General features: G+C 40.8%; 43 protein-coding genes and 1 tRNA gene. 22 read left to right on the plus strand and 22 right to left on the minus strand.

Features of this window, described 5'->3' with window-relative positions:
• Positions 1 to 176: 176 nt before the first annotated feature.
• A complete protein-coding gene (locus HYW21_00005) occupies positions 177 to 365 on the minus strand; it encodes a hypothetical protein (protein ID MBI2547712.1) in 189 nt (62 codons plus the stop codon).
• A gap of 117 nt (positions 366 to 482) precedes the next feature.
• Here HYW21_00005 and HYW21_00010 point away from each other — a divergent pair, with 117 nt between their 5' ends.
• The gene (locus HYW21_00010) at positions 483 to 1,055 is read left to right on the plus strand and encodes a macro domain-containing protein (GenBank protein ID MBI2547713.1); all 573 of its coding nucleotides are present in this window, start codon (positions 483 to 485) and stop codon (positions 1,053 to 1,055) included.
• Positions 1,056 to 1,124: 69 nt separating this feature from the next.
• Here HYW21_00010 and HYW21_00015 read toward each other — a convergent pair whose 3' ends face one another.
• Positions 1,125 to 2,369 carry a transposase gene (locus HYW21_00015; GenBank protein MBI2547714.1) on the minus strand — a complete coding sequence of 415 codons (1,245 nt, stop codon included), beginning with the start codon at positions 2,367 to 2,369 and terminating at the stop codon, positions 1,125 to 1,127.
• 125 nt (positions 2,370 to 2,494) lie between these two features.
• Here HYW21_00015 and HYW21_00020 point away from each other — a divergent pair, with 125 nt between their 5' ends.
• Positions 2,495 to 2,656, plus strand: coding sequence for a CopG family transcriptional regulator (locus HYW21_00020; GenBank protein ID MBI2547715.1), 162 nt, complete (start codon positions 2,495 to 2,497; stop codon positions 2,654 to 2,656).
• A 239-nt stretch (positions 2,657 to 2,895) separates the two neighbouring features.
• Here the strand turns inward: HYW21_00020 and HYW21_00025 are convergent, their stop codons facing one another.
• Positions 2,896 to 3,309, minus strand: a complete 414-nt coding sequence (locus tag HYW21_00025; protein ID MBI2547716.1) for a hypothetical protein — start codon at positions 3,307 to 3,309, stop codon at positions 2,896 to 2,898.
• Between the two features lie 193 nt (positions 3,310 to 3,502).
• On the opposite strand from HYW21_00025, the gene HYW21_00030 reads away from it, so the two are divergent.
• The gene (locus HYW21_00030) at positions 3,503 to 3,925 is read left to right on the plus strand and encodes a hypothetical protein (protein MBI2547717.1); all 423 of its coding nucleotides are present in this window, start codon (positions 3,503 to 3,505) and stop codon (positions 3,923 to 3,925) included.
• Positions 3,901 to 4,470: a CDP-alcohol phosphatidyltransferase family protein gene (locus HYW21_00035; protein ID MBI2547718.1), complete on the plus strand. Its 570-nt coding sequence runs from the start codon at positions 3,901 to 3,903 to the stop codon at positions 4,468 to 4,470. The genes HYW21_00030 and HYW21_00035 overlap by 25 nt, the downstream gene beginning before the upstream one ends.
• A 119-nt stretch (positions 4,471 to 4,589) precedes the next feature.
• Here HYW21_00035 and HYW21_00040 read toward each other — a convergent pair whose 3' ends face one another.
• The 3 genes from HYW21_00040 to HYW21_00050 all read right to left on the minus strand — a co-directional run bounded on the left by HYW21_00040 (position 4,590) and on the right by HYW21_00050 (position 11,280).
• Positions 4,590 to 5,138 (minus strand): CDP-archaeol synthase, encoded by a 549-nt coding sequence (locus HYW21_00040; GenBank protein MBI2547719.1) that lies wholly within the window; start codon positions 5,136 to 5,138, stop codon positions 4,590 to 4,592.
• A 54-nt stretch (positions 5,139 to 5,192) separates the two neighbouring features.
• The gene (locus tag HYW21_00045) at positions 5,193 to 10,505 is read right to left on the minus strand and encodes a hypothetical protein (protein MBI2547720.1); all 5,313 of its coding nucleotides are present in this window, start codon (positions 10,503 to 10,505) and stop codon (positions 5,193 to 5,195) included.
• 82 nt (positions 10,506 to 10,587) lie between these two features.
• Positions 10,588 to 11,280: a YggS family pyridoxal phosphate-dependent enzyme gene (locus HYW21_00050; GenBank protein ID MBI2547721.1), complete on the minus strand. Its 693-nt coding sequence runs from the start codon at positions 11,278 to 11,280 to the stop codon at positions 10,588 to 10,590.
• Between the two features lie 157 nt (positions 11,281 to 11,437).
• On the opposite strand from HYW21_00050, the gene HYW21_00055 reads away from it, so the two are divergent.
• A complete protein-coding gene (locus HYW21_00055; GenBank protein MBI2547722.1) occupies positions 11,438 to 12,124 on the plus strand; it encodes a hypothetical protein in 687 nt (228 codons plus the stop codon).
• A 6-nt stretch (positions 12,125 to 12,130) separates the two neighbouring features.
• Here HYW21_00055 and HYW21_00060 read toward each other — a convergent pair whose 3' ends face one another.
• The gene (locus tag HYW21_00060) at positions 12,131 to 12,574 is read right to left on the minus strand and encodes an Lrp/AsnC family transcriptional regulator (protein ID MBI2547723.1); all 444 of its coding nucleotides are present in this window, start codon (positions 12,572 to 12,574) and stop codon (positions 12,131 to 12,133) included.
• Positions 12,575 to 12,811: 237 nt separating this feature from the next.
• Here HYW21_00060 and glnA point away from each other — a divergent pair, with 237 nt between their 5' ends.
• The 3 genes from glnA (at position 12,812) to smc (ending at position 20,305) form a co-directional block, all read left to right on the plus strand.
• A complete protein-coding gene (gene glnA, locus HYW21_00065) occupies positions 12,812 to 14,158 on the plus strand; it encodes a type I glutamate--ammonia ligase (GenBank protein MBI2547724.1) in 1,347 nt (448 codons plus the stop codon).
• Between the two features lie 424 nt (positions 14,159 to 14,582).
• A complete protein-coding gene (locus HYW21_00070) occupies positions 14,583 to 16,727 on the plus strand; it encodes a hypothetical protein (GenBank protein ID MBI2547725.1) in 2,145 nt (714 codons plus the stop codon).
• Between the two features lie 86 nt (positions 16,728 to 16,813).
• Entirely contained in the window at positions 16,814 to 20,305 is a 3,492-nt protein-coding gene (gene smc / locus HYW21_00075; protein MBI2547726.1) for a chromosome segregation protein SMC, read from the plus strand.
• 62 nt (positions 20,306 to 20,367) lie between these two features.
• On the opposite strand, the gene HYW21_00080 is transcribed toward smc, so the two are convergent.
• The 11 genes from HYW21_00080 to HYW21_00130 form a co-directional block, all read right to left on the minus strand.
• The gene (locus HYW21_00080; GenBank protein MBI2547727.1) at positions 20,368 to 21,444 is read right to left on the minus strand and encodes a type II secretion system F family protein; all 1,077 of its coding nucleotides are present in this window, start codon (positions 21,442 to 21,444) and stop codon (positions 20,368 to 20,370) included.
• A 10-nt stretch (positions 21,445 to 21,454) separates the two neighbouring features.
• Entirely contained in the window at positions 21,455 to 22,282 is an 828-nt protein-coding gene (locus tag HYW21_00085; GenBank protein ID MBI2547728.1) for a type II secretion system F family protein, read from the minus strand.
• Entirely contained in the window at positions 22,279 to 23,895 is a 1,617-nt protein-coding gene (locus HYW21_00090) for a CpaF family protein (GenBank protein ID MBI2547729.1), read from the minus strand. Before HYW21_00090 ends, HYW21_00085 begins: the two co-directional genes overlap by 4 nt.
• An 81-nt stretch (positions 23,896 to 23,976) precedes the next feature.
• Positions 23,977 to 25,131, minus strand: coding sequence for a hypothetical protein (locus tag HYW21_00095; GenBank protein ID MBI2547730.1), 1,155 nt, complete (start codon positions 25,129 to 25,131; stop codon positions 23,977 to 23,979).
• A gap of 123 nt (positions 25,132 to 25,254) precedes the next feature.
• Positions 25,255 to 26,223 (minus strand): hypothetical protein, encoded by a 969-nt coding sequence (locus tag HYW21_00100; GenBank protein MBI2547731.1) that lies wholly within the window; start codon positions 26,221 to 26,223, stop codon positions 25,255 to 25,257.
• Positions 26,224 to 26,261: 38 nt separating this feature from the next.
• Positions 26,262 to 29,705 carry a hypothetical protein gene (locus HYW21_00105; GenBank protein MBI2547732.1) on the minus strand — a complete coding sequence of 1,148 codons (3,444 nt, stop codon included), beginning with the start codon at positions 29,703 to 29,705 and terminating at the stop codon, positions 26,262 to 26,264.
• A 47-nt stretch (positions 29,706 to 29,752) separates the two neighbouring features.
• Positions 29,753 to 31,279: a hypothetical protein gene (locus HYW21_00110; protein MBI2547733.1), complete on the minus strand. Its 1,527-nt coding sequence runs from the start codon at positions 31,277 to 31,279 to the stop codon at positions 29,753 to 29,755.
• A 45-nt stretch (positions 31,280 to 31,324) separates the two neighbouring features.
• On the minus strand, positions 31,325 to 31,735 hold the full coding sequence (locus HYW21_00115; protein ID MBI2547734.1) for a hypothetical protein: 411 nt from the start codon (positions 31,733 to 31,735) through the stop codon (positions 31,325 to 31,327).
• Positions 31,710 to 32,126, minus strand: coding sequence for a hypothetical protein (locus HYW21_00120; protein MBI2547735.1), 417 nt, complete (start codon positions 32,124 to 32,126; stop codon positions 31,710 to 31,712). The genes HYW21_00115 and HYW21_00120 overlap by 26 nt, the downstream gene beginning before the upstream one ends.
• 26 nt (positions 32,127 to 32,152) lie before the next feature.
• On the minus strand, positions 32,153 to 32,758 hold the full coding sequence (locus tag HYW21_00125; protein ID MBI2547736.1) for a hypothetical protein: 606 nt from the start codon (positions 32,756 to 32,758) through the stop codon (positions 32,153 to 32,155).
• A gap of 82 nt (positions 32,759 to 32,840) precedes the next feature.
• A complete protein-coding gene (locus HYW21_00130) occupies positions 32,841 to 33,794 on the minus strand; it encodes a hypothetical protein (protein ID MBI2547737.1) in 954 nt (317 codons plus the stop codon).
• 113 nt (positions 33,795 to 33,907) lie between these two features.
• On the opposite strand from HYW21_00130, the gene HYW21_00135 reads away from it, so the two are divergent.
• The 4 genes from HYW21_00135 (at position 33,908) to HYW21_00150 (ending at position 37,330) form a co-directional block, all read left to right on the plus strand.
• Complete coding sequence (locus HYW21_00135) at positions 33,908 to 34,510, plus strand: MBL fold metallo-hydrolase (GenBank protein ID MBI2547738.1); 603 nt, start codon at positions 33,908 to 33,910, stop codon at positions 34,508 to 34,510.
• A gap of 134 nt (positions 34,511 to 34,644) precedes the next feature.
• Positions 34,645 to 35,400 carry a pyruvoyl-dependent arginine decarboxylase gene (locus HYW21_00140; protein MBI2547739.1) on the plus strand — a complete coding sequence of 252 codons (756 nt, stop codon included), beginning with the start codon at positions 34,645 to 34,647 and terminating at the stop codon, positions 35,398 to 35,400.
• Positions 35,401 to 35,447: 47 nt separating this feature from the next.
• The gene (gene speB / locus HYW21_00145; GenBank protein MBI2547740.1) at positions 35,448 to 36,311 is read left to right on the plus strand and encodes an agmatinase; all 864 of its coding nucleotides are present in this window, start codon (positions 35,448 to 35,450) and stop codon (positions 36,309 to 36,311) included.
• A complete protein-coding gene (locus tag HYW21_00150; GenBank protein ID MBI2547741.1) occupies positions 36,308 to 37,330 on the plus strand; it encodes a deoxyhypusine synthase in 1,023 nt (340 codons plus the stop codon). Before speB ends, HYW21_00150 begins: the two co-directional genes overlap by 4 nt.
• 19 nt (positions 37,331 to 37,349) lie before the next feature.
• Here HYW21_00150 and HYW21_00155 read toward each other — a convergent pair whose 3' ends face one another.
• Positions 37,350 to 37,922: an AAA family ATPase gene (locus HYW21_00155; GenBank protein MBI2547742.1), complete on the minus strand. Its 573-nt coding sequence runs from the start codon at positions 37,920 to 37,922 to the stop codon at positions 37,350 to 37,352.
• Positions 37,923 to 38,148: 226 nt separating this feature from the next.
• Between HYW21_00155 and HYW21_00160 the strand changes: the two genes are divergently transcribed.
• The 9 genes from HYW21_00160 to HYW21_00200 all read left to right on the plus strand — a co-directional run bounded on the left by HYW21_00160 (position 38,149) and on the right by HYW21_00200 (position 47,048).
• Positions 38,149 to 38,769 (plus strand): hypothetical protein, encoded by a 621-nt coding sequence (locus HYW21_00160; GenBank protein MBI2547743.1) that lies wholly within the window; start codon positions 38,149 to 38,151, stop codon positions 38,767 to 38,769.
• Positions 38,770 to 38,842: 73 nt separating this feature from the next.
• Positions 38,843 to 39,007: a lysine biosynthesis protein LysW gene (gene lysW / locus HYW21_00165; protein MBI2547744.1), complete on the plus strand. Its 165-nt coding sequence runs from the start codon at positions 38,843 to 38,845 to the stop codon at positions 39,005 to 39,007.
• Positions 39,008 to 39,253: 246 nt separating this feature from the next.
• The gene (locus HYW21_00170; protein MBI2547745.1) at positions 39,254 to 40,591 is read left to right on the plus strand and encodes a serine hydroxymethyltransferase; all 1,338 of its coding nucleotides are present in this window, start codon (positions 39,254 to 39,256) and stop codon (positions 40,589 to 40,591) included.
• 24 nt (positions 40,592 to 40,615) lie between these two features.
• A complete protein-coding gene (locus HYW21_00175) occupies positions 40,616 to 42,481 on the plus strand; it encodes a hypothetical protein (GenBank protein MBI2547746.1) in 1,866 nt (621 codons plus the stop codon).
• 3 nt (positions 42,482 to 42,484) lie between these two features.
• Positions 42,485 to 43,348, plus strand: a complete 864-nt coding sequence (gene lysX / locus HYW21_00180; GenBank protein MBI2547747.1) for a lysine biosynthesis protein LysX — start codon at positions 42,485 to 42,487, stop codon at positions 43,346 to 43,348.
• Complete coding sequence (locus HYW21_00185) at positions 43,335 to 44,381, plus strand: N-acetyl-gamma-glutamyl-phosphate reductase (GenBank protein MBI2547748.1); 1,047 nt, start codon at positions 43,335 to 43,337, stop codon at positions 44,379 to 44,381. The genes lysX and HYW21_00185 overlap by 14 nt, the downstream gene beginning before the upstream one ends.
• A 27-nt stretch (positions 44,382 to 44,408) precedes the next feature.
• Positions 44,409 to 45,068 (plus strand): class II glutamine amidotransferase, encoded by a 660-nt coding sequence (locus HYW21_00190; GenBank protein MBI2547749.1) that lies wholly within the window; start codon positions 44,409 to 44,411, stop codon positions 45,066 to 45,068.
• Between the two features lie 37 nt (positions 45,069 to 45,105).
• The gene (locus tag HYW21_00195; protein ID MBI2547750.1) at positions 45,106 to 45,897 is read left to right on the plus strand and encodes a [LysW]-aminoadipate kinase; all 792 of its coding nucleotides are present in this window, start codon (positions 45,106 to 45,108) and stop codon (positions 45,895 to 45,897) included.
• The gene (locus HYW21_00200) at positions 45,894 to 47,048 is read left to right on the plus strand and encodes an acetylornithine/succinylornithine family transaminase (protein ID MBI2547751.1); all 1,155 of its coding nucleotides are present in this window, start codon (positions 45,894 to 45,896) and stop codon (positions 47,046 to 47,048) included. The genes HYW21_00195 and HYW21_00200 overlap by 4 nt, the downstream gene beginning before the upstream one ends.
• A gap of 29 nt (positions 47,049 to 47,077) precedes the next feature.
• Here the strand turns inward: HYW21_00200 and HYW21_00205 are convergent, their stop codons facing one another.
• Both HYW21_00205 and HYW21_00210 read right to left on the minus strand, forming a co-directional pair.
• Positions 47,078 to 47,698 (minus strand): hypothetical protein, encoded by a 621-nt coding sequence (locus HYW21_00205; GenBank protein ID MBI2547752.1) that lies wholly within the window; start codon positions 47,696 to 47,698, stop codon positions 47,078 to 47,080.
• 1 nt (position 47,699) lies between these two features.
• A complete protein-coding gene (locus tag HYW21_00210) occupies positions 47,700 to 48,278 on the minus strand; it encodes a winged helix-turn-helix domain-containing protein (protein ID MBI2547753.1) in 579 nt (192 codons plus the stop codon).
• A gap of 209 nt (positions 48,279 to 48,487) precedes the next feature.
• Between HYW21_00210 and HYW21_00215 the strand changes: the two genes are divergently transcribed.
• Positions 48,488 to 48,560 (plus strand) — tRNA-Thr (locus tag HYW21_00215).
• 322 nt (positions 48,561 to 48,882) lie between these two features.
• Here the strand turns inward: HYW21_00215 and HYW21_00220 are convergent.
• On the minus strand, positions 48,883 to 49,202 hold a 320-nt coding region (locus HYW21_00220; protein MBI2547754.1), incomplete at its 5' end, for a hypothetical protein.

Below are 49,202 nucleotides of genomic sequence, written 5' to 3' on the forward strand. Positions count from 1 at the left end.
CAACATTTCATACCCCACCAGCTTGATGTTTGTTTCTTTTAGCATTTAGCTACAATGTAGCTAACTACTATTTAATTTTTTTGGTACTAGAGGATATAGTTTACTAGAATTTAAGATACCGAGAAGAGCTTAATACAAACGTTATTCCATAGAGTTTATATACTTCTTCGTCAATTTCATTCTCTATTTTCTGGATTTCTGACATCCCAGCCCAACGCTTCAAAAAGTGGCTCAATAAATTCTGCTTTTGTATCTTCTTCTTTGTATCTATTGATAGAGCCGGATTCAACTATCCGATTATATTTATCAATTAGTTTTTTGACTTCCTCTTTCACTTGCTCTTTAGTTAATTGTCTTAAAACCATAGATATAAAAGAAGTTATTTGATATATAAATGTTCTTCCTTTTCGTAGGAACAGAAAAAATGGGTAGATTTAACACTTTGATTAAGTTTTTAAAGAAGTGCGAATTCTTGTGGATACATGAAAATAGGAAGATCCCCAACAACTGATTTATTTATTGTTGAAGGAGACATTACCCGGTCAGGGATGGATGCTATTGTAAACGCTGCTAACGAGGACTTAGCAGGAGGTGGAGGAGTAGATGGTGCCATCCATGCAGCAGCGGGTGAGAGAGAATTATACCGAGCTGCACAAACAGCCAAAGCAGAAAGAGGATGGAAAAAAGTCCCTACAGGAGAATCAGTCATAACACCAGGATTTAATCTTGCCAAGAGAGGTACTCGGTATGTCATTCATACCGTGGGACCCATACAATATGTTCATGGAGATCAAGCATTACCGCTTTTAGAAAATTGCTTGAGAACCAGCCTAGGTTTAGCTGAGCAGCAAGGAGATATTAGAAGTATAGCCTACCCTCTTATCAGTACTGGAATCTTCAGTGTACCAGTCGCGACATTTGCCTATGCCGCACAGAATGTATTGCCCGGGTATGATTTCAGAAGCATAAACCATGTTGCTCTGTATGTTTTTCCAGGATCACGTACACAACAAGAAACAATTCCCACATTGCGGCGTATTTTGGGCGTAAGGTGAATTGTAGGGTGAATAAAATAACATTGCTTCGAGAATTAAATTCAAAACATATGCTTTGCCTCATAAGTCCTAATTTTCCCTGACTTCTGGGGCAGGCGATTGTCTTTTGAGGCAAAAATCAGGGTTTATTCCTAGCGTGTGCATTTCCATGATGACACAGCAGATATTATGGCAGATTACTTTGCACAATACCTCGTTTATCTGAGCAGTCCACTTTTTGCTTCTTACTGAATCACCAAACTTGGATTTAATCATCATTATTGTAGTTTCTGAGTTGCTTCGCTTGTGGTAATGGTTTAGGAAGTCCTCGTTATTTAACATGAAGTAATGATACATTTTCTTCCATACCATTCCATTTCCTGACGGTTGGCTGTTGCTTTTGAAGGGAATAAAAGCAGTTGCCCCTTTCTCATTAATCAATTCGAGATTATCTTGGCTTAGATATGCCTTGTCACAGCTTATTTCATCCATATTGAAATGCTCGGCTGTCATGTTCACTAACTGCTTTAACTCAGGGCAATCGTTGTCAAATTCAGAGGTAATAGAAACGCTTGTTATCACATTTGTTTTGTGACCATTCATAAAGTGGCATTTAACCCATCTTCTTGATGAAATCTCTTTGCCGTGCTTGAAGGAATACCATCTTTGAAAGTTTGAAGTTCCAAAGCCCGTGCTGTCAATTCCAAAATCTTTTTCCACTGACTTTAAAGGCAAACTTGTGATAGTTACCATTTGGGATAACAAAGGCGTTAATTCCTCTTTCTGAAAATACCTGAACATACTGTTATAGGGTATTTTCTGCTCGGTAAGCTCATTTTCCTTTGCGAGTTCCAAATCAGTAGAGAATCTTCTTCCTGAAAAGGTCGAATATACCTTGAAAATCATTGAATAGATTGTATCTCCTATGCTGTTGGAAGGTCGCCCAAATTCATAGGACGTGCTTTTAATTCTGCTCGTTATATCAGAAAGTAGTTTCATAAATAACTCTTTTTCATGCTGTTGGGCGACGTTGTACTGCTTCCAGTTCTGGGAATAAGTTTTCCTTACTGTCTGCGTTATTGTTACATTCCCCTCATTGTCTATTTGTTGGGTAACAATCATTTCAACAGCCCACAAATGCTTACATTTGCATTTTCTTAATTCATGGTCAGGACATGAGCATTTCGCTTCAAAGCCATTGCTTTCAACAATGTAAAACCCTGCTCCCGTCTGTGATGGTACTTTCCATTGTCCTTTATCGTTCTTGGTTATTCTCGACGTTTTGGCTATTTCAAGTCCCTTTGTTTTCCTTATCTCGATTTGTTCTTGTTGCATTTTTGGTCACCTTCATATTAAGTATTATGGTATTATGTAATACTATCTTATATATAAATCTATCGAAAATAGTATATACTACAGTACAATAATATTTATATACTACCTTAATACTATAAATGAGTATGGAACGTAAGACGACAAGCTTGAAAATTGACCCTGAATTGTGGAAGGAAGCAAAAAAGCACGCTATTGATAAGGATATTGAACTTTCAGAATATATTGAAGGATTGATAAAGGCAGATATAACAAAAAGTGACAAATATAACGCAAAGTTTAAAAAGTAGTCATACTTTACAGTATCTAAATACCTAATCGTAAATAATAGGACACTAAGAGAGTGTACACTGGATTCCACCCTTTTTCGCAGGATACGACATAGGGAATGGGTACAGTCTCTCTCAGTGGAGGCATTCCCTCCTCGCCTCAAAGGAGATTTATTCAATTAACTTAAATTAATATGCGGAACTGGGTTTCCTCGAGACAAGATTACTGCCCAGTTCCTTCATTGATTAATCAATGATTATTATTCAATCAATTTTCTTATTTTGTCTATAATCCGTAATAAATTTTCTCGACCATATTTTTCTTTAATCCTCAAAATAGTGTTAATATCCTCTAAATCAATATCATCAATTATTTTTTCAGTTAATGGTGATTTGCTTTTTTGAGATTGTTCGGTAGATTTTATTGATGGAATAATAACTTCACCCGAACTCTGTTCAATGAGTTTAAGAGCTTTCTTTTGTCCAATTTCAGTTAATTGATATTTTCCATATTCGGTATTCACTATAAGATTATTCTTCTTCATCCCTTGAATGTATGAATTTAATGTGGGTTTCTTAACATCCGCTTTCTCTGCGATTATCGCCCTACCTATTGAAGGGGTATCTAATAGTGTTAGCAAAATTCTATTTTCAATCTTCATTGTTTTCTTCATAACTATATCGAAAGGTGTAACTTATATATAAATCTTGTTGTTTTTACATCTTTTATATCTCAGATGAAGAAAGTATAGTTTTTATATAGTTCACTTTTGGGGCAGAATCAGGACTTTTGAGGCAAGTGGCAGTTTTGAGGCAAAGCCCAAAACATAACAAAATATAAAAACAGGTCTTGATTTATCTCGTTGTATGAACCCGCTCACCCATATTTTTTCCGTTATTGTGCTAGGTAAGCTTCTCCATTTAACCCCTCCTGAATGGGTGCTTGCTTTTATTTTTGGTGTTGCCCTGGATCTAGATCATCTCCTCAAACTCCCTCTTTTTTTGAAGTTAAAGAACTTTAAAGACCAGCGTCATCTCCATTGGCGTACACCACTTCAAGAACCAATATCGTATCTGTGGGTTATTCCTCTGAGTATTTTTGTCAGAAGTTATATTCCGGTTCTCTTTTTTACCTTGCATTTACTCCTTGATTACTCGATGAGTTACGCAAAATTGCCATTTTTTCCTTTTCATAATCATATAACAAAAGGAACACATCAGTATGCTCGTGATAGGGTTGTTGATGTCAGTTTAGGGGTGATTTTATGTATTATAATATTCCTTATCTGACAAGACTTCAAGATAAGGCGGTTGAACCTTTTGTAAAAGTACTCTATGAACGATTGCGGATAGAAGCCCATAACCTCACCTACCTTAATCTTCTTCTCAGCCTTACTGCTGCAGTTTTCTTTTTCCTGAATTCGTGGCAATGGGGGTATGTCCTTCTTGCAACTGCTTTGTTTATTGATTTTCTTGATGGGCCAATGGCACGAATCTATCAGAAAACATCAGTACAAGGCGAACGCTTGGACATGATGGTTGATCGTGTTGCAGAACTGACTATTTTTCTTGCCTTGGTGCTTAACGGAACCGTTAGCATCTTTCTCGCGTTGGCTGCTTATTATGCTATTATTCTCGTAACTGTACTCAGTAGGAAAACAAGACTGGACCTTGGTGGTAAACGGACCTTTTTATTCTTTGGTATTTTTATGTCTTTTAATGTTGTATTTGCCCTGATCTTCTTCTTTAATCTAGGTGTGTTTATTCTTCAGCTATTGGTTTTGGATTACAGAAATGATAAGAAAACCTACTTCAGTACTTCATCCTATAATTGAGGACAATAGTTTTTACTATGTTTTTTCCTCAATTATATACTAGAAAACCTAACAAATAATATTAACCATTTAGGTTTTCTATTATAGGATGTTTCATACATACATCTGTTTTATCGATCTTAGAGTACGGTAGGCTTTATACCAAAGACATAACCAAAGTAGTTCATCAGTACATGAAGGAGTCCGAAGAGGATGAGTCCTATTACCATAACCAGTAGCGGAATAGGAATAACAAACCAGATGAAAACAATGGTGCCAATTATCCAATCAATCTGATCCCAAGGAATCCATACCTTTCCTTCAGGAATGTCATTTCTCCGTTTAAAGAAGCTTTCGATAAGGTCTCCAAACAAGGCACCAAAGCCAAACAAAAATCCAAGAGTAAAAGCGTTAACCTCTTCATAGTTGAACAAAGCGTATGTTTGTATCAAGGTAGATGACTCATAAAGTTTCTTTTGAATCACCAGAACGACAATAGCAGCAAGTATCCCAAAGAAAAATCCCCGATAGGTTTTATGTTCACCAAAGATCTGCTTTCCTCTGTATGTCTTATGAGCATCAATGGGGGCATCAAGAAAGGCAAGCTTCATCACAAAAACAGGAGCCATATTGGCCATTCCCGCAGGGAGGAAAAACCAAAAAGATTGGAGGATAAGCGTTAGTAGCATGGTTATCCATCCTCAGATTATAAAACACCCTTCATACCTGTCTTCCCATCAACATTACGTGCTTCTTTCCTTGCCACCCTTGCCGGTTCTTTCTTGCATGTCTTCTTCTTCTCTTGTTCCTTGTTCTTTCATAGTGGCAACGTCTTTTATCAACCCAAGGATCTTAAATGATTGGCTAAACGGTTCTACCTTAATTTTTCCGGTCGCAATTCCTGTACTGATTGTCGTAAAGGCGCTGATGGTTTTGACGACCTCTTTGACCACTTCTTTTGGTCGTTCTTCCCATGGTGGATACTCTACAAAGCCTTCTTTTTCCTGTTTGCTGATCAGGTTATAAATAAAGTCGAAGTCAACCTCTACGGTCGCATCTGGTTCTTCAGTGTAGTTTTGGGGAAGAGGTTCTGCCCTGAAAATAACATCCTCATTAATCCTAACGAGCGCTTTAAAGATGTCTTCATCATCATCTCTGATGCTGACCGTAAATACTGCACCGTTTTCAAATGAATCGCTGATCTCCTTAATCTTTGCCATTGCTCCAGGATCTGCTTTGATGGCAGCAACTTCAATAGTGCTTGGACCAAAGTATTTCTCTCGTTCTTCAGGCGGACCTGGCATATAGCCTTCTTCCCAGGATTCTTTAAATATTTCCTTGACAAGTTCTTTTGGTGGAAAAATGCTGATTTGCATGTACGGTGAAAAAATGACCTGCTTTTCATTTCCAAATTCTTGGGCAAACTCCTGGTTGAGTTCATTAAGGTTCATGGTTGATTCTTCTTCCCAGATTTTGACTGATCCTAATTCCCCTTCATACGCTAACGAAAGAGGATGGTACTCTGATGGCCATTCATTGCTACCAAGACATTGAAGCATCATTGCTGTTTCTCTGCTATTCTCGACCAATCCTTTCCAGTATACTTCGAAGATTCCACCAATGTATTGCTCAAAGTTCATCGGATTCTGAGTAATGTATTCAGTAAAGAACCAGTTCAGGAATGCATCATTCAAAGACGCTTCAAGTTCAGCACGCTCTTTTTTGAGGTTTTCTAATTCCCATGAACACCATTCTTCTTGTCTGTTGCCATCAAATCTTTGTCCCTGAAGTTTTTCAAAAGGATCTCCCCACATATCGAAGTGAACATAACCATCGACTTTTCCGGTAGGATGGACGTCACAACTTCCCGAAAGCTGGAAGACTCCTCGTTCCTCAACCCACGTGGGGCCTTGCTTACACGTAAACGCTATCACTCTGTTTCCCCACTCTTCACATCGTGGAGCAGCACAATCAGCGTCTGTTGTACAGCCATAGCATTCTTTTGTTGATTCGCATCCATCTTTCCAATCTCCGTTACAATCATTGAACCCTTCTTTACAACGGCAATCTCCGATTGCTGGATCACACCATTGATTAGGATTTTCGCAGCGCATCTCTCCGCATGGATCTTTAGTTCCACCACAGGTTGGATCCTGCGATTCACAACCATTCATGAAGTTTCCATCACAATTGAAAAGCACAAGCATGTCATTCTCGTCCCCTTCCTGTCTACAGTGGCATTCATTACCCCAACAAGCTTGGGTGTTTGGATCAGGACAGTCTTCATTAGTTTCACACGAGCTGACACAAACGCCATAACGTTCTGAACGAGGTTCTCGTATACAAAATTCTCCGTCATCACAGTCCTTATGGTCACGACATTCATTTCCAGACGCAACAACACTTCCGGTTAATTTTTTTAATCGTTCTAAAAATGTTTCAGGTTCGTTTATCATTGGTTCAGCACCAAGATAGACTTCACGTTCGCTTGATGCTTCACCCTCTGCTTCACCTTCTTGAGGTTGTTGTTCATTTTCTGTTGATTGGGAAGGTTCAGTATTTTTTTCTTCTTCACGCGGAACTTCTTCTCCTGGTGCATCTTCTCTTACTTCAGGTTGTTCCTCGTTCATGGGCTCTTGCTGTTCCTGGACCCCTGCTTGTTCTGGTGGTGTCTGTTCTCCTGTTTCTTCACGTGGAATATTTTCTCTTCCTTCTTCGTTTTCTGTAGGCTCTTCCTGTTCTTCAGTAATCTCTTCTTCCGCTTCTTCTTCGAACGTTAAGGTAATACACTCACCAAGGGAGCAGACTTCTCCTGTTCCACAATCACTTATCAACACACATTCTCCTTCATTGAGTTGTTCTTGTTCTCTTGTTACCAGAGGACAAACAATATTGGTCGGAACCCAAGCATTATCGATGCATTCTTCAGTCGTTATCGTATCACCGCTCTCACAAGCTTCGGTCTTTGTTTCTCCTGGCAAACACACACGTTCAGTTGCTTCCTGCTGCTCTTGTTCTGTTTCTTCAGTTTGTTCTTGTTCTTCCTGCTCACGTGGCATGCAGGTTCCATTGATTAAGACTTCATTATTAGCACATTCAGTGGTTATGTTCTGTTGTTCATTTGAGAGATTATCATTTGATCTATTATCTTGTTCAATTGTTTCCTCAGGTGATTCCTCTTGTTCTTCTCCTTCTCCAGTTTCCTCTTCTGGTTGTTGTTCCTCTGTTCCTTCTTCCTTTTCGAATTCCTCCTCTTCTTCAGGGACACAATCAAGGATACACGAGGCGTAATCCTCACCGTCTTCACAGACATCGTTTCCGCAGCAAGGCTTTTCTGCTCGGCAGACACAGGCTTCAGGATCGAGATATGCACATTCTCCACAGGAGATGCTGCATGCAGCAATGGGTAAACATTGCTGATTTTGACAGGTCTTAAAGTTTCCTACCTCATCAACTCCACAGAGAGCATTCTCAGGACAATCAAGAAGGTCATTACAGTCCGCCATAAAGTCATCATCATCATCAGCCCTATTGTCACATTTTTCTCTACCGATTTTACACCTGCCTTCAGTCTCACACGATCCATCCTGATCACAATCTGACCATCCCTTCTCACAGGTACACGAGTTAGTTGCAGGATCTACCCGTTGATGGAGAAGAACTTCACATTTAGGAATACCCTCACAGGGCGTACTTTGGATGACTCCATGACAGAGATAACTTTGTTCTCCAGGGCATTGTGTTTTTGAGGGTTTTCCATCACAGATGTAGATGACCTCTTCTTCTTCACAGGGCTTGTATTGCTTTTGTCCATCGCAGATATAGGAGTTTTCTTCTAAGCAATTTTTTAGGCAGACTTTATCATCTTCTCCCCCACAACTTCCCCTGCAATTAAGCACTGCACCATCAACAATCTCTTGGCCATCATAGCATTTTGTCAAACACTCATCATTTTTCCAGCATTTCCATTTACAGCTTTCTTTCAGTTCCTCAGGAAGTTCTTCTCGGGATTGGCAGGTCATACAATTGTCACATTGTGGTTGACAGCTTGTGTTCATGGCCTCATTTCTGAGCTGCCCACAATTTTGGACGCTATTATCACAGTAACCAACTTCTTCATTGATACATGGCCAGCAGGTTTCACATTCAGCAAAACAGCGTTGATCCTCTGGCTTGCATGATTTGCGTGATTCACATCCATCCTTCCAATCTCCATTACAGTCATAAAATCCCTCTGTACATTCACAGAAAGCTTTCTCATCATTAAAGGCTTGGTTGTCCTGACAATCCCACATTCCTGCGGTATATTCACACTCTCTACAGGGTTTACAGAGTTCATCACATGCACCAGGATTATTGGCATTATTATTCTCTTCATTACATTCATTACAGGGCTTGCAGGTTTGACGACAACCCCCCCCATATGCTTGGTCTTCACAATTCCAGCACTCATCACAGGCTTCTTGAATAGTATCTTGTTGGTTACATGGCCAGCAACTTTCTTGGCATATGGCTTCACATTTATTTGGATCTCCTCTATTTTCTTCTTGGCATTTGTTGCATGATGTACAGGAAGACTCACAAAGCTTTGAGGTTGTGTCCCAACATCCGCCGATCGGATTACAAACATCTTCGCAGGTATTACTTCCACATTCCCGGGTATTCAAACAGTCTGGATCTCCACAATCAACAATTTGATCTCCATCATCATCAACACGGTTTTTACAATCTTCTTCCCCACCCAGGGCAAAGATACATCCACCATTGAGACATCCTTCATCATCCTTACATTTTACCTCAGTGTTTTGACACCATCCATTTGTTCGCTCTTCAATATTTTCATAGATACGGTATTCATATCCTATTTGGGTAATTGGTTCCTCTTTTACGTCTCCATATTCCTGCATAAGTGACGTAATGAATGAAACCCGTTGTGTAAAAAACTCTTGTACTTTTTCTGAGGATTTTTCTGGAGCACGATCACGGTGTTCCATTTCTCCCTGCTTCCTGTTAAGGAGATCATTAATGACATTGATTTCTTGTCGCGCCTTTTCGATAGTATTCCATGCATCTCGCTTTGATTGTTTGGTAGAAAAAACAAGGTCATCAGTTACTTCTCGTATCTTTTCGAAGAGTTCCTCGCTAGATAATGTTTCATATCTTCGTCGAAGTTCTTCTTGTGATTGTTGTCCACCATTTTCCTGTTTCCCTTGTGGGCCTGGTCCACGTGATTCAAGTTCATACCAAGTATTGACCCATTGGAATGGACAATCTTCACTGCAATATTCTGTTTGCATGATCAGCTCAAGATCATCAGTGCTGTATATAGGAACAGTTAACCGTACTTTATGTTGCTCGCCACTTTTTTTTCCGTCGAAGATTTCATTCATGACCCACTCACAGCTTCCTCTGTTTTGCTCAACATACTGGTTCAGCAAGTGTTCATCGGTTCCTACCTCCTTCATGATGGTTTCTGGACTCGTTTCATTAGCAACATATCCTTGAACACTATTACTCAAATCATTGAGGAGAGCATCTGTTTCAAGGGTAAATACTTTCTTAAATGCAGGATCAAAATCAATATGATAGAAAAGCGTTGTCTTTTCATCTTCCACAATAACCTGGGGCCAGGCGTTCATGGTAATTTGTATCTTGTTTCCGTCGAAAATCGTCTTTTCCCATCGGGGCACAGGAGCATCTAATCGGTACTCTTTCCGCAAATTTTCAGCTCTTGCCCAACTGGTTTCTTCGGTAGGCTCTCCGAAGATTGATCGTACTGCTTGCTCGCTTAAGCCACGTCTCCGGTCATGCTCATCTAATGTTACCTCAATGATTTCCTTCTCAAAGACTTTATTGATCTCCTCTCTTACCGCATTTGCATGTACCACCATTTGGGCATAGCTTATTTTTCCTTCTTCATACGCCTTGGCCTGCTCCACAAGAAAATGGATTTTATCTTCAACAGTTGCTTCTTCAGCAAGAACACCTGGCAAAAAGAGAATAAGGCCTAGCATAACGATCACCACTAATGCCGTTTGTTCTTGTAACTTACCCATTATGCCCCTTTTTCCATTCCTCTCAACCATTACCCTTATATAAATCTTTTTGATTTTTTTTTGAATGTTATTTTTCGCTTCTTTAGGTGGTGTTTGTATCTTTTTTCCGCTTTCCAAAAATGCCCTCTCCTATCCGCACCATGGTACTTCCTTCTTCAATAGCAATCTCAAAATCGCTGGTCATTCCCATGGAGAGATGAGGAATCTTGAGAATGGTTGCGAGTTTGCTCATTTCCATAAAATAAGGACGCGTTTCTTCTTGAGGTACATATGGAGCAAGCGTCATCAGACCATCAACCCGAAGATTTTGTAGTCGTAAGAGGTGATCATAGAAACCAGGTACATCATCTCGAGGGATGCCGCCTTTATTCTCCTCTCCTGCAACATTTACTTCAATAAAAACAGGCATCAATTTTCCTGCATTCTGTGCTCTCTTGTTGATCTCTTTGGCAAGTTTAAGAGAATCAACACTCTGGATAACATCAAAGAGTTGTACTGCCAATTTTACTTTATTTGTTTGGAGATGGCCAATCATATGCTTTACTACGGGAATATGATGTTGTCCTTGCTCTAGGTGGGGAAACTTATCATGTGCTTCTTGCACCGTGTTCTCTCCAATATGGTGAATTCCTAAGGCAAGGGCTTCATTAACGGTTGTTGCAGAAATCGTTTTTGTTGCTGCAAGCAGCGTCACGGTAGAGGACTCTCTGCCAACCTTTTGACAAGCGCCAGAAATCCTTTCATTGAGAGAGGTTATATTCTCCTTGAGTCCCATACGATCATCCAAAGTGAAGATCTATATAAAATTATCTTTGGATAGTACGGATAGTACGTATTACGTATGGAGGAGGAGCACCCTCAGGTCGCTAGAAAAACTAAATATTTATAAATGCTCTACCAACTTTTCGGTTTTTATTCGAGAGGTAAGTACGATGTTTCATCATTATCACATACAGAACCCTGAAAACCCCGGTATTGATTACCATGTCTTTGACCGTGGAAGAACAAATCCAGTTGTTACACTTATTGGTAGGGCTACACGTATCGGACCTCCTGCAATCGATGACCCTGATCAGCAATTGTATGGAACAATCTCTTTTGATTTTAGTGGTCTACCATGCGAAAAGGTGTTGCGTATGCTTCAGAATTATCGTGATACTGGTATCCTGCTCTTTCCAGATACGCCTACAACAAAGGCGTTACTTGGGCCTCGTGTTCGGTGGACGGTCTATTTTGATCCCTATCCTGCCTTCGATACACTTGACAACCCTCAGGAACCAAGGCCTGCTACGTTTTTAACAACCGCACAAAAAATGTTTTCCTTTTATGCTGATCGTGTTAAGCTCAAGGAGCACCTTCATACTATGGGAAGTTATTCTCCTTTACGTCCAGAGATAGTTCATCGTAGAACTCCGTACAACATTATTCATGATTTTCTTCATAGAACTAATCAAGGCTCATCCCCAGACTCCTCGAAAAAAACCAGAGACGGGGAGCATATCCCGGGAGCAAGTACTCATGCTTCGCTCGAGCAAAGAGTTGACCTTCCTGGACGATTTCTGGATGCTTCACTTCTTCTCCCACTTCTTCTTCCTTCTTCTCACTATCTTCGTAATTAATAGCTCTTAGAGTTGAATCCCTTCTTCCTTAATGGTATTTAATACCAGCAATGTTTCTGTCCGTTCGACAAAATCATAGGTCTGTATCTTCTTGAGAAAATTGTCCATATTTCTTCTGTTTTTAAATCGGGCAAGAATAGTAGCATCAAACTGGCCCGTATGGTCGTAAACTGCATAGACATTCGGATTTGTTGCGATTTGCTTTTCGACTTGAAATAACTTCCCTTTTGAAACACGAAGCTCTATAATGACATGAATATCATAATCCAGTTTATCATAATCAATAAGAGCACTGTATCGTTTAATAACACTTTCTTGCTCCAGGCGTTGGATGCGCTTCATGACGGTTGCCACAGACACATGGATGCGTTGAGCAATTTGGCGATAGGACAAGCGTGCATGTTGTTGGAGCACCTGGATGATTGCTTTATCAATGTCGTCTATATCCATAGAAAACCCTCCTTACGTGCCTTCGGACATATCCATTTGTTTATTTTGAAAGCAATTTGTGCGTATAATTTGGACGAATATTTAAAATTTTCTTTTTTTATAAACATTTGTATACTTTTTTTTCAATTAAATATATATATGTATCACTTTTCCAGATGCTATTCCTTTTCCTACGCTGGTGGGTTGCAACTGGTTGCGAGCATGCAATGAATGGACAGGAGGAGGAGGGGGCAGACCATGGAAGAAACAACAAAGAAAAACCAAGACATTCTTGAACGCGTGAAGAAAGACAATGTTCGTTTTATTCAGCTCCAATTTACTGATATGTTTGGCATTGTCAAATCAGTAGCCATTACCGTAGAACACCTTCCTGATTCATTAACCTATGGAACCTGGTTTGATGGTTCATCTATCGAAGGATTTACCCGCATTCATGAGAGCGATATGTATCTGAAACCAGATCCCGAGACGTATGCCCTCATGCCATGGATTTCGACACCTTCGGGAAATACAGCTCGATTTATCTGTGATGTCTATCTTCCCGATGGAAAGCCGTTTGAGGGAGATCCACGATTTATTCTGAAGAAGGCTATGGCAGAAGCGAAAGCACTGGGCTTTGTGTACAATGTTGGCCCTGAACTCGAGTTTTTTCTCTTTAAAAGGGATAATGGGTTAAAAACACTTCCCCATGATACCGGAGGATATTTTGATCTGAACACTGATCAAGCCCATGTTATTCGTGCTGAGATGGTCAATGCACTTGAGAGTTTTGGTATCCAAGTTGAGGCAGCGCATCATGAGGTTGCCCTTGGTCAACACGAGATCGATTTTCGCTATAACAATGCATTGAAAACAGCTGATAATGCCATAACGCTTCGTTTTGTGCTCAAGGCTATTGCCCAAAAATATGATCTTCATGCAACCTTTATGCCCAAGCCCATTCGTGGGATTAATGGTTCAGGGATGCATGTCCATCAAAGCTTCTTTGATGTTACTGAAAAAGAGAATCTCTTTTATGACCCAAAAGACAAGTATAAATTATCCAAGATAGCTTATCAGTTTATTGCCGGTCAATTAGCGCACGCACGTGGTATGTCGGCAATTATTTCTCCGACAGTTAATTCCTACAAGCGTCTTGTTCCTGGCTATGAGGCTCCGGTTTATATCTGCTGGGCACGGATTAACCGTTCAGCTCTTATACGAATTCCCCAATACTTTACAGGGAAGCATCTTGCAACACGATGTGAATTACGATGTCCAGATCCAAGCTGTAACCCTTATCTTGCATTTGCCGTTATGCTCAAGGCAGGCTTGGATGGAATCCAGCGTTCATTACCGGTGTCAGAACCTCTTGAAGAGAATATCTATCATCTTGACAATGTAGCACGGATTCAGAAGAATGTAGAAACATTGCCAGAATCCTTGGGAGAAGCTTTGAAGATCTTCCAAACCGATAGCGTTATTAAAGATGCGCTTGGAAAACACACCACTGAGCAGTACATTGAAGGAAAGCAGGCAGAGTGGGATGACTACCGCTTGCACGTGAGCCAGTGGGAGCTTGATAGGTATCTTGATGTCTACTAAAAGTACTCAGAAAAAGCACCGTCATATGAAACAGTTAAGACGTCTCTACCTAGCGAGAGGGCTCACCTCATATGCCCCTAGCATTGACCAAACCCTTGGTGCTGAAGATTTCTTTACCCCTGAGGATCTTCTCGAAGATGAATAAAAATCGCTTTTTCTTTTTTGTTTTTTCTTTTCTTTAGTTTTTCACGCCTACTTTTGTTATTTTTGACAGCTCCATCCAAAAATTCGTTACCGTTCAGGCTAGCAGCTTCAAAATTCTTGACCGGTGATGTGAAAGGGCTATGTTCCCGTAGGGAGCCACCCCTCATAACGCCCGTGATCATGTATGGAATTGAATTTTGACTTGAGGCTGCTAGCCCTTTTTCTGGATGGAGCTATTTTTGACGTAACTCTTTTATATTCCAGAGGGAATACTTCTCCTATGAGGAGACCTGATTATAAACAATTTTCACGAATGATAAGATCCTTGGAGGACGATACTGAAGATCGTTATCTTGCTGCTGCTTTGGGAAAAGTTTATGGCTTTAGTGAACCTGAAGCTCGAGAACTTTTGCGTCTTAGTCTTGAAGTGGATGATCATAGAGTAATATCTACCTTAAAGAAAGTACTTTTTGATATTGATAGTGCATATCCGAAAACACTTCGACGATTCAGAGAGGAGCTCCAGTGTTACGAATCTGTTGCAGCATCTGCAGCTTCAAGTCCTTTAGTTCAACGAGTTCGTGAAAGAGAGATAGATGATGATTCTCTTGAACAAGCACTTCTTGACGTACATGCGCCTATTGATCCAGATTCAGAAACTCCAGTGGGATCGATTTCCTGGGGTCTTGCCAAGAGAGACCTCAGCAGTGTAGTTGATCTGTGGGATGATATTGGCGTGGCTCATTTGAAAGAAGTTACTGATTACTTAGAACACCTCTTTTCTGATGCAGGCCCTGAAATGACCACAACGTTTGTGAAAGCCTTTGTCGAAGAAATTAGGCGGGCAGAAATAGCCCTTATTTTTGAAACACCTGAATCAAAACAATTCTCATTAATGGAACGCACTGTTGCACGTGCGTTGTTTGAATGCGGTTCAGCAATTCCACCACTTCTTCAAAACGTGGATAGGTATCGTCCTTCCTATGTTGAGCTCAATGATCGACACAAGCTCGTCATTTTTCAAACCCTTCCGTTAACAGTCTATAGAGATAGTTTCTCTGTGTGCTATACTGCTGAAAGGACAAGAGCAGTTGAGGAAGCTGGAATTGACCTTAAGCACCTTGTTGAACTTGTTCGTGCAGCACCAAGTGAAGTTTCTTATGAACTCCTTGATCTCTGTGCCCAAAGACCGCAAGTAATAGTTCCCCATATAACACTCAAGCGTCACGGAATTACACCGCGTCAGTATGTTGATTTTCTGTTAACTACGCATGATGAGCCTTGGATTTCTGATGGCCACCCGAAAACATTTGGCGACACTGTTGCTGAGTTTTCTCAAGGTTCTCGGGCACGCGCAGCTTCATTTATTGTTGAACATGGAGCAGAGCTTGTAGGAATCCCTGATGCAAAGGCTGTTGCTGATATCCTTAGAGATTATACTGAGGCGAGTATCCTTTTGGGAGACTACCTCGGTGCAGTTAGAGCCAATCAACAACAGAGGGGACAGCTCTTACTCAAGATTGGACAAGCTGCTCCTGATGCTCCTCTTTTAAAGAATCTTCGAACTCTGTTGCGAACTACTCCTGAAAGTGGAGTCGCTGATATCCTTCAGGGATATGAGGGAGCAGACCGAACATTAGACCCGAAGGGTCTTGAAAGAAGACTTGGAAAATGTCGATCTTCTGCCTCGGTTTCAGAAAGAACAATACCAAGAGAGTATATTCCATGGCAGGATCTGGCAAGCCAAACTCTTGAAGGAGTCCCTCGAACCAGAGATGTCTTTCAAAGAGCTTTTGATCAGCTTGAACCACAGGATCAGCACCAGCTTCGCAATATATGGAGAACTGAACGTGCATCACTCGAAACATTTTGTGATCATGTCGATCGATTTTACCCTGCGCCTAGTTACCGCTTAGTTCTAGGATCCCATACTCTTTTCACCGCTTATAAGAGCAGATTACGGATGCAAGATCCTAGGCTTACCGATGCTCTTACGGCAGTATGTAGTGCTGAGATTTCAAATCCTTTTCCTTTGCTCTACCAAGCCCTTTGTCCAGAGGTTGCTGAAGAAGAGTTACCAAGCGCTACGCTTCTATCAGAGCAGGATCATAAGGCAAGACAAAAAATACGTTGTTCTCGTTTATTAGTATGGGGTGGCCAATATAAGACAGAGGCAAGATCTCGGATCGAATCTGCTATTCCTGGGTTACCGGTGGTGATCATGGACGACTATAATCGTCGACGAGAGATTAAAATTATTCGAGACGGAGATGGGGTCATCACAGTCACTACTTCCATCAGCCACCCGCTCTACACAGCCGTTAAGCAACATTGTAAAACGAATGGTATTCCTTATGCTGATCATCACCAATCTGGCGTTGATTCGTTGCTTGCGATGATCACTACCTCTGTAGAAAAAGCTTGAAATCTCCCAACCTGCATGCGTGTATAACGAGCAAAACCTTTAAATAGTAACACGTTATGCTTTTGAGAAAAAGGAGAGCATCAGTGATGACCAAAATTTTGAAGATTGAAGCAAAAGGTTTCAAGTCCTTTGCAAATAAAACAGAACTTCTCTTCGGGGATTCGTATAACTGTATCCTAGGGCCTAATGGTTCTGGTAAGTCTAATGTCCTTGATGCGCTCTGCTTTGTTTTGGGAAAAGGGTCTGCAAAAGGTTTAAGGGTTGAGAAGGCAGCGAACCTTATTTACAATGGTGGTAAAAAGAAGCAGCCTGCAAAGGAAGGTGAGGTTGCTATCTATTTTGATAATGAAAAAAAGGAATTCCCACTGACTGATACGGTTATTAAAATCTCTCGTTTAATCAAACAGAGTGGTCAAAGCAAGTACCTGATTAACAATCAGGTACGGACACGACAACAAATCCTTGACCTTCTTGCCAGTGCAAAAATAAATCCTGATGGATATAATATCATTCTCCAAGGAGATATTGTTCGCTTCTGTGAGATGTCTCCAGAAGAGCGTCGAAAAATCATTGAGGAAATTGCCGGGATTTCTATTTATGAAGAAAAAAAGGAAAAAGCACTGCGAGAGCTTGAAAAGGTTGATGGAAAGCTGACTGAGGCGGATATTGTTCTTGCTGAGAGAAAAACCTACTTACAGGAACTCAAAAAAGATCGTGATCAGGCATTAAAGTACAAAGATTTGAAGAACAAGATTGACAGCAATCGGGCAACCTTGCTTTACCATGAGATGAGCAAGCGGCAGAAGAAACTTACTGCCATTGAAGAAGAACTGAGAGGATATGCCACTCGTATGAGCGAGCTCCAAAAAGAGATAAGCAATAACAAAGCTGCAATTCAAGAAAAAAAGGATGCTATTGAGGCCATTAACAAGGAAGTTGAGGAAAAAGGAGAAAAGGAACAGGTAGTGATCCACAAACAGGTTGAGCAATTAAAGATTGATATTGCTACAGGTAAAAACAGAGTTGATTCTTGTCAGAACGAAATTAACCGTATTAATCAGAGAAAACAGCAGCTCCAGCAAAATCTCAATGAACTTGAGCAAAAAACAACAACCTTGCGGAACGAGCAGAAAGATATTGAAGAGAGAATTAAGAAAAAAACGACAGAGCTTGATGCGATAACCAAGGCTCTTGAAGAATTTAAGAAAAAAAATAAAATTAATGATGCAGGAACACTGGAACAAGATATTGAGGCCTTAGATAAAGAAGCAGAAGAAAGGCAAGGAGTTATCCATAAACTGCGAGAAGAGCAGCAAGAATATGTGCGTGAAAAAGACAGGCTTGAATTTCAGGTTCAAAGTGTTGATGAACGAATAGCTAAAGTTGTGGAGGTTCAAAAGCAACACACTGCGCAACTTGATGAACTAAAGGTAAAAAAGGAGCGTTTTAAGGCATGTACCCTTGAACTCAATAAATGCTTGAATGAGGATTCACTGCTGGCATCACAGACCGGGTCTGCACGACAAAAACTTCTCCAGGTTAAGGAGGAATTAGCGAAGCTTCAGGCACGGAATGCAACCATTATGGAGAATATTGCCGGAGGAACTGCTATTCAGCGAATCCTTGCATTGCGAAAAAGCCAGGAAGGGATCTATGGAACGGTTTCAGAACTTGGAAATGTCCAGAGCAAGTATGCACAGGCTCTGGAAGTAGCAGCCGGGCCAAAAATCAAAAGTATTGTTGTTGAAACTGATAAAATCGCTGCAGATTGTATCAAGTTTTTACGCACGAATCGACTTGGTGTTGTTACCTTTCTACCACTTAATAAAGTAACTGCTCCTCATGAAACAGATGCTTCCTCATTAACTAAAACTCAAGGAGTCCATGGTTTAGCGGTTAGTCTTGTATCCTACCAGCCTAAGTTTAAGAAAATCTTTTCCTATGTTTTTGGCAGTACTCTTGTTGTTGACACTATTGATGTTGCACGCCGTATTGGTGTTGGCAAGGCACGAATGGTAACCTTAGATGGAGACCTTCTTGAATTAAGTGGAGCAATGCAGGGAGGTTATCGTGACAAAAAGCGCCTTATGGGCTTTCAGGAAAGCGAGATTACAGCTGATATTACCAAATACGAGCGTGACGAAGCAGAACTTACTGAGAGAATGCATACGTATGAACAACGGAGAACGCACATCCAAAATGAAATTTCGCGATTACGTGAAGAGAAAGCAACCCATGAAGGTGAGATTATCAAGATGGAGAAAAGCCTGCATCTTGAATCAGGTGATCTGGACGTCAGCAAGAAGCTTAAAGAGGAGTTCCTTGCAAAGGTTGGTGCCTTGGACAAGAATATTGATGCAGTCCAGCGAAAGATTTCTGATGAAAACAAGCATTTAGCACAGCTAAAAATCAAGAAACAGCAGTTGAGAACGCAAGTGAGCGAGATGAGAAGTCCAGCCTTACTTGCACAATTGAATACCTATGAACAAAAAAAGCAGGAATTGCGTGAAGGAATCCAAGAGCTTCATGGTGAGCTTAAAAATATTGATACCCAGACAAAAACTATTCTTGGGCCTGAACAGGAAAATATTCTCAAGATTTTAAAACAACACAAAAAAGAAGAGGAAGGATTCCTTGTGGAAATGGAGCAAACCAAATCACTCATTCTCAAGCAGGAGAAGGACTTAAAAGATAAAGAGAAGAGTGAGCAAGAGTTTTATGCACAATTCAAACAGCTCTTCACCAAACGAAATAAAGTTAGTGAAGCTCTTCGAAGCCTGGAAAACGAGCTTACGGGACGTGAAGAGCAAATAAGAAGCGTTGAGCTAAAGAACAACATGGTTTCACTTGAAAGTGCTCGACTCAAAGCAGAGCTTGCCGGATACCACGAAGAGCAAAAACAGTACAAAGATGCGGTTGTTCAGCCAGAAAAGCCACTTGATGAATTGAAACGTGAGATTAGTGAATTTGAAAAGATGGTTGCTGACATTGGTAATGTGAATTTGCGTGCGCTTGAGGTTTACGATGCAATTGAACGGGAATATCAAGGACTTCTTGAAAAGAAAGATATTCTCCTCAAGGAGAAGGTTGATGTTGTCAATATGATGAAAGAGATAGAAGATAAGAAAAAATCTTTATTCATGAAAACGTATGAGGTCATTGTTGGAAACTTTAAAAATATCTTTTCTGCATTGACCTGGAAAGGAGAGGCCTTCTTACACCTCGAGAATGAGGAAGATCCGTTTGTAGCTGGCGTTCGTTTCCAAGTACGAATCTCTGGAAAAAAATTCTTGGATATTCGTAGCCTTTCGGGCGGTGAAAAGACCTTAACTGCCCTTGCCTTTATCTTCGCTATTCAGGAGCATGAACCTGCATCATTTTATGTTCTTGATGAAGTTGATGCTGCCTTAGACAAGCATAACTCAGAGAAGTTTGCAAAACTTATTCGAAAGTATGCCAATGGTGCTCAGTACATTATTATTTCCCATAATGATGCCGTCATTAGTGAAGCTGACAATCTCTATGGGATTTCTATGAATGAGCATGGGATGAGCAAAGTAGTTAGTCTAAAGATTTAACACGTCGATCTATCGATGTTGGTTCTATCATTCTGAAATAAGATTGGCATAGAAAACTTTGACTAAATGATCTTTCCAAAGAAGCTTCCCAAAAGTTTGTTAGCTAAGAAGAAAATAATTATAGAGCAGATAATAAATATGGGAATATACTTCCATCCTTCCTTGACATTTCCGTACTTAATTACTGATACCATCATGCCTGAAAAGAGTGAGGTTAGGAAGAGCGATGCATAAACAAAAATGGCAAAATCATCCTGTGTTAATATCGGCTCACTGAAATTAATTGGGAGCGAACTGACGCTTGTTGTTTCAGGTACAATAACACTTCCCATAACATTATGGATGACTCCCAAAATCTGGGAGGCTAGTCCAAAGAGAATTGGTGCGGCTACCACGGCAGCGAAACTAATAAAGATAATGTACGTGGTAACATTCGCGCTCATCTCTTGTTTCATGATCCTCGATTCTTGGATATTAGAGGCAATTTTGTTCAACAGATCGCCGACTTCACCACCTGCTTCGATACCCTCGATAAGAATGTGAACAGATTGCTTAATTATATCGGAATCATATTTATCTGCAAATTGGGTAAGCGCTACTTTAAGATCAACACCGGTTAATGTTTCTTTAGCCACAATCTCAATCTCTTTCGCGAGAATACCAAAACGTGGGCGGACTGCATACCAGAGTGCTTTATCAATGGTCATTCCTGCACGGATATTGGCAGAGGTTAACTGTAAAAAGTCAGGAAAGACTTCTTCAATTTGCAGCCTTCGTTGATACATGAGGAGGTCAACATAAATGTACAGGAAGGTGTATATGAGAAATACAAAAAAAACCGCTAATGCAACCCAGCCTATGATAAAAAAGAACACAATAAGACCTGCTGAATAATACTGAGTAGCGTCTGCTTTGAAGAGAACAAGAAGAATGGCAAGCGCTCCTAAAATGATACTGGCAAGAATAACGCGTTTGTTGAGTGCACCTTCTTCTATAGTCAGGCCTGCCTTTTCTAAGTACGATCGCAGCATTCGTTTTATCTGCGATTTTGTTTTCTTTTCCTTCTTTGGCTTCTCTTCTTGGAGGTTTTCTTTTGGGACTGGCTTGTGAAACTTTTTGAAGTGGTCTAAGGGATTCATGGTGAGGCTCCTAAAACTGTACTGCTGGTCTCTGGGCCTTGACGACCGAGACAAAGATGAATTGAACAAAGCCAACAAATCCTGCAAACATTAAAAAAACGGGAAGGGAAATTTGAAGTCCAATAAAGGTAGAAAGGATAAGGAAGATGGTCGCTCCTAAGGAAGGCATGATTATCGCGAACATAAGATAAAACATGGCAAGTGGGTTTAACTTCCTTCCATAGGCACTTACTTCAATTCGTTGTTCTTGCACAACCTGATCGATAACAGAGTTTAATGATTTTGAGATATCACTCCCTGTTTTTAAGGAATTTAAAATCTGCCACAGAATCTTTCGTAGATTTGCTGAAGGAGTTATTTCAGTTTCTTCATTAATGGCTTCCTCGAGCGACGTCCCTAAATCTACTTTGTCCACGATTCGCTTAAAACTTTGTCCTATGGCTTTGTAATGCTGTGAAGCATTGACCAGAGCATTGTACAAGGGAACGCCTGATTCCAATTCAATGATCAGAAATCTGCCTGCAAAAACAATCTCTTTTCGTATCTCTTTGTCGACATGAATCGCTTTTAAATCAGGAATCCGCATCAAATAATTAAATAAGACTATAAACACGATGGGAGCTCCAATAAGGATAAGAATCGGAGGAATATCTGACTTTCCAAGAAACAGAAACAAGATAATCACAACAGCTAATGTTACGTAGAGCGACGTCATGAATGTTTTCTGGATAAATACCTCTGGCTCATCAGGCATGGATGCTTGCTGGAGCTTTATCTTTAATCCACTATAACGTTCGCTTAACCCTTTGAAAAAGACTTTTATCCCTATGGCAATCACCCAAACTTCCTATTCGGGATGACGTAATTCTTCATCAGGGCATCCTTGTTGGTGTAATACTCTGCCATGATGCGTCCAACACTATCAACCGTGTCAATGTTGTTAGCAACAAGGTAGGAAAGGACCATTTCTTTCTCCTTGAGGATAACGCTGATTTCTTTCGGGCTAAAGCCGGTGTACATCTGTAACGTGTTTAATAATGATCGTGAGGGATTAACCCTTTTCAGGGTATCTTCTCTGGTGTCAAATTGCATGAGCACATTTGTTTCTCCAGTAGGCAGGATCTCGGCAATTTGGAATGTTCGCCTGAATCCTAATCGACGATTTCTAAATTGGGTTACAATTAAGCTGATGGCTGGCATAAGCACTTTAGGTATATCAATGGGAGGGCTGGTTAGCCTTGTTATGGCTTCTTCAGCATTATTCGCGTGGAAGGTAGCATAGACACTATGACCCGTATGAATTGCTTCAAACAAGACCTCTGCTTCTTTTTTTCTTCTTACTTCTCCGACTAAGATACGGTCTGGTCTCTGTCTCAGCGAGTTAACGAGTAGATCAAGCATGCTGATACCACCCTTTCCTTCAGGGTTTGGCTGTCGGGTTGACATGGGCAACCAGTGCAAAAATTTTGGTAACTGAATCTCTCGCGTATCTTCAATAGAGATAATACGTTGATTTGGTGGGAAGAAATTTGAGACAACATTGAGCATACTTGTTTTTCCTGATGCCGTACCTCCTGCAATAATTGCTGAAAGCTCATACTGAATAGCAAGCCAGATGAGGGATGCTGCGGGAATCGAAATCGTTCTTGATGTAATAAAACGCGTAATCGTCCATGGGTCTCGGGAGAATTTTCGGATGGTTATCGTATTTCCTCGAGTAGAAATCGGACTGAGCGTAGCGTTTACTCGGTCTCCTTCATCAAGATGTGCATCAAGTAATGGCTCTAAAAGCGTAACCTGACGACCAACCTTTCGTGCGATCATGGTGGCATAATGCTTTGTCTGATTTTCATCTTTGAGGTAAATGTTTGTTTTTAGCCATCCATGTTTTCGATGGTAAACCCAGACGGGTTCTTCACTCTGGTTAATAGCGATCTCTTCCAGGTTTGCATCACTCATAAGAATCTCGATACTTCCCAAGCCAAGGCTTTTCTGGATCAAGTAGCTTGCAAGAAATTCTTTTGTTTCTACTTCCATATCCGGGAAATACTTCTCAACCAGTTCTTTAATAGTCTCGCTGAACTTGTTCTCGATAACTCCTGTCTCTTTTGTACTCGTTAAATCAACCATACCGAGTGTTACTTCCTTGATGAGTTCCCTTCTTATCTTTTCGAGAATGATTTCTGTTGTCTTGCTAATCTTTGATAAGGAGACTTCATAAACCGGAACGAACTCCTCAGCAATCATATGGATGCGAACCATGACCGGAATTTTGTTTGAGACAAAATCATAGGCCTCAATAAGCTTTTGTTCTTGTTCTTGTGGCACTTTTTTTACTAATAGTTTAGAAGAAGGATCTTCAGAAATCTCTGGTTTATTTTTCTCTCCTTTTTGTGGAGGAAACTTTGGTTTAGCCTCTTTTGTATCAACTACCTCTTTTTTTTCTACCATAGCGATTCCCTCGCGTTATTTTCCTTTATGTTTAGGTGTCATTTAAAGGTATCTGCTCTTTTAACATTATAGGAACTTGAGTTATTTCTTTTTGACAAGGCTCACCAGTTTTTCTAAGGTTCGTGAAAGCTTATTTCGCTTTTTATTGAACTCTTCCAGTTTTTCCTCTAATCCTTTGATATGCTCTGTTACGGTTGTTGAACGTGAGCTAATGTCAAACAGTAATGCTTTTTTTGTTAATTCCTTTAATTCTTTTCGTAAAGCATCTCTTTCTTTATCAATCTTTCCAATTGTTTCTTCCATTACACTTTTCTTTTCGAGGAATGCGTTAAACTCCTGTGCAATGTCTGTTGTTTTGTTCATATCCTTTGTTAAAAACTCTTTTTTTTCTTTGAGCTTTCTGACAATTGCTTTCTGGATTTCAAGTACTTTCTCTTCATGTCCTTTACTCTCTGCAATGAGCTTGGTAATCGTATCCTTTTTTGCTTGGATCTTTTGTTCAATGTCTGTTGCCTGTTTTGTTAAGTTGGTAATATGATCTTCGCTTACTTTAATAGTCTTATCATCAGTATTTACTTCTTCTTTGATTTTGTCAATTAAATCACGATATTGATCAAGCTTGTTTTTCAGAATTTTCTCCTGCTCTTGCATAGTTGCCATCTTGAGCATGGTCTCGCTCAGCCGTTTTTCCTCACCGCTAATTCCGCTAATGACATCCTTGAATCTTCGTTGCTCTCTCTCGACAACTTTATGAAGTTCCAGAATTTTTTGATGGAAAAGCTCCTCTTGCTTTGCCATCTCAGCATCAATATTCTTTTTGATATCGTCGTACTTCTCAAGCTGTTCTAATTCGTCCTTGACATGAGAAGCCCGAGACTCCATTTTTTGCTTGAGTTCCTCAAATCGTGCTTTGATTTCATCAAGGCTTATTGTTTCTTGGTCAAGATTTATCAAGGCCGTCTTTACTTTTCTTACAAAGAGGTCCTTATGTTTCTGGAAATCATCTTCTTTCTTTTCAATGTCTTTTTTGGTTAACTTTCTAACAACAAGATAGGTTGTGGCCAGTTTATACTCAATACTGAGCAATCTTTCTTCTTCTAAGAATTCAGCCCATTCTTCGATAACAGGAACAAGGACGCCAAGCTCTTTTGCAGCGTCAGCAACAGAAATACGTTTTCGTTCTTCAACTAACTTTACGAGCTTATCAACACCCGTTTCAATCATCGCATTCTTCATTCGTGTGTTCCTCTCTTATCCGCCGATTATCTCCATGAATACTTCACAGGTAGAGTTCTCCTTCATTTAAATAGTTTTCGTAACCAATTCTTTCATCGTACCATCTATATGCTGTCTTTTGGATTAGGGGGTGAAAACCATATTTTGCGGTATCCCATAGTAATTTAATCTTCCACTTTCATTATCGATGAGAACCCAATCAGGTGTTTGGTTGATTCTATAAATGGGGCTTGGCTCAACCCCGTTCCAATAGTAAAAGTCAACAATAGTCCTATTTTTAATAAACCTTATCTCACTAATATTGGCAACAGCAACAAGGCTTTCTATACCATAAGGAGATGGCGTTAAGTTATATTCAAAACGCATGAGAAAACTGGGTGAAATATTGGTAGCAATGTAGTACCCTTTACTGATGTGCTCCATCAGTGGTGAGGTATCATTTCCAATGACAAAGACATTTATCGGACTCTTGACAATGCGGTTAAATTCTGTTCCTTCGCTCTTGATGCTATAGATCGGATCATCAAAATCAGTGATATTAATCTGTGTTTTTGTGCTGGTATTTACTTCCCATTGTGCTAATCCTTTTGTATCCACAACGGTGAAACTGATGTTAAGGTCAACGGTAACAAACCACGGATCTTCTTGGTAGAGCGTAACGTTAATATTTGAAAAACTGATGTTTACCCCAATTTCATTTCCTTCTTGATTAATAGCTTCCAACCATCTGGTCAAATGAGAGTCATTAATAAAGAGCATTGGATCTCCAAATAAGGTGCCGTTCATGACAAGCTCGGTAAAGGCCTCTTGCGTATTGCTGAGATAGGTTTGGTTTTGCGATGTGTATGCTTGTAGTGCTAAGAAGCTTCGAAACGAGGCTATGTATAACGCCCGTTCAAGATCTCGGTTCACATCTTTAATAAACGAGTTCATGGTAAGCACCCGTGTTTCGATGACATAAGCCCGTTCTCTCAAGCTATACTGAGTTCTTATGGTTACTGCGAAGACCGCAAGCCCTATCAATAAAACAGCAATAATCGTAAAAAACATTCCCCGTTTGTTCTGATGTATCTTCTTCATATGTCGTATCATTTGTGTAATTACTCGTCCTGCAGTATTTAGTTATGTATTTATTGCCATACCCGTACTTCTACCATGGTAGGCCCATGTAAGTAGGGAACTCGGGAAATTCTCGAGACTTCTACGACTAATCCGGTGGTATTAAATCGGATATCAGTTTTGTTATTTGCATTGAAATCAATCTTGTTGAGAAGCTGGTAAACCACATCTTGATAGGAATCATTGATATTATAGGAAACCATCGTACTCGTAAAAGAACAGGCGTTGCTTCCAAGATAATTTTCCGGTACGGTAAGGTTTGACGTACCTGCTATTTCATGTTCAATCTCCCAGGTGCATCCTTCTGAAAGTGGGTATACTTCAGAGTAAGGAACAAGCGTGTTTAACATGCCGGTGTAGATTAAGGAGTTGTTTGCAGAACATTCCTGACTGCTTGAAGGATCATTACCTATGGTAAGCGTAATATTATTGGTCGTATTAGAGGCAACCATTCCATAGGGGATTGTTACCTCGAAAGGATCTCCTAAGGTACTGTAGGTTTGGCCATACAAGGTCAGATTATAGGCTATATTGTTGTTTACCGTTAATAGTCGTGTCCAGTATGAACCTGAGTAGGAAGTAATCTTTGCATTGATTACCCTAAATGCATCTCCGACTGGTAGTTCTTGGCTGCAATTGGTATTTCCATTTCTGCGGTCAAAATCAAGAGAGATCTCTCCGTATTCTATGGGATCAAGCTCTGGAGTAAAATTTATTTTAATGTAGGAATCTGGATAGAGCTTTGTTGCCGTAATATCGCTACTGACGTTTGCCTGTTGTCCTGAGTACGTCACATTCAGAATGTCTTCTGAAAGGTTGCTATAGGCCTCTAAAAGTTCTTCATAGCTTCCGGCATAGAAGTAGGTTCCATTTCCAGACTGACTCATGTTTCGTAAGAAAAATTCAGTATACAGAACTTCTGGACCAAAGCCAATAGTGTCAACCCTGATGGAATAGTTCTTCCATGCAATATTTGCCGATTTATTGGCCGATAACCCGGGACCTACATACTGCTCGCCAAGCGAAGGAATGGTCATATTTTTCCCATAGAATTCAGCATCACAGCTTGGTACGGTTGGTACTCCGTCAGTCATCATGATGATGAATTTTGCTCGATCTGCTGAACTTAAATTTGCCGTGAGATTGATCGCTTTGTACATACCGCAGCAGATGCATGTTTGGAGTAGCCATGTTTGGTTCCAGGTTGTTTGAAGGTACTGGTTCACTAAAGAAAGATTTGTCGTAAAGTTCAACCAGCCACTGACCCCATCATCTGTATGTGTATAGTTGACATATTGCTCATCCATTGTTTGGGTAAAAGTAACCATACCGCTACTATCATCACCATCAAAAGGAAGGTCCCAATAGGTACCATTGGTGCATGGTCCTGTGGTTGTATTTGCCAAAAAACCAGGCCCGGCAAAATCTACCAACCCAATCTTATTACCGCTTACATTTAAAATCGTGTTGATAAAGAAGGAAACTGCATTCTTCAGTGCCTCAACTTTCTTGACATTGGTATAATTCTGAAATGCCGTATAGTCTCCAAACGGTCTTTGGAAAACATCAATGGGATCAGAGGCTTTTTCTGTACCCACAAAAATGGTTGCGTTGTACTCTTTAAAACCAATTACTGGTAAATTTCCCTCATTGACAATCAGAAAGGAGGGAGTCATAGTACAGGTGAGATTAACGATAAATCCATCAACATTCTCAGGATCAGTAAATCCAAAGAGATAGCTGACATTAGAAACTATTCCCGGTACAGGGACTTGTGCTGTTGCTAGGTAAAGCTCATTTAAGGTAGTGCCATTATAGGGGAAGGTTGTTGTATTTCTTGGTCCGAAGGTAACATTCCCACTGGTAACTGTATCTGGATAGATTCTTGGCGTGGTGAGATCAGTTTCAAGACTGTAACCAGAGAGAGCAGTCACATTACACCCGAGAAAGAAAAGAGTGCCAGCAACTGCACCGTCAAAGCCAGTGGTGTTGCTCATGGTCATGACGCGAAGCGACATATTGAGGGTTACTGAATCATTGATGACATGGTCTCTAAACATACTGAAGCTTTTACCCTGCTCTTCAACATATGTTCTGTTGACAACCTCTTGTGGACAATAGGAAACGGCTTGTTGGTAGCTACAGATGGTTTGTTTGGTTATGGGATGGGTGCCTTGGACTGCATAGTCTGTTTCTCGATAGCCATCAACCATGCACCACTCCATACTTCCTGAGAAATCATTGACCAGAACAACATCAGCGTTCCCATTAAGCAGAAATTCACTAAAATTTGCAAATCCAAAACGGAAGGGAACAGTACTTTTCGTGAATGCATTATAATTAATGACACCCCCTAGATAGGTACTATTGAGTCTTATCTGCTGGGGAGGGGTTGCATTCTCTTCACTATACACTGTCGTATTAGCAACGCTGAAGACCAGTACTTGTGAACTATTACTAAAGTTTACCCAATAGTTAAGGTAGATCTCCATTCCGGTTAATGTTCCTGGAACATAGAAGGATGAGAAGACATTAATTAAGCCGTTGATGCCAGGTAAAGGATAAACCCAACTCCCATTCTTTGCACTCAACTGGTAGTATTTTGGATTAATCAGTTGATTGGTTTCATATCTTACTCGGATAAATCCTCCAGCCACAAATGCATCACTTAGTGTTCCAGAGGCAAAGGCTAAGGTAAAGTTGTTCTGGTTTCCATATCCTTTCACCAGAGAAGAAGCGCAGGAGGTCACATTCCAATAATCTGCTGTGAGGTTACCCCCTATAGGTACCATATCGTTACAATGGATGTCATTAATAGAGAGGTTAAATGGCACTTCGAGATCACCCTCTATCTCAACTGAAACAATGGTTGCATCGTCAGGAATATCGTCAATTACCTTGGTGATGTTTCCCTGGCCTTCAAAGCCACCAAAATAAGCATAACTGGAAAGTGTCCTATCGAGAATCTTGGTGAGGTGGACTTGTGTGGTAACACCTTCAACTGGTTTTCCTAATTCAATACCCGTTACCATCCGTTTAGAGGTAATGGTTGCTTTTGCTGTTGTTGTTTTATTTCTCTGGTAGACGGATTCTCCGCCAACAAGGACTTCAAAGCCATAACGTGATGGAATATACTTCTCAAGGATGGTTGCCGAGAGATTTCGAGCAAGCTCTGTTTCATTCTTGACTACATATATTCCAATCATTTCCAAAACACTTGCCGTGGTATCAGTTGCATCACTTCCATTGATGAGATAGGCAAGATAAGAGCTTTCGAGTTCTCCCACTTTTATTGTTGCAAGAAAGTCAACAGCATCCTGTGAGCTATACGTAGACTGGAGAATTGGTTCTTCAGTCACCAAAAAAACAGTTAAGAGGATCATGCCGAGGACAAGGAGAGCAATGCCAAGGATTGCGTCTGTTACAAACAGTACACCTTTTTTTCGACGTGTCATTTTATTGTATCCTCTGTTACTTTATCCCTATTATGAGCGTATCACTATTAGGTCCAGACTAAGAGAACCATGGCAACCGTGTCAGACTCATAGATCGGTAAGCGTACGATCTTTGCCAAATGTTCAGATTCCATAGTGAAAACAGGATCACCACATTGCGTGGTAATAAAGTTTGCTGCTCCTTCTTTGAGTTCATCTTCAATGGTTGGTTTTCCTTGGTAAGTTGCATTCATCCGGCCAAAATAATAGATCCTACTTCTCCCATAATCCCAGGATGCTATAGTCTCATGTGAATTACATGATCCACCTCCCGAATAATTTCCAAGAGCCACATAATTCAATGCCCCTATATGGCTCCATACACATGTATGATCCCCATTGTAACTCATGTTTTCCCCTAGGCGAAAAGGCAATGCAGAGTCTTCTGCAATAATTGTCGTTGTGCCACTACTACTTACTCCTTTTAACTGAACGCTGAATGCATTATAGTTTCCAGTGCCTCGAATAGAACCTACCATAAATGTAGTAGCCATTGTGTTCGAAACAACTGGTTGTACTAATGAAAGGTCAGCTGTACTAAACTCAGGATCTTCAAAGAGTATAAATCCATACTTACTTGCATTATTGAGCAGGTCATTTAAGTCTCCGTTAATATCTCCGGTTGTGCTGTAAAGGTCAGCTCCTAAATCGATCATTTCATCCCGCATAACACTATTCGTATTCCAATAGTATGCAGCATCGCTGGTTATATTGATGACAACTTCCGGACTTCCAATGCCACAGACCCCTCCGATTGAAACAAGATGCTCGTCAGGAATGTTGCCGTTGATCCTATAGGAATCTACCGTAACCTTTGAGGTTCCTACACAACTTGCTCCAGCATTACAGCTACTATTCATAGAAATGGTTGTTGTTGGTGCAGTAAAGGGAAATAAGGTCGGAAAGCTGTACTCATACCATCCATCAGAAAATCCCTGGTCTCCCCTAGTTTGACTGATACCTCCAATAGTTACACTTACGTTTTGCATGGTCTGGCTTAGGTTTTCTTGGAAATGGTAGGTAAAGGTAAGATTCCCTTCGACTGGTAACCCTGAATGACTCACATTGAGCCATCCTGAACCATCGGCTACCCAACACGAGGAGCTGTCACAGCCAGAAGAACCTCCCTTACTGGTAACGGTAAGGTTATTCAACAACCCAGTCTCATTGATTCTTCGTTCATACTGTTGGAAGTACACAAAATAATCAAAAGAAGTTCCGAGCAATGTTCTTGTTTGGTCATAGTCAAGGCTGGCAAACTCAGCAACCTTACTCTCATTGATGCGATTATCACTGTTCGTAATCCCAATCCGACTGACATTCGTACTCGTCCAATTAAACGGATAGCCCCTGACCATCAATTGATTTGCAATGATTTTTGCGTCAACCTTAAGGTCATTGTAGGAAAGCCCTTGTTTAGGGAAAAAGTTCATGTAGAATTCAAAAAAAACCAAGACAACCACAATGAAGAGGACCATGGCTAGAATAAAGTCAAGATCCCATGCTTGTCCTTTTTGTTGTTTTAGTAGCGACATAGGTTATTTTCCCCAATGATGGCTGGCAGATAAGATCTGCTTATCCTACGAATTCAGGAACAATGTTCCTCCTCTATTGGAAAGGTTATTGTACTGCCCTAACACAAATAAGCCGGTTACTGGAGGTACAATACGGACATGCTCAAAATTCTTTGTTGTTATGATTAATCGTTCATTGGTCATCGTAACATTAAAATGGACTCCTTTGATAGTATCAGGAACATAAAACTCGCGGAAATAATTAGGCTCGACTTCAGCAGCAAGATACAGCTCAGTTTGCAGAGAGAAAGCCAGGTCTCTACCTACATTAAATTCTTGTTGCTGTCGAAGCGTCTGAACTTCTTCTCCAACGATGATGAATATGAGTATCAAAACAAGAAAGCCAAATGCTATGAGCATGAAAAATTCAAAGGTTAATTGTGCTCGTTGCTTAGGAATCGGTAATCGTAACACCATTTTCGGTTGCCTGAATAACAATTTCATGGAACCCTGATACCGGAGAAAGTGAACCTGTTAAGTTTATCCGAGAGATCTTAACCATATCAGAAATGCCTGCACGTGTTTCTAGGGTGAAAACAAGTGCATTACTGACGATCGTTACATTCTCAATGGCATCAGGAAAGTAAGCCTTCAACGTTGTTTTTGATGGTTCGCCTAGATAATAGACTTGATCGGCAGCTTCAATAATCTTGTCGCCAATGGCACTGGTCTGGGCAACACCAACATCTTCACTGCTCTCTGCAGACTGTAATGAGAAAATGTAAATAATAGGGATCAGTAAGAGAAGCGTAAATCCCATGAGGGTGAGGTATTCCATACTTACTTGGGCTTTTCTCCACATCTCCATGTCCTCTTTTTTTACTCATGCGAAGATCATTGACCTTCAGCAATCTCACGAATGATTTTATCCCATTCGGTCTCATGTCCTGAGTGCTCTTTATTTATCTCTTCTTTTTTAGTTACTTCGTTTGTTTCTTGTTTCTCTGTCTTTTTTGGTTGTTCATGTGCCTTTGTTTCTTCCTTCTTCTTTGTCTCTCGTTTACTGTGTTTATTATCGTCTCTTTCACTCTCTTCCTCTTTTTTTTGTTTTGTACCTTTTTCAGGAGTATGAACGCTCTCTTCCTTCTTTTCTTCTGTGTTATCCTCTAGTTCTTTTACTTCTTTGTTCTCTTCTTCTTTTCCTTCTTTTTTTTCCTGATGGTTATGCTCTTTACTGTCTTTTTCGTTATCTTTCTTTGGTGATTGTTCCTGAACCGGTTGTGGATGTACTGCTGCTTCTTGTTGAGGTTGGACAGTGACCTGCTCTTCAATGTTGTGTTTGAGTATGTCCTTGACCAAAAAATACCCACCGACAACAATAATTGCTATGATGCTTGGGTAAGCTGCGATAGGAAAAAACTTCACTAAGACAACAATGAGACATAATTCTAAAAGAATACAACTCTTAACCATGACTCTACTGAGATAGGGATTGACCATTTTCCGTCTTTTTTGTTTCTCTTTTCGAGAACGTCCTCTCCTGTCAAAGACGATTAACCACTATATAAATCCTTCGAACCACTCATGGGTTACTAATGAGACGGCATAATTGCATCCTATCATCACCAGTTTTCATAACAACGCCAGACATCAATAATTCTTCAATTGCTTCTTTGACTTGTTCAGTTGTAATGTTTGGATCACGAAGAGATGCATATCCCTTATAGAGATTCGTGTAATCACCAACGACTCCTTCATACGTTCTTCTCAGGTCTCTTAAAAACGTAGTCTGAACTGAGAGGGTTGGATCATTAGTAAAAACATCACCTAGGTAAGGGCAAGAAGATGACTCTAAAAAAACAACGAGAGGGCGTAGTGCATTCACCCTACTCTCTGCCTGGATTTCTGCAATCAATGTCTCATAACAAGGAGAGCCATTAAAGCTAAAAGAAGATCCAAACCAATTATCAAGAACCGTAATACCATATCCCTGAGGGATGGTGGACATCATCTTCTGTATAAGCGAAGGTTTCCCCTTATTCCTCAAGAGACGGCTTACAGGATTTCCATTCTCATACTTTGGTTGTACATAATAGCCATGAGATGGGATACAAGAGAAAACAAGATCGTACGTTGAACCTGCAAGCCATGGTGACTCTTTAAAGTTATTAAATCCAGGGGAATCTGTTTCTGTAGAGAAAAAAGGTATTCCCGTACCGAATTCGTAAGTAGCTAATCCTCCTTGCTGGGTAGTGCCAAGGTCATTATCTCCAAAATCCTTGAGTGCATCGAAGATTTCTTGCTCCCAACTTGTCCGAGCGTTTTTTTTTGGCTTGGCTCTGATTCGCTCGATAATTTCTTCAAGTCCAATTTGGTGAAGCACAGGAGAATCAGTCATCCTTTGGATACGTTGAAGGACATAAGCCCAGAAACGGTGCTCTTCCATCTCTGCAGGAATGGGATCTCCTAAGATCTGTGAAGGGTTTTCAAGAATAGTGGTATCTGTTTGAGCTCCATGTTGCATGCGGAGTTTCATGGTTTGGTCTCTGTAGATTATTTAGTTTATGACCAGTAATGCATAGTCTCTTTTAAATCTTCAGGTAAATCTTTAAATAAAAGTACTGCTTATACGGAGATGAGGTGATGGCAATGGTTGAAGGATTACGATGGTTGGGGCAGTCTGGATTTATGCTGCGTGGTCATAAAATCATTTACCTTGATCCATGGCAGATTAAGGAAACACAAAAAGCAGATTTTATTTTTATTACCCACAGCCACTATGATCACTGCGACAGGGCAAGTGTTCAACAGATCCTTGACAAAAAAACAATCATCTATGGACCAGCAGATTGTGGAAAAATTCTTGGGATGCCTGTTCATACCGTGAAACCAGGAGATAGTTTTACTGTTGAGGGAATTGCTGTTGACGTAGTTCCTGCCTACAACATCAACAAACCATTTCATCCAAAAGCAAATGCTTGGGTTGGTTACATTCTTACGGTTGAAGGGAAACGGTATTACCATGCTGGCGATACTGACAACATTCCTGAAATGCAAAAAATAAAAAACATTGATGTTGCTATGTTCCCCGTCGGTGGAACATACACGATGAATGGCAAAGAAGCAGCTGATGCAGCCAATATTATTCAACCAAAACTTGCTCTACCGATACATTGGGGAAAAATTGTTGGCACGAAAGCAGACGCAGAAACGTTCAAAAAGAATTGTAGTTGTTTTGTTGAGATCTTGTAAGATCTGCAAGATGTTTTCAACGGTTTCAAAATGCAAAGTTTTATATATAACAAATATTTTACAAATTGCTAAAGTGAACGAATGCTTGTCAAAAAAAAGGCAGGGTGTGACTTTCGTAAACTAACAGCGTAGAGATGGACCAAATAATTGCACTGAAACGCGCACCATCAATGGCGCTTGTCAACAGCAGGAAAGGGGCGTCTCAATCCGTTTTTTCTCCATTACAGACGTTGATACAGCACCTCTTCTTGCCAAAGCCTTTTCGGAGGCGTGGGCGTCAAAGATATGTACTCATGGCTTCTCCTGAGGAGCACGGACAAGGGCAGAGTGACCTCTATCCGTTGTCTTCACAGCTCAACCAGAGAGGTCTAGTTATTGGAAATAGAATTCCCCGTGATTACTTTGTTACGAAGGGAAGCGGAGAAAGCGATATTACTGTTCACGCTGGTTCTTATCATTTGGCACTGAAGTCTGCAGGTATTGAGAGGTATAATATTATGACCTACTCTTCTATCTTGCCTGCTATTGCCACTGAAGTTCCCCAACAAGGTGCAATGATTCACGGTTCTGTCATGGAAACTATTATGGCAGTTGCGCATGCAAAAAAAGGTCAACGCGCAACAGCTGGTATTATTTATGGTTGGTTGTATGACAAACAGACCGGAGAGAAATATGGAGGATTAGTTTGCGAACACAATGGAACTATTTCTGAGCAAGAAGTACAACGAAGGCTGAATGCAAGCTTGCAGGAACTCTATACCAATGGGTTTTCAGAAACCTATGAACTGCGTGATATAACGCTTAAGACAGAGAGTTTCTTCGTACGCAAGAAGTATGGGACAGCTCTTGTTGCGTTGTGTTTTACGAATTATCTGTATCCTGTTCTGTAAGTAAAACTCTTCTCTGATAATAGCTACTGAAAATTGATCTAATCAAAATGGCCATCAATCAATTTGGAGATTTTCCTCCATCATCCACTGACTTCAAGAAAGCTAAGGTAGTTATTGTTCCTGTGCCTTATGATGGTACTAGCACATGGATAAAAGGTGCCGACAAAGGACCAGCCGCGTTAATGTATGCTTCTGGATACATGGAACTCTATGATATTGAGACTGATAGTGAGGTACATCGTCAAGGTGTTGCGACTGATAAACCAGTAACTGAAGCAAGATCACCTGAAGCAATGGTTACGGCAGTAGAGCAGTGCATAACTTCTCATCTTCAGCAAGGAAAGTTTTGTGTTGTTGTTGGCGGTGAACATTCAGTAAGTGTGGGTACGATCAAAGCTCATGCTACAAAATATCCAGATCTGGCAGTACTTCAGCTTGATGCCCATACTGATTTGCGGCAAAGTTATAAAGGCTCTCAGTATAATCATGCCTGTGCAATGGCCAGGGCCCAAGAGCACTGTCCTGTTATCCAGGTTGGGATTCGAAGTATGGATGCTTCTGAAAAACCTTATCTTAAAAAAGGAAAGGTATTCTTTGCAGAAAACTTGGATGCTCAGCGCAAATGGATTCCACAGGTTCTTGCACAATTACCAGAACAGGTCTATATTACTATTGATCTCGATGTCTTTGATCCAAGTATTATGCCCTCTACTGGTACACCTGAACCTGGGGGCTTGTTTTGGTATGATGTTCTTGCATTGTTGAAAACAGTAGCAAAAAATCGTCAGATTGTTGGTTTTGATGTTGTTGAACTGTGTCCGAATGAACATAATAAAGCACCTGATTTTCTTGCTGCAAAATTAATCTATAAGTTGTTAAGTTATAGATTTGAGGGAGGGAAAAAGCAATGAATAAAAAGGATCTTTTGAAAGAAACTGTTCGTCATATTGATATTACAAGTTTTGATAGTACCCCTATTATTACTGCTATGGCACAGATGTCTTTTACTTCTCGAGACACGGCACGGGCAGCACAGATACTTAACCAAATGATTACCGAAAAAGACTGTAGTATTATCTTAACACTTGCCGGTAGCACAAGCGCAGGTGGCTGTATGCAGGTCTATGCTGACATGATAAAATATAATATGGTTGATGCTATTGTGGCAACCGGTGCATCTATTGTTGATATGGATTTTTTTGAAGCCTTAGGCTTTAAGCACTATAAGGGAAGCCCGTTTGTGGATGATAAAACACTTCGTGACGTGTATGTTGACCGTATCTATGATACTTATATTGATGAAGATGAACTCCAAATCTGTGATGCAACTATTCAAAAGATTGCTGATAGCCTGGAACCAAAGCCATATTCTTCCCGCGAATTTATCAAAGCAATGGGAAACTATTTGACAGCTCATGCAAAAAAGAAGAATTCATTAGTTCAGACTGCATACGAACATCAGGTTCCGATCTTTTGTCCAGCCTTTTCGGACTCAAGTGCAGGATTTGGTTTGGTAATGCATCAATGGAAAAACAAAGAAAAGCATGTCACGATTGACTCTGTTCGCGACTTTCGTGAGCTCACCATGATTAAGATTGAGGCACCTACTACGGGATTGTTTATGATTGGTGGTGGGGTTCCTAAAAATTTTGCTCAGGATACGGTTGTCTGTGCAGAATGCCTTGGAAAGAAGGTACCGGTCCATAAGTATGCGGTCCAGATTACCGTAGCAGATGTCCGTGATGGTGCATGTTCAAGTTCAACCTTAAAAGAGGCCTGTTCTTGGGGAAAGGTTGATACAGTCTATGAGCAGATGGTCTATGCTGAGGCAACCTCAGTATTGCCCTTGATCGTAAGCTATGTGTATCATCAGGGAGCTTGGAAAGACCGAAAAAGAATGGCATGGAGTACCTTATTTGCAAAGCAATAAGTAAACCTTAGTAAATAGATTAGTGGTTAATTACCTCTAATATTTCATTAACCCTTCCCTCAATATCTTTTGATTGCAGACGATAAACCTTGTCCATTGGTACATCAAGCTCTTGTAAAGCAACTCTCACCTTGTCATCAACTTCCCTTTGAAAATCAGGTCTACAAGGTCTCATCTGATCGCCAGAAAGTGGAAAAACACCAATTGGAAAGTACACAAACGTATCTATGAGTGAAGCATAGTGCCTCGACATATGTCTTATCAATTCTGCAACACCATTATCTCTTTCTGTTTTTAATGACAAAAAATAGGCATAACCCTCTATTGCAGAACGATCAGTTATAATTGTTCTTGTCGGGTCCAGTGTACTGTTTACCGCGGGATCTATGACACTCCATGAGTTCAGGTTCATTAATTCAAAAGCACCAATCCCTATTCGATCGATTATATCATACGGGCTTTCAAAACCAAAAGAAGGAACTTGATGTCGAACTCCTTCCTGAAAATACTGAAATTCTGGATGTGTTACTCTGATTTGTTCGAAGACGGTTGTTTTTCCAGTTCCGTGAGATCCTATTAATGCGAATTTCATAGTATGACTTGCATTACTTAATTTTTAATTTTAGGAAAAGACATTAATTTTCGTAATCATCCGTATGTATTTTCCTAAAAAGCAGAGGACATAAGGTTGCGATTATTAGTGTCCTTTGCTATATTTATAAACCTTCTTCATAAGTCCGTCTCTTTATCCCTTCCGTTACTTGTCTCCTGTCTTTTTAATGGTAAACTATTTATACTTGTGCTCTTGTTAAGCATCTATGGCCCTGCCTATTACCCTTTCCTCACTTAATTTTCAGGATGCAGTGAAGACCATTGAACCGCTTGTACCATTTGTTGCTGCTATCGTTATCTACGCTCTCTTTATCTTTACCTTTTACCGTTGGCTAGCTCGGAAAGACATCTTTCGCATGAACTTGGGGCAGTATAACACAGCATCCCGTCCTATCTTGAAAAAGGCTCTTGCTGTGCTTCTCTATGTTGTTGAGTATCTTTTTCTTTTCCCCATCTTTGCCTTTATCTGGTTTGCTGTTCTTACCACCCTTTTAGTCTTTCTTGCAAAGAATCAGGGAATCGACAAAGTTCTTTTCGCATCTATAACCATAGTTAGTGCTGTGCGAATCTCTACGTATTTTAGTGAGGATCTCTCCCGAGAGCTTGCAAAATTACTTCCGTTGACCTTGCTTGCTCTCTACTTTATGGATGTTACGTATTTTTCTTTCAGTGCATCGCTCGCTATGCTCACGCAGACTGTTGGGCTTTATTCTACGATGATTTACTATCTTTTATTTATCATGATTATTGAGTTTACCATGCGTATCGGATATATACTAGTACGTCCCTTAGTCAAGCAAGAAGCATCAACTTCTTCTGTGGCATGATGCGAAACAAATTTTTATAAAGAGCACATTATTTCTTGTTTAGCTATATGTCTTATATACGGAGGTAGATACTATGGCAGACTGTCCTGTTTGTGGTGGAGATATTGAAGTAAACGACAAAGCCGTCAAGGGAGAATTGCTTGAATGCCCTGGTTGTGGTACTGAATTGGAAGTAAAGAAAACAAAGCCAGTACAGTTGGCTGAAGCACCCAAGGAAGAAGAAGATTGGGGTCAGTAATTGTTGATTTTTTCTTTTTTCAAGATTTTTTTCGTTCTTTTTCTTTTGTGTTTTGTCTGCATATCTTTGTCTAATGAATATTTATTTCTGATTAATATTAACAAGATAATGTTATACCATTAACCTATTAATATTAATGTTGTATAACACTTTGATCCTAAATCCAAATAAATAACAACTATCAATAAATTTGTTAAATAATTAACATTAAGTTTATATATGCGCCCTGTTTTCTTCTACTCCTTCATGCAATATAATTGTAATAGGATCATGGGGGATACCATGGAACAACAGACAATGGAAACACAAGCAGAACAAGCAGAACGTGCAGAAGAGAACACTTTACGTAACGATACTTTGCGTCAAGAACAGGCACGGGATTATTTTGAACGAATCACTCAGGTTGCCTTAGCCCATGGTGCCTATCGTGCAGAATGTATTGGCTTAGTGCCAACGGAAAATCTCCTGAGTCCTGCTGCTAGAGCTATCATGATGTCAGACCTCTCCCATCGTTATTTATTTCAGAATCCTATGTGGCGGTATGTGGGTGGGAAGTATCTTGCTGCCATTGAAGAAGCAACACTTGCATTAGCACGACAGGTATTTCGAGCACAATGGGCAAATGTCCGAGCCCTTTCGGGAGAGAACTGTACGAATATTATGCTCCATGGGTTAGTCAGACCTGGCACGGTTTTTTATCATGTTGCTCAGGAACATGGGGGTCATTTTGCCGCAAAGACCATTGCCGAGGTATTACGGGCAAAGCGGTTTATCCTTCCTTATGACACCACGAGAGCTGAAATTGATATACAGGCATGTCAGCAGATGTTTGCTCAAAATCCTCCTGATGTTATCTACCTCGACAGTTCGATGATCTTATTCCCTCATCCGGTTCAACAACTTCGAGCAATAGCACCATCGCATACCCTTATTTGCTACGATGGTTCACAGGTATTAGGACTTATCGCTGGACAACAGTTTCAAGATCCTTTGAGAGAGGGTGCAGATTTCCTGAGTGGAAGTTGTCACAAATCCTTCCCAGGTCCACAAAAGGGGATTATTCTGACGAATAGATCAGACAAAACACGTGATATTGAGGATGCCATTTTCCCAGGGTTAGTGTCAAATTTCCATCTTCATCATGTAGCAGCACTTGGCATTACCCTTGCTGAGGAGCTTGCGTTTGGCGAAGCATATGCGCAACAGACCATTGCAAATGCCAAGGCATTAGCTCAGGCATTACATGCACGTGGCTTTGATGTTCAGTGCAGAAATCGTGGCTTTACCCAGAGCCATCAGGTATGGGTAAACATCAGACCAGTTTGTGACCCAGATCATGCAGTTGATGCACTCCATAAGGCTAATCTCATCGCGAACATTAACATGATTCCAACCATCAATGACCGTGGTTTACGCTTAGGTGTACCTGAAATTACTCGTCTGGGAATGACTGAAGCAGATATGGATATCATTGCTGGTTTTATGGCAGCAGTTTTACTCGAAAGAAAAGATCCATGGTATGTTCGTGAAAAAGTAATTGAGTTTAGTGCACATTACAACAATGTCCACTACTGTTTTAAATGATTGTGTTTACAAGGAGTTTATGTCATGCCAACCATCACCGAGCACCTGCTTGGTGGTCGTGCAGGAGAGACAAAGCTTATTCCTGTTGATCTTGTTATTACCGATGACTGGACTACTCCTTCTTTGCTTCGTTCTCTTGAGGAGCTTCGAGGCATTCCCCGACAAGGAAGGAGCAAGCTGATCTTGGTTTATGATCATGCCGTTGATCCTGCACGCTACCAAGGAAAGGATAGAGAACGAGTTTGTGAGAATTTACGACAGCTTGAGCTCTTTGAACAAGCATATACACCAACGATTATTCGTGGAAAGGGAATACAGCATCATGTTCTTCCGGAAGAAAATCTTCTAAAACCGGGTATGATTATTGTAGGAAATGATTCTCATACCTGCACCTTGGGGTGTTATCATGTCTATGCAAAGGCCATGCAGCCGATAGGAGTAGCAGTTGCCCTTCACACAGGAAAAATTCCAGTAACTATTCCCTATTCTCTCGGTGTACGGGTTAGTGGAAGATTGCGTCCAGGAGTTACGGTTAAAGATGCCATGTTGTATCTTCTTGCTCTTTTAGATAGAACCGGAAGGGCAACAGGCAGGGTTATTGAGTATTTTGGAGATGGCTTGGAAGATCTCAGTGTAGAAGAGGCTACGGTCTTTACGAACATGAGCTCTGAGGCAGTTGCGACAACAGCGCTCTTTCCTATGACTCAGTCCTTACAGAAGTACTATGAAACAAGAAATATTCCTTTGACAAGGATTTTTGCTGCTGATCCAGAAGCATACACAGAGATTGTTGAGCTTGACTTGCATGCTATCCTTCCGTGCATTGCGCAACAGGGAAGCCCTGCAGCTGTTGTTCCTGTTCATGAGCTTGAAGGTACTCATCTTGATCAGGTCTTTATTGGAACATGCACGGGGGGGAAGTATGATGATATCAGACAGGCATGGGAACAGATTCGAGGAAAGCATGTCAAGATACCAACCTTGGTTTTTTTTGCTACTGAGGCTATCCGTCAGCGGTGCGAACAAAAAGGGATAATCCAAGATCTTCGTGAAGCAGGTGTTACGGTTATGTACAGTGGTTGTGGTCCTTGTTTTGGATTTGGAACCGGAAGAATGCAGCCTCACCAAGTAACCTTAAGTACTGGAAATCGAAATTATCAAGGAAGAATGGGCGATCAAACAACAAAGGTCCTTTTGGCAAGCAGTGTAACCGCAGGCTATTCTGCAATTGCTGGTTGTTTACGTAACCCTTTTCATTATGATGCTGATATGCTTTCCCTGAACTCCATCCCTCATAATCTCACGAGTCAATCTTCTTCTTTTTTACGACATATCGATAACAGCACTCTTTGGTTAGCAGGAGACAGCATCAGTACAGATGATATTACTCCTTCATCGGTTCCCGGTATTGGCACAACGTCAGCAACCGATCCGAACATCCTTCGTCAGCTTGCCTTTTATTACCTTTGTCCATCTTTTTCGCGTGAAGTCAAGCCAGGAGATATTCTCGTTGCAGGTCATAACTTTGGTAAGGGAAGTAATCGGGCCTCTTCTGTTTTGGCACTCCAAGCACTAGGAATTCGTGCAGTTATCGCAAAGAGTTTCTCTCCTCTGTATGCTGAGGGTGCACTCTTCTATGGATTTCCTCTTCTTACCCTTGAAGAAGACTTTTTTGAAGAATTTGAAGAAACCTTGCATTCTCGTGAGGAATCTTCTGGTAGTAAGATAACACCTCACCTTGAGATTAATGGGGAAATTGATACAGTGACGATGAATGGTAAATCTTATAAGGCACGAGCGATTTCTCCGCTTATGCAAAAGATTATACAAAAGCATGGTGTTCTTGATCTCTTACGAGATGTTCAAGACTGGAAAAGAATGGAGGGATGATACATGAAGATTGGGTTTTTACATTCGCTGATTCGACCAGAAGAAAAAATGTTGATTGAGGAATTTCAACGCAGAAAAAACGTAGAGTTGGTTATGATGGATGACCGTGAATTCGAGTTTACCTTAGGAAAAACTACGTTTCCCGTTGATATTGTTATCGAACGTTGTATCAATCATTCACGTGCATTGCATGCCTTACGCTTACTTGAAAGTGCGGGTATTCGATGTGTTAATAGCTATAAGGCTGCAACGATTTGTGGTGATAAACTCCTAACTTCAACAGTGCTTGCTGAGCAAGGAGTGCCACAACCAGAGGTACGTATTGCCTTTACTGAGCCGTCTGCATTACATGCCATGGAAACCATGGGATATCCTGTTGTACTCAAGCCTGCGGTTGGTTCCTGGGGAAGATTGCTTGCAAAAATCAATGATCGCGATGCTGCAGAGGCAATACTCGAACACAAAACCGTCTTAGGAAGTTACCATCACTCTATATTTTATATTCAGAAGTATGTTGCCAAGAAACAAGGAAGAGATATCCGTAGTTTTGTGATTGGTGATCAATGTATTGCTGCAATTTATCGAACTTCCCCGCACTGGAAGACGAACACTGCATTAGGAGGAAAGGCTTCAAAGTGTGTTATCACCAAAGAACTTGCGGATATATCGGTTCGTGCTGCACGTGCTGTCCATGGTGATATTGTTGCCATAGATGTTTTTGAAACGAATGATGGCTTGGTAATCAATGAGGTTAATTATACCATGGAGTTCCGTAACAGTATTCAAACCACGGGTGTAAATATTCCAAAGCTCATTGTTGACCAGGTTATGAAGATTGGGGAGGAGGTTGTCCATGCCAAAAATTAGCGTCAGCATCGCTGGCGGATCAGGGTATGCAGGCGGAGAACTGTTACGCTTGCTCTTATTCCATCCACAGGTAGATATCAAGCAAGTAACCTCAGAGCGATTTGCCGGTAAACTGGTGACAAAGGTACATCCGAATTTACGAAAGGTATCACTCTTGAAGTTTTCCCGTATTGATGAGCTTCAGCCCTGCGATGTGCTTTTCCTCTGTCTTCCTCATGGAACAAGTATGCAGCATATGGCTCAGTATCAGAAAATTGCTCCGAAGATTATTGACCTGAGTGGAGACTTTCGACTCAAGAGCAAGGAAGCGTATGAACAATGGTACGGACATCAGCATACTCATCCTTCTTTACTTGGATCTTTTGTGTATGGCATTCCAGAACTCCATCGTGCAGAAATGCAGAAGGCTTCGCTCATCTCAAGCGCTGGATGTAATGCGACGGCAACTATCTTAGCATTGTATCCGTTATTCAAGCATCGCCTTGTTGAGGAACAGCAGACGGTTGTTGAAGTAAAGGCAGGATCCAGTGAAGGTGGAAATACGCCAAGCTTAGCATCCCATCATCCTGAAAGAACAGGTTGTGTCAGGAGCTTTAAGCCAACCCAACATAGACATATTGCTGAAATGCTTCAAGAGTTGAGCATGGGAAAAAAGGTTCAGATTCATTTTTCAGCTACTGCACTTGATCTTGTTCGTGGGATCTTGGCAACCTGTCATGTTTTCCTGAAGAAGGACTTGGATGAAAAGGAGATCTGGAAGATCTATCGTGAAGCATATGGTGACGAGCCCTTTATCAGAATTGTGAAGGAGAATGAGGGAATCTATCGTTATCCAGAACCAAAGATTTTGATGGGAACAAATTACTGTGATATTGGTTTTGAAAAGGATTCTGCAAGCAATCGACTTGTGGTGATGAGTGCTATTGATAATCTCATGAAGGGAGCTGCAGGCCAGGCAGTACAGGCCTTTAATATTATGCATGGCTTTCCTGAAACAACTGGCTTAACCTTTCCTGGATTACATCCTGTTTAAGATGAGTAATCGAAATAAGAGGAGTAATTGAAAGAAATATCACGAGGAACGATGTGCAGATTATTGATGATACGGGCAAACCGTGCATTTCCCACTGCGGACTACCTCAAGGCCTTTGCTTTACTTGCGAAAAACAGCATGGAGTATCAAGGCCATGGCTGGGGATTAGCCTATCGAGCTAATAATCAGTGGAAACTCTACAAGAATATTCAACCTATTTGGGAAGACAACCTTACAATATTTCCAAGCACTACTTTTCTTGTCGTTCACGCCAGGAGTGCATTTCGTGATGAAGGAATTGTGGTTGAGAATAACATGCCCTTTATCTATGATGACCTGGTGTTTATTTTTAACGGTGAACTCCATGGTGTACGGATTACCTCTCCAGGGAGAATAGGTGCAGAAAAGATATTCAACTATATCCTACGCTTTGCTCACGGTAATGTACTTACCGCACTTCAGCAGAGTATTCCCATTATCACCAAAAGAACACGGTATGTCAAGGCAATGAATATTCTCATCAGTGATGCACAACAGATCTATGCAGCAACCCAATTTCAGGAAAGGCCAGCATACTTCACGTTGTACCATAAAAAAATAAAGGACATGGCTTTTGTTTGTTCAGATCCTTTTCCTGGTGAAAAGGACTGGCGTCCTATAGCTCATGGAACCATAGCGGCGTATTAATCGTTTACCGAAAATACAGAGAGCAGAGCGTGATACTATGATGATCATTAAGATTGGTGGAGGCAAGGAAATTAACCTTCAAGGTATTGTTGCGGATTTAGCAAAGCTTGAAGAACCATTTATCATTGTTCATGGAGCTAATGCTCTTCGTGATGAACTTGCAGAAAAGCTTGGCAAGCCAAAGCAAGTAGTAACTTCAGTGTCTGGCTACAGTAGTGTACTTACTGATACTGATGCTATGGATGTCTTTATGATGGCTTATCCAGGACTTCAAAATACCCGGTTAGTTGAGCTGTGCCAGCAACAGGGCATTAATGCCATTGGATTATCAGGATTAGATGGACGTCTTATTCAAGGAAAGCGGAATACAGGTATTCGTGTTGAGCAGAACGGAAAAAAAATGATCCTCAGGGATTATTCAGGAAAACCACAGGAAGTAAATGGGCAGCTCATAAAGCTTTTGCTTGACAATGAATACGTTCCTGTTATTTGTCCGCCGATCCTTGATGAAGAAGGAATTGCCATTAATACGGAAAATGATGATATTGTTCGTGTGCTCCAGCAGGTTGTGGGAGCGCAGCGTATCATATTCCTTATTGAAGCTCCAGGTTTTTTAGCTAACAAGGATGATCCAACAACCCTTGTTGAGCAGATAACTCCCCAAGAGTTGGCTGAACGAGAGTCGCATGTCGAAGGAAGAATGAAGCGGAAGATGTTAGCACTCTGTAAGCTCTTTGAGACAGGAGCTACCCCAGTCATTATCAGTGATGGACGCGTTGAGCATCCTATCCAAGAGGCATTGCAAGGCAAAGGGACGGTGATCCAATGAAATCAATACGAGAAATTGAAGATAAGTACTTGTTTCCCATTTATCCTAAGCGACAAACCCTTCTTGCGAGAGGAAAAGGTGCACTTGTTTGGGATGATCAGGGAAGAGCATACATAGACTGTGTTGCAGGCCATGGTGTTGCTATTGTTGGTCATTGTCATGATCGTGTTGTTGCAGCACTCCACGCACAAGCCCAAACCTTGATAACGTGTACTACCTCTTTTTATAATCCTGCACGAGCACAACTGTTACAGCGTTTGATAGAGATAACACCGGAGACATTGACGCGTGCATTTTTATGTAATTCAGGAACAGAGAGTGTTGAGGCTGCCTTGAAGTTTGCTCGTTTTACCACCAAGAAAACCGAGTTCATCTGTGCGATGCGTAATTTTCATGGAAGAACCTTTGGATCGATGAGTGCAACCTTCACTCCAGACTATCGAGAACCCTTTGAGCCCTTAGTTCCAGGATTTCATTTTGTTCCCTTTAATGATTTTGCAGCATTGGAGCAAAAGATTACTGAACAGACTGCTGGTGTTTTGCTTGAAGTAGTGCAAGGAGAAGGTGGGGTCAATGTTGGTGATACAACCTATTTCCAACAGGTACGTGATATCTGTACCCAACGAAACATTCTCCTGATTATTGATGAGGTCCAGACTGGCTTTGGAAGAACAGGGAAATTGTTTGCCTGTGAGCACATGGATATTCAACCTGATATCATGTGTATTGCTAAGGGCATTGCCGGTGGATTCCCCATGGGAGCAACCCTTTGCGCTGATAAGATTCTTGTTCCAACCGGTAGACATGGAACTACTTTTGGTGGAAATCCCCTAGCGTGTGCTGCTGCATCTGCTGCCATTGAGGTAATTATAAGTGAAGACCTTCCAAAGCAGGCTGCTGAAAAAGGAGCCTATGCCTTACAGAAGTTACGTGCACAACAGCTTGACGTACGAGACATTCGTGGTTTAGGTTTAATGATCGGCATTGAACTCAAAGAAAAAGTGAAGCCCTCTATCCAGCAGTTAGAGGAACGAGGTATTTTAGCCATGGCAGCAGGCACAACCGTCTTGAGATTACTACCCCCTCTGGTTATTACCTATGAACAATTAGACAAGGTTGTAGAGGAAATCGTGCATGTGCTGAAACAGTAAATGTTGCAGATTTATAACTCTTGGAATTCTTATCCTTTCCGAAGTAATTGAGCAAGCACTTTTTTCTTTATTTTATACGTTCTAGGATTAAGCTCAAGGTATTTGAGATCAGTAAACGTGTTGATGATTCTCTCTAATCTCTTCTGAAAATGTTCGAGCTTATGTTTCTTGAGTAAATCTTTATAGGTCTGAAAGTTCATTGTTGAAAATAACAGCAGGGTCATGATATCTACCCTGTCTTTGGCTCCTTTTACTGAGTATTCTCTGTCTTGCTCTGCGGCTTGCTTGAGAATCAGCAATACTTCAGGAGTAACAACACTAATGTTCTCTATGATTGTTGTGTATTTTTTTATTTCAGTTATCGGCAAGGGAAGCTGCGAATAGTAGGGGATGTAGATAGCAACGTCAATTTCCTCAAAACGAATCTCGTATTTTTTTAAGTGATCATTCTTTTTGAGATCATATGCTCTTTTGAGGTATTCCAAATCCTCGAAGTCAGGAATAATAATATCAATATCTTTACTTTTATGGAGTTTTGTCCATAGGTATGCTGCCCAGCCACCGATAACAATAAAGTGGAATGGCTTCTTCTGGAGATCCTTCAAAATGTTCCATGATTTCTCTGTTAAGAGTGAGTTCCAGTATTCCATGTTACACCTGTATTCGTTTTTCCATGGCAAGTAAGAACTCCTTTGCATACCATTCTTTGAGATTCCACAGATCAACAAAGGTTTGCGCAAGGGTTGTTGTTTGGCCGTAACACTCCATGAGGTTATCTTTTTGTAGAACAAAAAGGTTTGGGGTGTTTTGGTTAGGTGGAAACCGTTTCTTTATTTCTTCGGTGTCGCCATAGATGTACATTTCCGAGTAATCTGCAGGAACATCACGGAAATGATATTTGTAGGCACTGTATGCTCCAAAGATAATCGTTGATGGCATTTCTGATTCAATCTTTGTAATTGGTTTATCAACACGTGTTGCGTAAATGATATCTTTACGAAGATTTCTGATTGATGCCCAATGATAGAGTATTTTTTTTGGATCGTTCATGGTAAAGTATCTTTGATGGACAGCAATTGCACCCATGTTCCGAAGAGGTTCAAGCGCATGATTGACCGTAGATAAGGATATTTGGAGCTTTTCTGCTAATGCAAGCTGCGTCAGCTGGTTATTTTTCTTTTCTAATGCTTGGTATACTATCTCTCGATAGACCCATTCAACCTTTTTCATGGTGTTTCTATTACTATTTACTTTTATTTATAAATGTTTCTATTTTATTCGAAAGATATAAAAATAAACGTTTCTTAAAAAGAAAGTTCTGGAACGATGTATTCCTTATCCATCTGGCCTCTTCAGCCTTTATGTTTTCTTTCCCATTCCTTTGGGATCTGGCGACCTAGAAACATTTATAAGACATTACGGTTTCCAGAGGTTGTCATGCCCCTGTAGCATAGTAGCTATTGCGACAGCCTTGTAAGCTGTAGGTCACGAGTGCAACTCTCGTCAGGGGCTTTACTTAAGTCAGTCTTTAACTGAAATACCTCATTCATAAATCACACGCCGCGCCGATGGCAGCTGACGGATTTGCTTAACGGGCAAATCCTACGAAGCACCCCAAAGGGGGCCCGCTTCGTCAGCGCCCACGCGGCGTGCGACGAGCCGAGGCTCCTACGGAGTGGCGAGTAGGCTGCAAAGCAGCCGTCGCACCGCCATAACCGGCGCTGTAAATTTAAGATTTACTTTATTTACCTATCTTTTGATTGGGTGTTTATACAAACCTCAGCAAATCCTCTTTTTGAAAAACCTTTTCCTGATCTCTTTTTTGATATTATGATTAACCTGTGTGACTTAATAATTCTCGAAGGAACGATGTCCTAATGGTTGGGACTGGTCCTCGGTATCCAATGCTGTCCAGTGTGTTTTGTATCTGTCGGTGCTCATACATTAATCTACTCGCTGGGATGGCGATTGCTCCTAAAACAATGAGGTGAGCATTGTCTGGTTCACCACGTCCCATGAGCAAAGGCACACCATACAGTAACATACTACCGGTTGCACTTAATCTGCTTGTTTCATATATTCCTTGAAGCGTCTCACGTAGACGAAGTTTAGAATACGAATAAAGAGATGGTGCACCCTCTCGGTGGCTATCTC

This window comes from Candidatus Woesearchaeota archaeon (assembly GCA_016187565.1).
Lineage (GTDB): Archaea > Nanobdellota > Nanobdellia > Woesearchaeales > JACPJR01 > JACPJR01.

What these genes read in the sequence shown, in the direction of transcription:
- HYW21_00155 (MBI2547742.1), bottom strand. Translation starts at nt 37,922, where the DNA reads ATGAAATTCGCATTAATAGGATCTCACGGAACTGGAAAAACAACCGTC.
- HYW21_00105 (MBI2547732.1), bottom strand. Translation starts at nt 29,705, where the DNA reads ATGACACGTCGAAAAAAAGGTGTACTGTTTGTAACAGACGCAATCCTT.
- HYW21_00055 (MBI2547722.1), top strand. Translation starts at nt 11,438, where the DNA reads ATGTTTCATCATTATCACATACAGAACCCTGAAAACCCCGGTATTGAT.
- HYW21_00185 (MBI2547748.1), top strand. Translation starts at nt 43,335, where the DNA reads ATGCCAAAAATTAGCGTCAGCATCGCTGGCGGATCAGGGTATGCAGGC.
- HYW21_00020 (MBI2547715.1), top strand. Translation starts at nt 2,495, where the DNA reads ATGGAACGTAAGACGACAAGCTTGAAAATTGACCCTGAATTGTGGAAG.
- HYW21_00010 (MBI2547713.1), top strand. Translation starts at nt 483, where the DNA reads ATGAAAATAGGAAGATCCCCAACAACTGATTTATTTATTGTTGAAGGA.
- HYW21_00210 (MBI2547753.1), bottom strand. Translation starts at nt 48,278, where the DNA reads ATGAAAAAGGTTGAATGGGTCTATCGAGAGATAGTATACCAAGCATTA.
- HYW21_00045 (MBI2547720.1), bottom strand. Translation starts at nt 10,505, where the DNA reads ATGGGTAAGTTACAAGAACAAACGGCATTAGTGGTGATCGTTATGCTA.
- HYW21_00195 (MBI2547750.1), top strand. Translation starts at nt 45,106, where the DNA reads ATGATGATCATTAAGATTGGTGGAGGCAAGGAAATTAACCTTCAAGGT.
- HYW21_00015 (MBI2547714.1), bottom strand. Translation starts at nt 2,369, where the DNA reads ATGCAACAAGAACAAATCGAGATAAGGAAAACAAAGGGACTTGAAATA.
- lysW (MBI2547744.1), top strand. Translation starts at nt 38,843, where the DNA reads ATGGCAGACTGTCCTGTTTGTGGTGGAGATATTGAAGTAAACGACAAA.
- HYW21_00080 (MBI2547727.1), bottom strand. Translation starts at nt 21,444, where the DNA reads ATGAATCCCTTAGACCACTTCAAAAAGTTTCACAAGCCAGTCCCAAAA.
- HYW21_00205 (MBI2547752.1), bottom strand. Translation starts at nt 47,698, where the DNA reads ATGGAATACTGGAACTCACTCTTAACAGAGAAATCATGGAACATTTTG.
- HYW21_00200 (MBI2547751.1), top strand. Translation starts at nt 45,894, where the DNA reads ATGAAATCAATACGAGAAATTGAAGATAAGTACTTGTTTCCCATTTAT.
- HYW21_00115 (MBI2547734.1), bottom strand. Translation starts at nt 31,735, where the DNA reads ATGGTGTTACGATTACCGATTCCTAAGCAACGAGCACAATTAACCTTT.
- HYW21_00100 (MBI2547731.1), bottom strand. Translation starts at nt 26,223, where the DNA reads ATGATACGACATATGAAGAAGATACATCAGAACAAACGGGGAATGTTT.
- HYW21_00130 (MBI2547737.1), bottom strand. Translation starts at nt 33,794, where the DNA reads ATGAAACTCCGCATGCAACATGGAGCTCAAACAGATACCACTATTCTT.
- HYW21_00125 (MBI2547736.1), bottom strand. Translation starts at nt 32,758, where the DNA reads ATGGTCAATCCCTATCTCAGTAGAGTCATGGTTAAGAGTTGTATTCTT.
- HYW21_00050 (MBI2547721.1), bottom strand. Translation starts at nt 11,280, where the DNA reads ATGGGACTCAAGGAGAATATAACCTCTCTCAATGAAAGGATTTCTGGC.
- HYW21_00150 (MBI2547741.1), top strand. Translation starts at nt 36,308, where the DNA reads ATGAATAAAAAGGATCTTTTGAAAGAAACTGTTCGTCATATTGATATT.
- smc (MBI2547726.1), top strand. Translation starts at nt 16,814, where the DNA reads ATGACCAAAATTTTGAAGATTGAAGCAAAAGGTTTCAAGTCCTTTGCA.
- HYW21_00140 (MBI2547739.1), top strand. Translation starts at nt 34,645, where the DNA reads ATGGACCAAATAATTGCACTGAAACGCGCACCATCAATGGCGCTTGTC.
- HYW21_00110 (MBI2547733.1), bottom strand. Translation starts at nt 31,279, where the DNA reads ATGTCGCTACTAAAACAACAAAAAGGACAAGCATGGGATCTTGACTTT.
- lysX (MBI2547747.1), top strand. Translation starts at nt 42,485, where the DNA reads ATGAAGATTGGGTTTTTACATTCGCTGATTCGACCAGAAGAAAAAATG.
- HYW21_00170 (MBI2547745.1), top strand. Translation starts at nt 39,254, where the DNA reads ATGCAATATAATTGTAATAGGATCATGGGGGATACCATGGAACAACAG.
- HYW21_00090 (MBI2547729.1), bottom strand. Translation starts at nt 23,895, where the DNA reads ATGGTAGAAAAAAAAGAGGTAGTTGATACAAAAGAGGCTAAACCAAAG.
- HYW21_00025 (MBI2547716.1), bottom strand. Translation starts at nt 3,309, where the DNA reads ATGAAGAAAACAATGAAGATTGAAAATAGAATTTTGCTAACACTATTA.
- HYW21_00095 (MBI2547730.1), bottom strand. Translation starts at nt 25,131, where the DNA reads ATGAAGAATGCGATGATTGAAACGGGTGTTGATAAGCTCGTAAAGTTA.
- HYW21_00005 (MBI2547712.1), bottom strand. Translation starts at nt 365, where the DNA reads ATGGTTTTAAGACAATTAACTAAAGAGCAAGTGAAAGAGGAAGTCAAA.
- HYW21_00135 (MBI2547738.1), top strand. Translation starts at nt 33,908, where the DNA reads ATGGTTGAAGGATTACGATGGTTGGGGCAGTCTGGATTTATGCTGCGT.
- HYW21_00175 (MBI2547746.1), top strand. Translation starts at nt 40,616, where the DNA reads ATGCCAACCATCACCGAGCACCTGCTTGGTGGTCGTGCAGGAGAGACA.
- HYW21_00160 (MBI2547743.1), top strand. Translation starts at nt 38,149, where the DNA reads ATGGCCCTGCCTATTACCCTTTCCTCACTTAATTTTCAGGATGCAGTG.
- HYW21_00035 (MBI2547718.1), top strand. Translation starts at nt 3,901, where the DNA reads ATGTATTATAATATTCCTTATCTGACAAGACTTCAAGATAAGGCGGTT.
- HYW21_00030 (MBI2547717.1), top strand. Translation starts at nt 3,503, where the DNA reads ATGAACCCGCTCACCCATATTTTTTCCGTTATTGTGCTAGGTAAGCTT.
- HYW21_00040 (MBI2547719.1), bottom strand. Translation starts at nt 5,138, where the DNA reads ATGCTACTAACGCTTATCCTCCAATCTTTTTGGTTTTTCCTCCCTGCG.
- HYW21_00060 (MBI2547723.1), bottom strand. Translation starts at nt 12,574, where the DNA reads ATGGATATAGACGACATTGATAAAGCAATCATCCAGGTGCTCCAACAA.
- HYW21_00070 (MBI2547725.1), top strand. Translation starts at nt 14,583, where the DNA reads ATGAGGAGACCTGATTATAAACAATTTTCACGAATGATAAGATCCTTG.
- glnA (MBI2547724.1), top strand. Translation starts at nt 12,812, where the DNA reads ATGGAAGAAACAACAAAGAAAAACCAAGACATTCTTGAACGCGTGAAG.
- speB (MBI2547740.1), top strand. Translation starts at nt 35,448, where the DNA reads ATGGCCATCAATCAATTTGGAGATTTTCCTCCATCATCCACTGACTTC.
- HYW21_00120 (MBI2547735.1), bottom strand. Translation starts at nt 32,126, where the DNA reads ATGGAGATGTGGAGAAAAGCCCAAGTAAGTATGGAATACCTCACCCTC.